The sequence below is a fragment of the Kutzneria sp. 744 genome (genome assembly GCF_000568255.1).
Lineage (GTDB): Bacteria > Actinomycetota > Actinomycetes > Mycobacteriales > Pseudonocardiaceae > Kutzneria.
This window is the reverse complement of the sequence record NZ_KK037166.1, coordinates 4,635,513-4,693,183: the sequence shown is the minus strand read 5'-3', so window position 1 is coordinate 4,693,183 and position 57,671 is coordinate 4,635,513. Positions and strand designations below refer to the sequence as shown.

The following is a 57,671-nucleotide window of genomic DNA, read 5'->3' as shown; positions in this document are numbered from 1 at the left end:
GACAGCGCCGGCTCCTCGGTGAGGCAGTCGTCCACGGCCATCGGACAGCGCGGCGCGAACGGACAACCCGGCGGCAGGTCCGTCAGCGACGGCGGCTGGCCCTTGATCGGCACCAGCGGCAGCTTCTCGGCGGCGTCCACCCGGGGCAGCGAGCCCAGCAGGCCGAGCGTGTACGGCATGCGCGGCTGCTGGTAGACCTCGTTGACGTGCCCGGTCTCCACGGCCTTGCCGGCGTACATCACCATCAGCCGGTCGGCGAAGCCGGCGACCACGCCGAGGTCGTGGGTGATGATCACGATGCCGGCGCCGGTCACCTCCTTGGCCGTCTTGAGCACCTCGAGCACCTGCGCCTGCACGGTCACGTCCAGCGCGGTGGTCGGCTCGTCGGCGATGATCAGGTCCGGGTCGTTGGCGATGGCCATGGCGATCACCGCGCGCTGCCGCATGCCGCCGGAGAACTCGTGCGGGAACGCCTTGGCGCGGGCCGCCGCGTTCGGGATGCCGACCAGGTCGAGCAGCTCCACCGAACGGTTGGCCGCGGCGTGCTTGCTCACCTTGCCCCGGCCGTGGATGAGCAGCGCCTCCGCGATCTGGTCGCCGACGGTGTACACCGGCGTCAGCGCGGACAGCGGGTCCTGGAAGACCATGGAGATCCGGCGGCCCCGGATCTTCGACAGCTGCACATCGGAAAGGCCCAGCAGCTGCTGGCCCTGGAAGCGGATGGAACCGGTGATCCGTGCCTGTTCGGGCAGCAGGCCCATCACGGCCAGCGAGGACACCGACTTGCCGGAGCCCGACTCGCCGACGATGCCCAGCACCTCGCCGCGGGCCACCTGGTAGGTCAGGCCGCGCACCGCGTGCACGCGGCCGGACTCGCTCGGGAAGGAGACGTCGAGGTCGGCGACCTCAAGGACCGGTCCGTCTCCGGCGCCGTCGAGGAGACCCTCGTCCAGCGTGATCTCGGAGGCGCTCACTGCAGCACCTCGCCAGCGCTCGGTGTCCGCGTTCGCGCACGCGCTGTGTTGAATGGTTCGCTCGCGAGCTCGCTCACGCCAGCTTGTCCTTTCGCTTCTCGCGCCGGCGGGCGCGGGACGCCGTCGGGTCCAGCGCGTCGCGCAGGCCGTCGCCGACCACGGCGACCGACAGCAGAGTGATGATCAGCAGCACCGCGGGCGCGTAGAACAGCCACGGGAAGGTCAACGCCGAACCGGTGCCGACCGAGATCAGCGTGCCCAGCGAGACGTCCGGCGGCTGCACGCCGAAGCCGAAGTAGCTCAGGCCCGACTCCTGCAGCACCGCGCTGCCGACGTTGATCGTCGCGTCCACGATCAGCAACGACGACATGTTCGGTACGATGTGCTTGAAGATGGTGCGCCACGGGGACTGCCCCATGAAACGCGCGGCGCTCACGTACTCCCGCGTCTTGAGCGTCAGCGTCATGCCGCGCACGATGCGAGCGGTGATCATCCACTGGAAGGCCACCAGCAGCACGACCAGGATCAACCAGCTGGAGCCCTTGAACAGCGGGCTGGCGATGCTGATGATCAGGAACGACGGCAGCACCAGCAGCAGGTCGACCAGCCACATCAGGGCGCGGTCGGTGATGCCGCCGAAGAAGCCCGCCGCGGCGCCGACGACCGCCGACAACGCGGTCGAGATCACGCCCACCAGCAGGCCGATCGTCAGCGACTTCTGCAGACCGCGCATGGACGCCACGAACATGTCGGTGCCGATGTTGTCGGTGCCGAACCAGTGCGAGAGCGACGGCGGGTCGTAGGTGAGGCTCGTGTCGTGGAACTCGTAGCTGTACGGGGAGAACAGCGGATAGCTGAAGGCCACGACGTACAGCAGGACGATGACGACGATGCCGCCCAGCGCCCAGCGGTTGCGCATGAAACGGCGGCGCACCAAGGCGCCGCGGGAGACCGGCTTGCTGGTCACGATGTCGGCCGCGGCGTCCTGCGCGGCGGCCGGGTTCACGGTGGTGCTCATGTGCTTCTGGCCTCCTACACCCGGATCCGCGGGTCGAGCAGGGCGTACAGGACGTCGGACAGCCAGCCGGACAACAGGACGCAGACGGCCACGAACAACGTCACCGTGGCGGTCACGTTGGTGTCCTGGTCGTTGATGCCCTGCACCAGCCAGGCCCCCATGCCCTGCCAGTTGAAGATGGTCTCGGTGAACACGCCGCCCACCACCAGCAGGCCGAAACCGAAGGCGAACAACGTGGCCATCGGAATCAGCGCGGTGCGCAGGCCGTGCTTGAAGAACGCGCGCCGACGGGTGAGGCCCTTCGCCTGCGCCGTACGGAGGAAGTCGCTGCCGAGGACGTCCAGCATCGCGCTGCGCTGATAGCGGCTGTAGTAGGCGATCTGGCCCAGGACGATGGTCACTGTCGGCACGATCAGGAAGCGCAGCCGTTCGTCGAACGCGGCCAGCCAGCCGGCGTCGGCGTCGAGCGTTCCGCTGTACTCACCGGTGAACTGGAGCCACTCGCTGCCGGTGGCGTTGTTGATCGCCTGGGCAACCTGCTTCACCAACGGACCGAGCACGAGCACCGGGGTCGCGAGGATCACATAGGAGAAGAAGGTCGATATGTAGTCGAAAAGTTTGTACTGACGGACGGCGCTGGCTACCCCGATCAACACACCGAGCGCGATGCCGATGGTGATGCCCAGCAGGAACAACCGCAGGCTCACCCCGACCCGGCGCCACAGCTCCTCGGTGATCGCGTGGTCCTTGGTGGTCTCGCCGAAGTCGCCGTGCAGAACGCCTTCGCCCCAGGTCAGGAAGCGCACCGGGATCGGTTGGTCCAGGTGCAGCTCGACGCGCTTGGCCTCGATCGTGGCCGCGGGTGGCGGCGGGTTGTGCTGCCTGAGCAGGCTCAACGGGTCGAACGAGATCGAGGACAGCGTGAAGGACAGGAATGTCGCCACCACGCAGAGCACGATGTAATTGATCAGTCGGCGAACAAGGAAGCCGAACATCGCCTAGCTCCTCCCAACGGCGGAACGGATCCGCGCCCGTCGGTGGAAGGATGAATGTGTGGTGGTCGGAGCGGTCACCCGGGGGATTCTGCGGCTTACTCCCAGTTCTCGCCACCCTCCAGCGGCCGGATTCTTGCGCCGATTGGGTAACGAAGGGCATGCCGGCTGCTCCGGACGGCGCAACCGCAAGGCCATTCGGTGATCAGCCACTGTGGACTGAACGGCAGACCATTGTGGACAGCCGCTCGTTGCCGTGGCACCGTAGTGGGGTGTCTGAACTGAACGCAACTGCCGCTGCACTGCTCGGATTGCTGCACGACGGTCCCAAGACCGGCGGGCAGCTGGTCACGGCGGCCGGTGAGCGCTTCGGCGCGTTCTTCAGCGTGACCCGCAGCCAGGTCTACCGGGAGCTGCCGGCGCTGGCCGAGCAGGGCCTGCTCAAGTTGGGCAAGCAGGGCCCCCGCTCCAGCCAGCAGTACGTGATCACCGCTGCCGGCAAGAAGGCCTTCAAGACCTGGCTGACCACCGAACCCGGTCCCGACCACCTGCGCTCGCCGCTGATCCTGCGGCTGGTGCACGCCAGCTCGCTGACGCCCAAGCAGCGCGCCGGACTGGTCGAGTCGGCCAAGGTGGTCTACGGGGCGGAGCAGGAGACCCACCGGTCGGCCGCGAAGTCGGCCGAGGACCCGTACGCCAAGGCGGTGGCCGAGTTCGCGCTCGCCCACGCCAAGGCCGTGCTGAAGCTCCTGGAGAGCATCCCGACGAGCTGAATGGGGACGAGTTTCACCGCCGATGGCCACCGCCTCGGCGGTGATACCTCGCTCTGACGTAATCTTGTTTGTTGTGAACCCGGACGTAGAAGCCGACCTCAAGGACCTGTCCGCGACCCTGGCGAGCGTCGAGGCCGTCATGGACCTCGACAAGCTGCGCGCGGACATCGAGCGCCTGGAGGCTGATGCGGCCCGTCCGGACCTGTGGGACGACGTCGAGACCGCCCAGCAGGTCACCAGCCAGCTCTCCCACAAGCAGGGCGAACTGCGCCGCGTGACCAACGTCCGGTCCCGCCTGGACGACGTGGCCGTGCTCTACGAGCTGGCCGAGGACGCCGACGACGCGGACAGCGTGGCCGAGGCCGACGCCGACCGGTCCAAGCTGCGCGAGGAGATCGCCCAGCTCGAGGTCCGCACCCTGCTGTCCGGCGAGTACGACGAGCGCCAGGCGCTGGTCACCGTGCGCTCCGAGGCCGGCGGCGTGGACGCGGCCGACTTCGCCGAGATGCTCATGCGCATGTACCTGCGCTGGGCCGAGCGCCACGGCTACACGACCGAGGTCTACGACACCTCCTACGCGGAAGAGGCCGGCATCAAGTCGGCGACCTTCCAGGTGAAGGCCCCGTACGCCTACGGCACGCTCTCGGTCGAGCAGGGCACGCACCGGCTGGTGCGCATCTCGCCGTTCGACAACCAGGGCCGCCGCCAGACCTCGTTCGCCGGCGTCGAGGTGGTCCCCGTGGTGGAGCAGACCGACCACATCGACATCGACGAGAAGGAGCTGCGGGTCGACGTGTACCGCTCGTCCGGCCCTGGCGGCCAGGGCGTCAACACGACCGACTCCGCGGTCCGGCTGACCCACATCCCGACCGGCATCGTGGTGTCCTGCCAGAACGAGCGCTCGCAGCTGCAGAACAAGGCGTCCGCGATGGCCGTGCTCCAGGCCAAGCTGCTGGAGCGGCGCCGCCAGGAGGAGCAGGCCAAGATCAACGCGCTCAAGGGCGACGGCGGCTCCAGCTGGGGAAACCAGATGCGCTCGTACGTGCTGCACCCGTACCAGATGGTCAAGGACCTGCGGACCGAGTTCGAGGTCGGCAACCCCACGGCCGTGCTCGACGGGGACATCGACGGCTTCCTCGAGGCCGGTATCCGGTGGCGTCGCAGCTCCGGGCAGTGACCGGATGTCATGAAATCCGTGTGAGCTGAGGCTGTCGAAATCTCACCCGGACGGGGCTAGATGTCAGGCCGGTAACGGTCGCGGGTAAGCTCGCCGACCGTGATCCGGCTAGAACACGTCACCAAGGTCTACAAGACCTCGACCCGGCCCGCCCTCGACAACGTGAGTGTCGAGATGGGCAAGGGCGAGTTCGTGTTCCTCATCGGCCCGTCCGGCTCCGGGAAGTCCACCTTCCTGCGGCTGCTGTTGCGCGAAGAGGTGCCGAGCAAGGGGCGCGTCTACGTGTCCAACTTCGACGTGGCCAAGATGGCACGACGGCGGGTGCCACGGCTGCGCCAGTCCATCGGCTGCGTCTTCCAGGACTTCCGGCTGCTGCCGACCAAGACGGTGGCCGAGAACGTCGCCTTCGCGCTGGAGGTGATCGGCAAGCCTCGGCACACCATCCAGAAGGTCGTGCCCGAGGTCCTCCAGCTGGTCGGCCTGGACGGCAAGGCCGACCGCATGCCCACGGAGCTGTCCGGCGGCGAGCAGCAGCGGGTGGCGATCGCCCGTGCCTTCGTCAACCGGCCGCTGGTGCTCATCGCCGACGAGCCGACCGGAAACCTCGACCCCGACACCAGCCAGGACATCATGCTGCTGCTGGAGCGGATCAACCGCACCGGCACCACGGTCCTGATGGCCACCCACGACCACTCGATCGTCGACTCCATGCGGCGCCGCGTGGTGGAGCTCGACCACGGCAAGGTCATCCGCGACGACGCCAGGGGCGTCTACGGAGTCGGCCGCTAGCGACCGCAGGCGCCCGTCCCCCGCGGTCGCTGATGAATCCCCGAGCCAAGGAACGTCAACCCCGATGCGTGCCAGTTTCGTCTTCAGCGAAGTGATCACCGGGCTGCGCCGGAACATCACGATGACCATCGCGATGATCCTGACCACGGCGATCTCGCTCGGCCTGCTCGGCGGTGGTCTGCTCATCGTCCGCATGATCGACAAGATGCAGCTGATCTACTCCGACAAGGTGCAGGTCATGGTGAGCCTCACCGACGACATCAGCGCCAACGACAAGAGCTGCTCCTCGTCGATCTGCGCCAACCTCCAGCGCGAGCTCCAGGGCTCGAGCAACGTGGAGACCGTCACCTTCCAGAACCGCGACCAGAGCTTCCAGCGGTTCCAGCAGCTGTTCCAGGCCGAGCCGGAGCTGCTGCGGCTGACCCGGCCGGAGTCGCTGCCGGCGACGCTGCAGATCAAGCTGACCGATCCGAGCCGGGCCGACGTGCTGGTCAAGGCCTTCGCCGGCAAGCCGGGCGTGAAGACCGTCGACGACCAGGGCGTGTTCCTGCAGCGCTTCTTCGGCATCCTGGACAGCATCCGGTACGCGGTGTTCGTCGTCGCCCTCATCCAGGCCGCGGCGGCGGTGCTGCTGATATCCAACACGATCCAGGTGTCGGCGTTCACCCGAAGGGTCGAGGTCGGCATCATGCGCCTGGTCGGCGCGACCCGCTGGTACACCCAGCTGCCGTTCCTCATCGAGGCCGTGGTCGCCGGCATCATCGGCTCCGTGCTCGGCATCATCGGCCTCGCCGTGCTCAAGGAGTTCTTCCTCGACGCCGCCCTGTCCGGGCCCATCGCGTCCGGCGTGCTGCCGCGGCTGGACCTGCTGGACGTGGTGGCCATCTCGCCGATCCTGGTCGGCGTGTCCGCGGTCATCTCGGCCATCACCGGCTACGTGACCCTGCGCCTGTACGTGCGGCTGTAGTAACCGGCTGGCGCGCGGACGTAAAATCGAATCATGCCCAAGGAACAGGGCCGCAAGGCCATCGCGACCAACCGCAAGGCGCGCCACGACTACGCCATCGTGGACACCTACGAGTGCGGTGTCGTCCTCATGGGCACCGAGGTGAAGAGCCTGCGGGCCGGCCGGGCGTCCCTTGTGGACGCCTTCGCCACCGTCGACGACGGAGAGGTCTGGCTGCGCGGGTTGCACATCACCGAGTACGAGATGGGCACGTGGACCAACCACGAGCCGCGCCGCAACCGGAAACTGTTGCTGCACAAGGCCGAGATCCTCAAGCTCATCGGCAAGACCAAGGAGAGCGGCCTGAGCCTGGTGCCGCTGTCCATGTACTTCAAGGACGGCAAGGTCAAGGTCGAGCTGGCGCTGGCCAAGGGCAAGAAGTCCTGGGACAAGCGGCAGACCTTGGCCAAGAAGGACGCGGAGCGCGAGACCAGCCGCGCCATGGGCCGCTGGCTGAAGGGCCGTAGGGATTAGCTGTGCTTGTTGGCGCCGCCTCCGGCAGCGCGGCTCGGCCCCTCGTGACCGGTGCCTCGCCCTTGCCGGATTTAGCCCGCCGCGTCGGCTCGGGTGGGTGGGCGCGTTGGGTGGCGGCGGGCGAAATCCGGCAACCGTGCGAAGCACCGGCGGGGCCGAGCGGGCTCTCGGGGCCGGAGGGGAGAGGTCTGAGTGCCGGCTGATGACTCCGAGATCGCCGGGTGGGTGCGGTCGCTGGGGCTGCCCGGCATCGTCGATCTGCACGTGCACTTCCTGCCCACGCGGATGATGGACAAGGTATGGGCGTACTTCGACGACGCCGTCGTCCACTATGGCGTGGAGTGGCCGGTCCACTATCGACTGCCGGAGGCGGAGCGGCTGGCTCGGCTGGTGTCGTTCGGCGTGACCGGGTTCGCGCCGCTGGTGTACCCGCACAAGCCGGGCATGGGGGCGTGGCTGACGTCGTGGGCGATGGACTTCGGGTCCCGCACGTCCGGGGCGGTGCCGACGGCGACGCTGTACCCGGAGCCTGGGGTTGCCTCATATCTGGGTGAGGCGGTGGCGGCCGGCGCGCGGTGCGTGAAGGCGCACGTTCAGGTCGGGGCGTACGACCCGAGGGATCCGTTGCTGGAGCCGGCATGGGGGCTGCTGGCCGAGGCCGGGGTGCCGGTGGTCATCCACTGTGGACACGGGCCGGTGCCGGGGGAGTACACCGGACTGAACCTGTTCGAGCAGGTGCTGCGTCGGCACCCGCGGCTGGTGGCCGTGCTGGCCCACGCCGGCATGCCGGAGTTCGACGAGGCGCTGCGGCTGGCGGCGTCGTATGAAACCGTTTTTCTGGACACCACCATGGTGGGGACGCCGTTCTCGGAGCGCATGTCGCCCGTGCCGGCGGACTGGTCGGCGCGGCTGGCCGACCTCGGCGACCGGGTGGTGCTGGGCACCGACTTCCCCAACATCCCGTACGACTACGCGACGCAGCTGCGGGCCATCTCCTCGTGGGGGCTGGGCGACGACTTCCTGCGCCGGGTGCTGCACGACACGCCGGCCCGGCTGCTGGGCCTTCAGGCGTGAAGAAGCCCCCGTCCGTGAACCTGGGGGTGAACGGGGGCCTCCGGCGGGCCGTCGATGCGGGAGTGGACGACCACACTGTGATGGACACGTTCGGGGCCCAACTCTGACGCCTGCCGTCGAGATTCACTCGAATGGAGTATCTAGAGTGTGATCCGTTCGGCATGTGGGCGAGGATTCCGCAAATATCGCGGTTGTTGGATGATGTGGCCGTGGGATCGATGGTGTTTGCGCTGGTGGCGGCGCTGGGATACGGGCTGAGCGACTTCGTCGGCGGGCTGGCGTCCCGTCGAACCCACGTGCTGCGTGTCGTGCTGCTGACCTATCCCGTCGGCCTGGCCGGGTTGCTGCTCGTCGCCCCGCTCGCCGGCGGTCACATCGGCGGCTTCGACCTGGTCATCGCCATGATCGGCGGCGCCGCCAACGGCCTGGCCATCATCTGGTTCTACAGCGCGCTGGCCACCGGGCCCATGAACGTCGTCTCCCCGCTCACCGCCCTGCTGGTCGCCGGCCTGCCCATGGTGTTCGGGCTCGTCACCGGCGAGCAGCTCGGCGGCATTGCCATCGGCGGCGCCGTCATGGCCGTCATCGCCGTCGTGCTCGTCAGCCGTGAAGAACGCACCGCCGTCGACGAAGCCGGGCCCGTCCGGTTCACCGCCCGCGTCGGCTGGCTCACCATCGGCTCCGGCGCCGCCTTCGCCGTCTACTTCGTGCTGCTCGACCAGCTCCCCGACGACGGCGGCCTGTGGCCCCTGGTCGTCTCCCGCGGCACCGCCACCGCCCTCGTGCTCGCCGCGGCCCTCGTCGCCGGGCAGTTCCGCATCCCGCAACGCCAGGTCATCGCCCTGTCCGTCACCGCCGGGCTGCTCGACGCCGTCTGCAACACCGCGTTCCTGCTCGCCCTGCGCACCGGCCTTCTCGCCGTCGTCAGCGTCCTGACCTCGCTCTACCCCGCCGCCACCGTGCTCATGGCCCGCCTCGTCCTCAAGGAACGCACCGGCCGCGTCCAGCGCTTCGGCCTCGCCCTCGCCGCGATCTCCGTCACCCTCATCGCCGGCGGCTCCGCCCTCGCGTGAACCGGGATGAACCCGGAGCCCGGACGCGTTATGCTCAGAGGTGTCAGACCCACGACCAGGGGGTGAACGGTTTCGACTTTGTGCGTCAAGTCAGGGGAAGCGTGTAGGTGCAGGCGAGAGACCACCTCAAGCGTCGCCGCAAACCAATAAGCGCCAAGACTAACAGTCGCGCTGACTACTCCCTCGCTGCCTGAGCAGCCTGAGAGTGTCTGTCGGCCCGGGATCGCCTCCGACCCGGTAGCCGGCATCAGCTAGGAGGCTAAACCGCAGAACCCGGTCGCGGGGGACTGCGGGACATCCACAGCGACTGGGCCCGTCACACCGTCTCGTCCGCGTGAACGGTGGGGCCGAGCAGAGACACAGCGGACTGCACACGGAGAAGCCCTGGTAAGGCGACAGAGGACCCGGGTTCGATTCCCGGCACCTCCACTCGATGGACGGCCCGTGCCCGCGGAGGGCGCGGGCCGTTTCGCGTTCCGGGTGCTTCATTGGCTTCGCCATGCGTGGGTACCCTGCTCCACTGAAGTGCGGATTTAGGCCGCTTTATGTGCCGAACACTAGGCGAAGATTGGCGTAACCGTAAATGCTGATTCATAATCCCTGACCCCGTCCAGCCCCCACACCCCCGGGCAGGGCGGGCTTCGCCCCCCTGCACCCCCCTTCGGGCTCGGCTGCGCCGTCGCCCGTGGAGCTGGGGCTCGCTTCGTATCGCGCTCGGCTGCGCCGTTGCCTGTGGAGCTGGGGTTCGCTTCGCATCGCGCTCGGTTGTGCCATCGGCCTTGGATCTGGCCGTTGCCGAAACGTTCGCTCTCGCGCGGTCAGGGCTCTTCGGTGGGGGTGAAGGTCCAGATGGTGGCGGGGCGGCCGGTGGAGTGGTGGCGGGCCTGGTGGGGGGTGCGGTGGAGGGTGGGGATGCCGGCCATGAGGCGGTTGAGGTTGGCGGCGTTGGGGCGGGCGCCGCGGAGGGCGGCGGTGGCGGTGACGGCGCGGGTGGCGGAGAAGGAATCGCCGAGCAGGGCCTGGGTGAAGGTGAGGTCGGACCAGAGCTTGGCGGCCAGCAGGGGACGGCAGTGGGTGATGATGCGGTCGTGGTCGAAGGCCAAAGGGGGGACGGCGTCGAGCGGCGCCCAGTCGGCGGAGCAGTCGGTGGGGGAGATGACGGCCCACATGGCGATCGACAGGGTGGGACCGCGGGGATCGCGGTGGGGCTCGTCGAAGGTGATGAGCTGACCGACGGCGCGGACGGCGTCGGAAGGGACGCCGAGCTTGGTGGTGACGGCGCGGCGGGCGTCGTCGGCGAGGCGGGCGCCGCGGGCCAGCAGGACGCCGGGCAGGGCGAGGCGGCCGACGAACGGGGCGGCGGCGCGCGGGGCGATGCCCAGGTGGATGGTCTCGTCGTCGGGCCAGAACCGCAGGGCCAGCACGTCGACGGAAACGGCTGACTGGTCGGGAACAGGGATCTGGTGCGACACAGCGGATTATCCTGCCGCACCGACCAAGGTCGTGCGCACGCGGTCGGCGCGGTCGGGGCCATGGGCGGTCAGGGCGACGGGGACGCGCAGGCGAGCGGCGATGGCGTCGGCGGCGTCGGTGGGCAGGTCCTCCAGGACGGGACGAGCCGAGGTGAGCCGGCGGGTGAGGTGTTTCTGATGGGCGAGGTCCTGCCACGGGCCGCAGTGCACGGAGTCGATGACGCCGTCGTCGGTGAGGTAGGCGGTGGCGGACTGCACGTTGGCGTGCTGGTCGAGGTGGGTGACGGAGAGCCCGTCGATGCCGCCGCAGGCCTCGATGGCGTAGCGCAGCAGGATCGGATCGAAATGGCCGACGCGGAAGGCGCCCTGGTACTCGCCGGTGGAGTTGTGCGGTTCGGGGAGGGCCAGGGCGGGGTCCTCGGTGGGGAAAGGGCCGGTGCCATGGCGGGTCATGTAGGTGCGGGTCACGCCGAGCACGTATGGGCGCTCGCCCAGGGCGGTGATCATTGCACGGGCGTGGCGAGGTTCCACTGTGGACCATGTGGTGTGCGGATGCAGGCCGCGCCACTCGTCGAGCAGAACCCCTTGCGCCCCTTCGAAGACCAGGCGGCCACGGGCCGCAAAGGTGGCAAGTGTGTCCGGGCCGACGATCCGTACGGCGGCGGCGAACTCGCGGTAGAGCGAGACGAGTTCACCGATGGTGCCGACGCGGTCGCCGATCAGGGGTGCGTAGTGCCGGGCCAGGGCGTCCAAGCGGCGGGTCAGCCGGGGAATGTCTTGGCAGTCGGCGACTCTGGGCGAATCGTGCTCCAACGCGTAGGCAGCGGTCTCGCCGATGCCCATGCCGCACGAGCCGTGGCGGGCGGCGCCCCGAGCGTCCTCCCGCGCCCGGTTCGCCGCCACGTGGATGGGGGTGGTGAGCAACGCGTCGCCGTCGATGTTCAGCAGCCCCAAGGGATCGGGCACGCCGAGCCCGGCCAGCGCGACCGATTCGGCGGCCAGCGCCATCGGCTCGACCAGCATGTGCCGCGACAACAGCGTGGGCACGCCGGCCAGGGTGCCGGAGCCGAACTGTGCGAACCGGTGGTGCCGGCCGTCGGCGACGACGTTGTGCGCGGCCTGTGCACCGCCGTTGAACCGCACCACCGCGCTCACGGACCCGTTGGCGCACAACCAGTCCACCGTCGCGCCCTTGCCGGCGTCGCCGAACCCGAGATCGACGACGATCACATGCTTATCCCCGAGACCCATGGTCAGACCCGCGTCTCCAGCGCGCGGCTGACCGCCACGGCCTCGGCTTGCGAGCCGACGTCGCGCAGGTCCGCCAGCCCGCCGCCGACGTCGATGCGCCCCTCCCCGACACCGACCATCAGGGCGATCAGCTCGCACACCGCCCCCGGGTCCTCCAACCGCAGGAACCGCTCGCCGAGCAGCGTCGTCCAGTGCGCCGCGATCTCCGGATCGCCATAGTAGCTCGACTGCTTGGGCAAGATGTAGAAGACGTGCCACCGTGCCGCCAGTTCCCGGTACACCGACTCCACCGAGATGTCCTGACCCACGTTGTCGCCGATCACCTCGCGGACCTGCCGCGCCGACAGCCGTGGCTTGTTGAGCTCGTCCCCGATCAGGAACAGGTAGCCCCTCCTGCCACGCTTGTCCCACGCGTCCGTCGCTACGTGCTGGACCATGTAATACGCCGCCAGCTCATAGCTTTCCGACTTCTGCCCGCCGCCCCCTCCTTCCAGGAGGATGTGCCGCAGCTGCTCGTCCATGCGGTTGTCCGACTCGAACTGGCCGATCTGCAGCGGCACCCGGTCGCAGTCCGCGTCCCCGATGCCGCCGAACAGCACCTGCGGGTCGTCCGCGTATCCCTTGCTGCGCAACAGTCCGTGCAGCCGGCCCAGCTTGCCCTGCATGATCCTCGGGACGACCCCCATCGACCCCGTCACGTCGAACAGCACCGCGATCGGCAGCGAGTTCGCGTGGTCCGCGCTGTCTCTGCTCTCCCGGAACGTGTCCCTCGGATCCAGTGCCGGATGCGCCCGCCACGTCGACCAGTGCTGCGTCCTCATATCCGCCGTGTACCCGAAGTCGTCCAGCCCCCGCCTCGCCCTGAACGTCTTCGCCGCCTGGAAGGCGTTGTCATCCCAGTGCCCGTACCCCATCTCGCGCTCCCCTCCGCTGGTCGGATCGGCGTCCTTTGTCCCGCCGGCCCTCATTTTAGTCTAAGTGACTAAAACGGTGAGGGCAAGCGTGCGCCGAAGGCAGGGCCACGGGATCAGGCGAACAGGGTGCGGATGTCGTCGGCGTCCAGACTGCTGTTGAAGACGTCGCCGTCGTCCATGACGCTGGTGAACAGGCGGGCCTTGCGCTCCTTGAGCGCCATGACCTTCTCCTCGATCGTGTCCTTGGCGATGAGGCGGTACACCATCACGTTGCGGGTCTGCCCGATGCGGTGCGTGCGGTCGACGGCCTGCGCCTCCGTCGCCGGATTCCACCAGGGGTCGAGCAGGAAGCAGTAGTCCGCCTCGGTCAGGTTCAGCCCGAACCCGCCGGCCTTGAGGCTGATCAGGAACACCGGGGCCGAGCCGTCCTTGAACCGCTCAAGCACGGCCGCCCGGTTCCGCGTCCGGCCGTCGAGATAGCAGAAGTCCATGCCGTCGGCGACCAGGCGTTCGCGGACCTTGCCGAGGAAACCGGTGAACTGGCTGAAGACCAGCGCCCGGTGGCCGCCGTCGACCACGTCGCGCAGCTGCTCGCACAGCGCGTCGATCTTGGCGCTGGGCAGGGCGGCGTGCGCGTCGTCGGCCAGCCCGGCGTGCAGGCTGAGCTGGCGCAGCAGCGTCAGCGACCGCAGGATGGTGAACCGGTTCTTGTTCATGTCGTCGACCAGGCCGAGCACCTTCTGCCGCTCCCGCTGCAACTGGGTCTGGTAGATCTTGCGGTGCTTCGGATGCAGGTCGACCTCCAGCGTCTGCTCCTGCTTGGCCGGCAGGTCCGTGGCGACCTGTTCCTTGGTGCGGCGGCGCATCAGCGGTTTGACCCGACGCCGCAACTGGGCCAGCAGCTCGGCGTCGCCCCGCTTCTCGATCGGCCGCGCGTAGTAGTCGGTGAAGCGGGTCGGGCTCGGGAACAGCCCCGGAGCGGTGATCGACAACAGCGACCACAGCTCCATCAGGTTGTTCTCCATCGGCGTGCCGGTGATGGCCAGCTTGAACGGCGCGGGCAACAGCCGGGCGCACTGGTGGGCCTTGGACTGGTGGTTCTTCACGGCCTGCGCCTCGTCCAGCACGAGGCCGGACCAGGCCGCCGCCGAATAGGCGTCGAAGTCGAGCCGGAACAGCGTGTACGAGGTGATCACCACGTCGGCGCCGTCCGCCAGCTCGTCGAGCGCCTGGCCGCGGCGGCGCAGGGTGTCGGCGACGGCGACCACCTTGAGGCCCGGCGCGAACCGCGCCGACTCCGCCGCCCAGTTCGACACGACGCTGGTCGGGGCGACGATGAGGAACGGCGGCGCCTCGGGCTCGACCAGGCGGGCATGGCAGATCAGCGCGAGCGACTGGACCGTCTTGCCGAGCCCCATGTCGTCGGCGAGCACGCCGCCGAGCCGGCATTCCCACAGGAACGCCAGCCAGCGGAACCCGGCGAGCTGGTAGGGACGCAGGTGGGCGTCGAGCGTCGACGGTGGCTCCTTGTCCTCGACGGACTCGATCGACAGCAGGCCCTCCACCTGCCGCCGCCACGCCGCTGCCTGCCGGTCGACAACACCGAGTTCGGCCAGCTCCGCCCACAGTCCGGCCTGGAACCGGCTGATCCGCAGCTCGCCCGCGGGCGCGTCCCGCAACGCCCGCGCCTCCTCGATCAGCCGGCCCAGTGTCCGCAACTCGGGCTTCTGCAAGGAGAAGTAGGCGCCGTCGGGCCGCAGCAGGTGGGTCTGCCCCCGGCTCAGCGCCAGGAACACGTCTAGGAAAGGGACCTGCCGGTCCTCGACGGAGACGGTGATGCCGAGGCCGAACCAGTCCGCGTCGCCGGCGATCTCGTCGGTGGACACGCCGATGGTCAGCGAGTCGCCGGTTTCCCGGTAGTCGGCGGGTTGGCCGTCGACCTCGACGGTGACGCCGGGCTGATCGGCCAGCAGCGGCAGCAGTTCCGTGGTGAACCGCATGGTGTCGATGCTGCCGAACTCGGTGTGCGGGACCAACTTCGCGTCCTGGCCGGACAGCTGGGCCAGCCAGTCCGGCGGGATGTCCAGATCGGCCAGGATCTCCCTCTCCTGAGCCGGATTTCGGTATCCGGCGTCCGCGCCGCCGTGCAGGGGCGCGCGCAACGGCGAGCCGTCGACGTCGTACGCCCATTCCCAGTCCACCCCAAGGGCGTGGTCCGTGCCGTAGGACGCGCGCAACACCAAGGTGGGTGCGGAGATCTCCGGCGGTGCGAAGGAATCGTCGGAGGAGATCACCGTGGCCACGCGCCGCAGCCGTGGGTAGTACTCCTCGCGGAAACGAGCCTGCTCGGCGGCGGGTATCTCCAGGTGTCCGTTCGTCTCCGCCATGCGTTGCAACGCTGCCGGCACCGGTGTGGCCATCCTGGCCAGCCGCAGCCGCCAGTCGGCGGGGTTGTCGCCGGCCCGGACATCCGCGCGGTCCACGTGAACGACGCCGTGGCCGTCCGCGCCGATGAAGCGGAACGGGGCGGCGTCCCCGTCGTCCTCACTCGCCACGTGCAGCACCGGGGTGACCGCGAGCGCCCCGGACGACGACGTTTGGGTGACGTCCATGAGCAACTGGGCCGAACCGTACCGGCGCACGTCCCCCAGTCGCTTTTTGCCGTGCACCAGCCGAATGCCGATGCCCTCGGCCTCGTCCAGCAACGGCCAGAGCCGATGGCTGTCGAACGCCGACAGGTCGAGCGTCTTCTCGTCGGAGTGGTAGTAGTTGCCGTAGTGGCTCCGGGCCGACCGGTAGACGTTGCGCATCTCCTGCAACAGCCGAACATGCGACGCGACGTGACCGGTGGCGTGGTACGAGTCCAACCGTCCCCAGGTCACCGCCGCGATCCAGCCGTTCTTGCCGGGTTTCACCAGGCGGGCCGACACCGTCAGGGCGGGTTGCGTGTCCGCCGCCCCGAATCTCGGGCTCGCCGTCGCGGTCAGCGTCAGTTCGATGGCGAGGGGCGTCAGCTGCTGCCCCGCTGCCTCACCCGGCGCCGGCTCGAACAGCGCGTCCAGGGACTGCCGCCAGGTGGGCGGGGTTTTCTGGGGCGCCCGGGCCGCCGACTTCTCGGTGCCGGCCGCGTTCAACACGAGCGCCACGACGTGCTTGCAGTTGTAGCCGACCGGGCAACTGCATTCGCCCTCGTCGAACCTCAGCGGCGTCCCCGAGAGCCATGCCGTTGTCGCGTAGACGTCGCCGCTGCCGACCACTTCGCCTACGAGCTCGCCGTCGGCACGGGTCCAGCTCATCATGCGCACCCGGCGTTGCCGTGCGTACTGAACACCGCGAGCGTGGGTGCGGCTGTCCACGGCCTTGGCCAGGCTCGCCAGGTCGATGTTCGGCAGCATCGGCGATGACATACAGACCACCGTAGCGGCGCACTCCGACACGGCTCGGTCAGGGGGTTGCGACGTGGATGGCGCTGGTCAGGGCATCGATCTGCGCGGAGGTGAAGGCGCTGGCGGCCTCGCGGAGGGTGGTGCCGGTCGTGCCGGCGAGGGTGAAGACGGTGGTGAGGATGCGGTGCATCTCGGTGCGGATCTGGTGGGTGGCCTCGGAGACCGAGGCATCGATGTCGCCGAAGAGGGTCCACCACCACCAGGCGTTGGTGGCGGAGTTGGCGACGAAGTCGGGGACTACCTGGATGCCGCGGGCGGTGAGGGAGGCTTCGGCGGCGGGGAGGACAGGCATGTTGGCGGCCTCGACGATGAGGCGGGCGCGGACGAGGTGCTGGTTGGCGGGGGTGATGCAGTAGGAGATGGCGGCGGGGACGAGGACGTCGGTGTCGACGGAAAGCCAGGCGTCGACGGCCAGCGCGGCGTCGCCGGGGCGGAGGCAGGAGCGGGGGATCTCGCCGAAAGCGTTGCGGGAGTGGAGAAGGAGCTCGACGTCGAGACCGGCGGGGTTGGTGATGACGCCGAGGGCGTCCGAGACGGCGACGATGCGCAGACCGGCCTGGGCGAGGTAACGGGCGGTGGAACCGCCCATGGAGCCGAAGCCCTGGATGACGGCACGGGTGCCCTCGTGGGGGAGACCGAGCTCGGTCAACGAGGCCAGGGCGGCCTCGGCGACACCGATGCCGCCGGCGAGGTCGGGCAGCGCGATGCCGTCGACGGAGAGGGAGAAAGCCCGGCGCAGGCGGGAAATGGCGGCGGCGCGGTCGGGTAACAAGGGGTAGACGGCCTGGATGGAGCTCTCCATGCCGATTTCGGTGACGACCTCGTCGATGAGTTTCTGGTGCAGGCCAAGGTCTTCGCCGGTGGTCCAATGGCGTTCCACCAGGGCGCGGACGCCTTGGAGGTAGCGGGTGAGGACTCCTCGCATATGGGGATCGTGAGGGTCGCAGTCGATGCCGCCCTTGGCTCCGCCGAGCGGAACGTAGCGGTTGGAGGGCCGGTAGTAGAGGGCCTCTTTGCGGGTCATGCCGGCAGCCAGCCCGCGAACCTCGTCGAGGGTGCATCCCGCCCGCATCCGCAGACCGCCGGAGCAGACGCCGCGCACGAGCCGGTCGATGACCAGGAAGCCCTGGCGATCGGTGACGGGATCGGTCCACGTCACCTCGAGCAGCGGAGCCACCGGCACCTCCCATGCTGAACTGCGGTTCAGTATGGGAAGGCCGGCGAGAGGGTGTCAAGAAAAGGTTTGCTACGGGTCGGCCAACACTGCGGGATCGACGGAGAGCTCCCAGGCCAGCTGACGAATGATCCCGGAGCGGAGCTCACGCCGGGGCGGCCGGGACCTGTGCACGACGGAGCGCACGGCGAGACCGTCCAGGTAGGACGTGAGCCGGCCGGCCACGGCGACGGAGTCGACGAGAGGGAACAGGCCGGCGGTGACGCCGTCGTCGATGACGGCAGCGATGGCGTCGATCCACCGGCGCTGGAGGTCGGTCAACACCCGCGACAAAGTGTTGTCCCGCAGGGCGACGGACCAGGCGTCGATCCAGATGGTCCAGCCACGGGCGGGGCCGCTCGGCGCATACCAGTCCAGGGCGGCCAGCAGCCGGGCGGCGGGCGAGCCGGGGCCGGCGACAATGGAGTCCAAAGTGGACAGATCCTGGGCGCAGGCGTGCACGAGCGCCTCGGACAGCAGGTTCTCCTTGGTGCCGAAGTGGTAGATGATCAAGGCGGGGCTGACGCCGCTGGCCTCGGCCACGTCGGCGACGCGCACGGCGGCCATGCCCAGCGCGCGGATCTGGGTGAGCGTCTCCTCGAGCACCTCGGCCCGCCGCGCCGTCGCGGTCTTCCTCGGCATGGCCAGCACTATTCCACCAAGCGCTGCGCGGTCGGGCCAACCGGTGTTGACTTTCTCTGTGCGAATCGTTGTGGTGGCGGTGCTGTGGCTGGTCGCGCTGGCGTCGACGACGCTGGTCGGGGTGTTCTCGCCCTGGTGGCTGTTCCTGACGGTCCCGCTGCTCGCGGCGGCGGTCCTGGGCGCCTACGACCTGATCCAGCGCCGCCATTCGGTGCTGCGCAACTACCCGGTGCTCGGCCACATGCGCTTCCTGCTGGAGGCGCTGCGACCGGAGTTGCAGCAGTACTTCATCGAACGGAACTTCGACGGCCGCCCGTACGACCGTGACGTGCGCAGCATCGTCTACGAGCGGGCGAAGGGCACGGACGCGGAGGAGCCGTTCGGCACGGAACTCGACGTCTACGCGACGGGCCACGAGTTCCTGGCCGCCTCGATCGCCCCGGTGCCGGTCCCGGAGCAGCCGCCACGGGTGCGGATCGGCGGCCCGGACTGCACGAAGCCGTACGACATGGCGCTGCTGAACGTCTCGGCGATGAGCTTCGGCTCGCTGTCGGCCAATGCCGTGCTGGCGCTGAACAAAGGGGCCAAACTCGGAGGATTCGCCCACGACACGGGCGAAGGCGGCCTGTCCGAGTACCACCTGCGGCACGGCGGCGACGTGGTGTGGGAGATCGGCACCGGCTACTTCGGCTGCCGCACCAAGGACGGCGACTTCGACGAGCGGGAGTTCGCGGACAAGGCGGCGCACGACAGCGTCCGCTGCGTGTCGCTGAAGCTGTCGCAGGGCGCGAAGCCGGGGGTCGGCGGCGTGCTGCCGGGCAGCAAGGTCAACGCGGAGATCGCCAAGGTGCGGGACGTGCCGCAAGGCCAGACCGTGAACTCGCCGCCGTACCACCGGGTCTTCGACACGCCGCGGGAACTGGTCCGGTTCATCGCTCACATGCGTGAACTCGCGGGCGGCAAGCCGACGGGCTTCAAGCTGTGCCTCGGATCGCGCCAGCAGTTCCTGGCTGTCTGCAAGGCGATGCTGGACGAGGGAACCACTCCCGACTTCATCATCGTGGACGGCGCGGAGGGTGGCACCGGCGCGGCCCCGCTGGAATACGCCGACAACCTGGGCACGCCGCTGACCGAAGGCCTGATCACCGTGCACAACGCCCTGGTGGGCGCGGGCCTGCGGGACCGGATCAGGATCGGCGCCAGCGGCAAGGTCGCCACCGGCAGCGACATCGTGAAACGCCTGCTGCAGGGGGCCGACTACACCAACGCGGCCCGGGCCATGATGTTCGCGGTCGGCTGCATCCAGGCCCAGCGCTGCCACACCAACCGCTGTCCGGTCGGGGTCACCACGCAGGACCCGCGGCGGGCGCGGGCGTTGGATGTCGAGGACAAGTCACTGAGGGTGCAACGCTTCCAGCAGTCCACGGTGCACAGCGCCGTGCAGATCATGTCGTCGATGGGGCTGCGGAGCCCTGATCAGCTGCGACCGCACATGTTGTGCCGCCGAACGGATCCGGTCACCGTGCGGACCTACGCCGAGCTCTATCACTGGCTGCAACCGGGTGAGTTGCTGAGCGAGCCTCCGAAGGGGTGGGCGCCGGACTGGGCCGCGGCCGATCCGGACCGCTTCGCCATGTGACGAATCGGTGAATGTGAGCAACGCATCACCACCGGTCGGCGTCTTCTGGTTGGGTTGACCCATTTCCGTTGAACCAACCATGGGGGGATCAGTGCGGACAACTGTCCTCGTCGGCGTGTGCGCGGCCGCCCTGCTCACGGCCGCCTGCTCGGCCGGCGGCCCGACGCCGGAGCCGCCGGGCCTCGCCGCCCGCGACACGACGATGACCACGGTGAAGCCGGCGCACCAGGATCTGAGCAACAAGGTGAGCCTGACCGGCAAGGTGGCGCTGGATCCGGTGTTCGGGGTGGCGTCGCCGGCCGACGGCCAGATCCGTTACCTGGACGTGAAGACGCCGGACGCCACGCCGAAGGTCCCGACGCCGGTGGCCAACATCTGGGCCAACGGCAAGGCGACCCGGGTGGACGTGCCGGCGGGCGCGACGTTCAGCGGCCGTCTGGTCGACGACAAGTCCAACGTGACCGGCGGCATGCCGGTGGCCTCGGCCAAGTTCGCCGGCTACGGCATCGTCGCCGACCTCGACGGCGCGCAGGCGTACCGGATCGCGACCACGCCGGGCACGGTGCAGGCGCAGATCAAGGACGGCCCCGGCCCGTTCCCGTGCACGGTGCTGGGCACCGTCGCGGCCCTGCCGGCGGGCACGCCCGCGCCGAAGACGCCGACGACCCAGGCGCAGCCGCCGAAGTCGGGCACCCCGACCTTCGCGCCGCCGGGACAGGAACAGCAGCAGCCGCAACAGCAGTCCGATCCGACGGGGCTGCGCCTGGTCTGCACGGCGCCGGCCGGCGTGAAGCTGATCAACGGCGTGGCGGCGACGCTGGAGGTGGTCACCGCCACCACGCAGAACGCGCTTGTCCTGCCGGTCGAGGCGGTCGCGGGCAGCCAGGGCGCCGGCAAGGTGGACGTGGTCGTCGACGGCCACCGTCAGACCAAGGACGTCACGCTCGGCCTGACCGACGGCAAGAACATCGAGATCAAGACCGGGCTGACCGGCGACGAGACGATCGCCGTGCCGGGCCCGAACCTGCCGGCCGCGCCGCAGGCCGGCGGTCCCACACGATGACCGAACCGCTGATCCGGCTCTCGGGTGTGACCAAAACCCTGAAGGGCCAGGAAGAACCGCGAACCGTGCTGAACGGCGTGGACCTGTCGCTCTACAGTGGACAGAGCATCGCCGTGCTCGGCCGCTCCGGCTCCGGCAAGAGCACCCTGCTGTCCCTGATCGGCCTGTTCGACCGGCCGGACCAGGGGCAGTACCTGTTACGGGACAACGACATCACCAAGATCTCCGAGCGCAGGGCGGCCGCACTGCGCAGCAGCGAGTTCGGCTTCGTGTTCCAGCGGTTCTTCCTGCTCAAGCACCTCACCGCGGCCCAGAACGTGGCGATGGCGCTGGTCAACGGCCAGGGCTGGCTGCCGCGCCGCAAGCGCAGGGCCAAGGTGATGACGGCGCTGGAGCAGGTCGGCGTCGCGCACCTGGCCAAGCACCGCCCGGCCCGGCTGTCCGGCGGTGAGCAGCAGCGGGTGGCCATCGCCCGCGCGCTGGTGCGTGACCCGAAGATCCTGCTCGCGGACGAGCCGACCGGCGCGCTGGACTCGGAGACCGGCAACCTGGTGGTGGAGGTGCTGCGGTCGACCACTGATCGCGGCTGCGGGCTGATTCTCGTGACGCACGACCGTGATCACGCCAACAAGATGGGCCGCGTGCTGCACCTGGCCGACGGTGTCCTCGGGCAGGTGACGGCGTGATCCGGCTGTCCGGCCGGCTGCGGTCGGCCCTGATCATCGGCATGCAGGGCATCCGGTCCCGCAAGCTGCGCACGCTGCTGTCCATGGTGAGCCTGTTCCTCGGCGTGCTCGCGGTTGTGGCCGTGCAGGCCGGCTCGCAGATCGCCGAGCAGGCGGCGCTGGGCAACATCGAGCTCCTGGAGGGCGTCGACGGCACGCAGATGATGTACGTGTCGCAGAACGACAAGGCTCCGGCGGTCGTGCTGGATGCCTTGCAGGGCAAGCAGCACGCGGTGGCGCTGGTCGGCACGCGGGCGTTCATCGGCGAGCCGAACGTCTCCCCGATCAACAAGGGCGGCGGCCCGATCGACCAGGGCGCCAGCGGCGGCTACTACTGCTCGGGCTACTCGGCGTGCAGCCCGGACGACAACCAGGCGCAGGGGCCGCCGGGCAAGGCGGTCGAGCTCAGCCTGACCGCGATGACCGGCGACAACCGGCAGTTCCAGCCGTTCCGGCTGCAGTCCGGCCGGTGGCTGGACTTCACGTCGCCGGCGTCGCTCGCGCCGCGCATCGTGATCAACACGAAGGCGGCCGAGGCGTTCCAGCGCTACCAGATCCCGGCCCAGATGCGGATCACCGGCGCGACCGCCGACCCGACGCCGCAGATCATCGGCGTTGTCGACGACGGCAGCGGCGCGCCCGGGGCGTATGTCCCCTACGACGAGCTCGCCAACTGGCTGCCGCCCGGCGCCGACACCTCGTTGCAGGTCATGACGGCCCCGAGCGAGACGGCGTTGCTGCAGACGCTCAAGGCCCGGCTGACCGCGGCCGGCGTGCCGGCCGGCCAGCTCCAGGTCCGGACGATCAACTCCAAGGCGCACGTCGCCGAGCAACTGGAGCTGATGCGCCTGATCTTCCTGGGCATGGCCGGGCTGGTGCTGCTGATCGGCGTGGCCGGCATCCTCAACGTCGGCCTGGCCACGGTCGGCGAGCGCGTCGAGGAGTTCGCGCTGCGCCGGGCGTTGGGCACGCCACGGCTGCTGCTGGCCGGGATCGTGCTGGCCGAGACGTTGCTGACCGGCCTGTTCACGTCCATGTTGGCGATCGGCGCAGGGGTCCTGGGCCTGCGGGCGGCCGGGGTGCTGGTCGGCAACAGCGCCCGGTTCTCGTTCCTGCACGACCTCGCGTTCCCGTGGCAGGCGGGCGCCGCCGGTGTGGCCGCGGGGCTGATCGCCGGCCTGCTGGGCGGCAGCATCCCGGCGCTGCGGGCGGCGCGCATCCCCATCGCGACGGTGATGCGGGCCTGAGAGAATCGGCTCATGGCCGAAAGGGATCGGGACACGGCCGGTCGGGCCCGCAACGCGCGACCGCGCGACGGGCTCGGTCGGCCGCTCGCGCATGGCGCCCCGGGTGTCGAACGTCAGCCGGAAGGTATCGTCCGTGCGCCGTCGCAAACGCTTGCGGAGGCTCAGGAGCTGCTCGACTCCGGCCGGCCGTTCCACGCCCACGAGGTGCTGGAGGACGCCTGGAAGTCGGCCGACGAGCCGCACCGCCAGCTCTGGCGGGGCATGGCGCAGCTGGCCGTCGGGCTCACCCACGCCGCGCGGGGCAACCGGAACGGGGCGATGTCCCTGCTGCGCAGGGGAGCCGGCAACATCGAACCGTACGGCGGGGAGAAGCCGTACGGGATCGACATTGCCGGCCTGGTCGGCTGGGCCACGCGGGTGGCCGACGGCGGCGGAGTGGACTCGACGCCGCCGCGACTGGTGGCTTAGGGGCGCGAGAGGCCAGTTCCTGGGGCGAGAACTGGCCTCTCGCTTGTACGGTGCTCATGCCCGCTGGGGGTACAGACATGATCACTGAAGGTGATGGTCCGTCAGCTTCGGCGTGACGACGGCGGGTGGTCGCTGTGGTGATCTAGTTCGTCCTGACCGGCGTCGACGTTACGGTCTGGACCGGGCTGACCCCCACAAGATCGCCGGGTCAGCTCGTGGCGTTACGTGACCGCCAGCGGTCGAGCACGAGCGGGATCTCGACCCGGAGGAAGTCGAAGAACTCGACCGACTCGCGCAGCCGCACGCCGGCGGCGGTGTCCTTGCCGACGGCCGCGACGCCGTCCGCGAGGGCCTCGGACCACAGGGTGAGCAGGCGCTCGCGGTCCATGGCCGACTCGTACCAGGTGCCGCCGCGGACCCGGAAGTGGTCGCGCTTGGAGCCGGGCTCGCGCTCGCGGACGATCAGGTGGACCTGGGTGAGGTAGCGCACGGCACCGGAGACCGCGGCGGGGCTGACGGACAGCGACTCGGCCAGTTCGCCGGCGGTGAGCTGGCCTTCCTCGGAGGCGAGCAGTCCGACGAACACCCGCGCCGGCATGCGGGGCATGCCGCCTTCGGCCAGCATCAGGGCGAACCGCTCGATGAACTTCGACACGGCCTCGTCGTCACGCGCGGTCACTCCCACATCCTCTCACCCCGTTGGGTTCATGTTCTTCACGAATTTATAAAACAAGTGTAGCTTGGCGGTATGACAACCGCCATCTCGGTGTCCGGCCTGCGCAAGGCGTTCGGCCGGACCCAGGCGCTCGACGGACTCGACCTCACCGTCACCACCGGCGAGGTCCACGGCTTCCTGGGCCCGAACGGCGCCGGGAAGTCCACCACCATCCGCGTCCTGCTCGGACTGCTGCGCGCCGACGGCGGCCGCGCCGAGCTGCTCGGCGGCGACCCCTGGCGGGACGCGACCGAGCTGCACCGCCGCCTGGCCTACGTGCCCGGCGACGTCACCCTGTGGCCCACGCTGTCCGGCGGCGAGGTCATCGACCTGCTCGGACGGCTGCGTGGCGGCCTGGATCCCAAGCGCCGCAAGGACCTGCTGGAGCGCTTCGACCTCGACCCGACCAAGAAGGGCCGGACCTACTCCAAGGGCAACCGGCAGAAGGTCGCGCTGGTCGCCGCGCTCGCGTCCGACGTGGAGCTGCTCATCCTGGACGAGCCCACCTCCGGCCTGGATCCGTTGATGGAGGAGGTGTTCCGGGAGTGCATCGCCCGTGAACGCCAGGACGGCCGGACCGTGCTGCTGTCCAGCCATGTGCTGGCCGAGGTCGAGGCGCTGTGCGACCGGGTGAGCATCATCCGCAACGGCAAGACCGTCGAGTCCGGCACGCTGGCCGAGCTCCGGCACCTGACCCGCACCTCGATCACCGCCGAGCTGGGTTCCCCACTGTCCGGTGTGGACACCATGGCCGGCGTGCACGACTATTCGGCGCAGGGCAACAAGGTTCAGTTCGAGGTCGACACCGCCGAGCTGGACGCCGTGCTGCGCAAGCTCACCGAGTTCGGGGTGCGCAGCCTGATCAGCCAGCCGCCCACGCTGGAGCAGCTGTTCCTGCGCCACTACGAGGTGAGCGCGTGAACACCTTGGTGGGCACGGGATCCCTGGTGCGGCTGGTGCTGCGCCGGGAGCGGATCCAGCTGCCGGTGTGGATCCTGGTCGTCAGCGGCATCGTCGCCGCGACGGCGTCCAGCTTCGCCTCGCTGTACCCGACGGTGCAGTCACGGCAGGAGCTCGCGGCGTCGATCGTCAACAACCCGTCGATCCTGGCGTTGAGCGGCCCGGCGCAGGGGCTCGACACCATCGGCGGCATGACCGAGTGGAAGTACGGCGCGGTCGCCTGCGTGCTGGTCGGGCTGATGGCCGTGTTCATGACGGTCCGGCACACTCGGGCCGACGAGGAGACCGGCCGGCACGAGCTGCTCGGCGCCGGCGTGGTCGGCCGGTACGCCAAGCTGACCGCGACGCTGATCGTGGTGTTCGGCGCGGGCCTGGCGTACGCGCTGCTGATCGGCTTCGCGCTGACCGCCCAGGGATTGCCGGCCGCCGGATCGTTCGCGATGGGACTGGGCATCGGCGGCTGCGTCTGGTTCTTCTCGGCCGTGACCGCCGTCGCCGCCCAGGTGAGCTCAAGTTCCCGTGCGGCCAACGGAATCGGCGGCGCGGTGATCGGCGCGGCATACCTGTTGCGCGCGGCCGGCGACTCCGCCGCCGAGGACGGTCCGCGCTGGCTGTCGTGGCTCAGCCCGATCGGCTGGTCGCAGCAGATGCGCCCGTTCGCCGGCGAGCGCTTCTGGGTTCTCGCCCTGTTCGTGGTGATTTCCGTTGTGCTGCTTGGCGTCGGCTACGCGCTGGTCGGCCGGCGGGACATCGGCGCCGGCCTGCTGCCCGAGCGTGCCGGCCGTCCGAGCGGGGTGTTCGGCACGTTCGGGCTGGCCTGGCGGTTGCAGCGGGGCATCCTGATCGGCTGGACCGTCGGCATCGTGGTGCTGGCCGGCGCGCTGGGCGGGATCTCCCAGAGCCTCAAGAGCATCCTGGACAGCAGCCCACAGGTCGCCCAGGCGTTGCAGCACCTCGGCGGGCAACAGTCCCTTGTGGACTCCTTCATGGCCGCCATCCTGGACGTCATCGGCCTGGCCGTCTCCGTCTACGCCATCCAGGCCGCGCTGCGGCTGCGCGCCGAGGAGACAGCCTTCCGCGCCGAGCCCGTGCTGGCCGGCTCCGTCGCGCGACTCCGTTGGGCCGCGAGCCATCTCGCCTTCGCCCTGATCGGCAGCGCCTTCCTGCTCGCCGTCGCCGGCACCGCCACCGGTCTGGCCGTCGGCCTCACCAACGGCGACGTCGGCACGCAGCTGCCCCGCCTCCTCGGCGCCGCCATGGTCCAGGTGCCGGCCGTCTGGGTCCTGGCCGGCATCGCCACCGCCCTGTTCGGGCTGCTGCCCCGGCTGACCTCCCTGGCCTGGGCCGCCCTCGTCGTGTTCCTGCTGCTCGGCCAGCTCGGCTCGCTGTTCCAGCTCAGCCAGTGGGCGTTGGACATCTCCCCGTTCACGCACCTGCCCAAGCTGCCCGGCGGCGAGTTCACCGTCGTGCCGCTGATCTGGCTGCTGGTCGTCACCGCCGCGCTGACCTTGGCCGGCCTGGCCGGTTTCAGGCGGCGCGACGTGGGATGAGGGCGGCCGGCCCGCGCCATTCGACGAGCACGGGCTCGAAGGCCGGCCAGGAGGTGCCGCATTCAGCGGGTGACGAGGCCGGCATCGTAGGCCAGTAGGCCGATCTGGGTGCGGTTGGCGCAGTCCAGCTTCACCAGCATGCGGGAGACGTAGCCCTTGACCGTGGCCTCGGACAGGTGCAGGCGGGTGGCGATCTGCGCGTTGGACAGGCCCTCGCCGAGGCAGGTCACCACGTCGATCTCGCGATCGGTCAGGTCGGCGGCCAACGCCGTTGCCTTGTCCCGCGCGGCCTGCTCGCCGGCCGAAGCGGCGACGAGCCGGCGGGTGGCGGCGGGGGACAGCACGGTGTGCCCGTCGGCCGCCACCCGCACCAGGCTGATCAGGTCCTCGGGCGGCGTCGACTTGAGCAGGAACCCGGCCGCACCGGCCCGCAGCGCGCGGACGACGTACTGGTCGGCATCGAAGGTGGTCAGCGCGACGACAGTTGGCGGCGACGGCAGGCCGGCGATGCGCTCGATCGCTGTGAGCCCGTCCACGCCGGGCATGCGCAGGTCCATCAGCACGACCCGAGGTTGGTGCCGCACCACGGCTTCCACCGCCGCGGCGCCGTCGTGGGCCGCGTCGACGACCGTGATGTCGGGCGCCGAGCCGAGAATGGTGCGCAGGTGCGCGCACACCATGGGCTCGTCATCCACGACAAGGACCGTGATCTTGTCAGTCATGACTCTCCGCCGTTGGTACGAACGCGGGCAGTATGGCATCGACCTCGAAGCCGCCGTCGGGCCGCGAGGCCGAGGTGAACCGGCCGCTGACCAGCTCGACCCGCTGCTTGAGCCCGAGCAGGCCGGTGCCGGAGCCGCTCTCGCCGAGGTCGTGGTCGACGCCGCCGACCGGCGGACCGTTGCGCACGGTGAGCCGCACCCGGTCGGCCCCGTAACGCACGTGCACGCGGGTCTTCGCGCCCGGCGCGTGCTTGCGGACGTTGGTCAACGCCTCCTGCACGACCCGGTACGCCGTGCGCCCGACCACCGGCGCGGTCAGCAGGGGATTGCCGTCCACGATCAGCTCCACCGTCATGCCGACGCCCTGCGACTCCGTGACGAGCTCGGCCAGATCGGGCAGCCGCACGGCATCGGTCGGCTCCTCGCCGTTGTCGTCGGCATGGGTGCGGAGCACGCCGACCAGGTCACGCAGCTCGGCCAGCGCCTGACAGCCGGCCTCCCGCAGCTCCTCGGCGGCGGTCCGGGTCGCGGCGTCGGGCGCGGTGATCCGCAGGGCCCCGGCCTGCAACACCATGAGGCTCACGCGATGGGTGACCACGTCGTGCATCTCGCCGGCCAGCCGCACGCGTTCATCGGCCCGGGCCTGCTCGGCCAGCAGCTGCTGTTCTCGCTCGGCCCGCTCGGCGCGTTCGGTCAGCGCCCGGATCAGCGACAGCCGGTTGCCGATGTACAGCCCGAACAGGGCCGGGAACACCGTGAACAGCATGCCGCCGGTGATGATGGTGAACGTCGGCGACCACACCCGGACGGAGATCGCGATCAGCACCGCGGAGCACAGCCACATCCGCCGCGACCGGGGGATCCGCTTGAACGCGACGCCGACGGCGAACGGCGTGGCCAGCGGCACGAACTGCGAGTCCTCCCGGATCACGCCGAAGAACAGCTGCGGGTCGATGTAGGCGGAGACCGCCATGGCGATGGCGCTGGCCGCGCACAGCGCCAGGCCGACGAGCGGGAACCGGCGATGCCACAGCAGAGCGACCATTCCCGGCAGTTGGATGAACGTCTGCGTCCACTCGTAGAACGTGGTCGGCGGGCCGTAGCCGATCCAGATCGCCAGGATGATGCCGAGCACGGTGGCGAACGGCGACAGCAGGAAGAAGGTGTCGCGCCAACGCGGTCGGGTCACCTCTCGACCATACCCACGCGGACAATCCGCCTTAGGTAGCGCCGGCACCTACGAAAGTCGCATGCCCCGGGCACTTTCCGGGCTGTCCGGCGCGGCCACCGTCCGGGTTGGATGGTCGTCGGGAGGACACGTGACGGGGGGACGGCAAGTGCGGCAGCTCGGGGGAAGCACAACCATCGAGGCAGGGCCGGTGGGTGCGGTTGCCGCACTTGCCGCGCGGCCGGTCGCGGTCATCGCCGGCCTGCTGGGCATCGCGCTGGTGGCCACCAGTTGGCGTTACGGTTATTTCGGCGACGAGCTGTACTTCGTCGCCGCCGGGCACCATCTCGACTTCGGGTACGCCGACCAGCCGCCGCTGGTGCCGCTCCTGGCGCTGATCGCCGACACTGTCGCGCCGGGATCGCTGGTGGCACTGCGGATTCCGGCCGTTGTGGTCACGGTGGCCGGCGTGTTCGTGGCGGCCATGATCGCCCGTGAGCTGGGCGGAAGCCGGCGGGCCCAGATCATCTCGGCCGGCAGCTACGCCGTCGCGCCGTTCCTGGCCGGCGGCGGTCATCTGCTGGCGACGTCCACAGTGGACCTATTCCTGTGGACGCTGATCACGTGGCTGGTCGTGCGCTGGGTACGCGTGCGTGACGACAAGTTGCTGCTGTGGGCCGGTGTTGTCACCGCGGTGTCGTTGCAGGTGAAGTGGCTGATCGTCTTCTTCTGGGTCGTCGCCGGTGTGGCCATCCTGATCGCCGGACCACGGGATCTGTTGCGCAGCAGGATGTTGTGGCTCGGTGCTGCGATCACGGTGCTGACCTCGGTGCCGCAGCTGCTGTGGCAGGCCCATAACGGCTGGCCCCAGCTCCAGATGAGCAGCGTGATCGCGGCCGACGAGCAGGCCAGCATCGGCGGCGCGGGCGGCTTCCTGCTGGTGCTCGCCCTGTACACGGGGGCGGTCGGTGTCCCGCTCGGGCTGTACGGACTGGTGCGCACGTTCCGGTTGCCCGAGTTCAGGTTTCTCGGCATCACGGCCGTCGGGCTGATCGTGGTGTTCATCGCGACCGGCGGCCGACCGTACTACGCCGGCGGCATTCTGCCGGTGCTGTGGGCGTTCGGCGCGGTCGGCCTCGACGGCCGGCGGCGGTGGCTGCCCTGGGTGGCGTGGCCGGTGTTCGCCGTCTCGATCGCCTTCGTGGCGGCGTCCCTGCCGCTGCGGCCCGTGGATTCCCTGCGGGACAGCAACGAGACCGCCGACTTCATCGCCTTCGAGAGCGTGGGCTGGCCGCAGATGGCCGACGAGGTCGCCGCCGCCTACCGGGCGCTGCCCGGCGACGTCCGCGCGCACACGGCGATCGTCGGCGACACCTACTGGTCGGCCAGCGTGATGTCCCTGTACGGCCCCGAGCGCGGCCTGCCCACGCCCTATGGGCCGAACCGTGGCTACTGGTACTTCGGGGTGCCGCCGGAGAGCGCGGTGAACGTGCTCTACATCGGCGACAACCACATCGACCAGATCCGGTCGCACTTCGGCAGAGTCACCCAGGTGGCCACCGTGGACAACAAGCTCGGCATCCACAACGGCTACCAGGGTGCGCCGATCTACCTCGCCACCAAGCGCGACCGGCCGTGGTCAGCCCTGTGGCCGGCGCTGCGAAACCTGTGACGGCTCGTTCACCGTCCACAGTAGAGGCTCGCCGGCCGCGTAGCGCTTGATGTTGTCGGTCAGGGCGATCATCGAGTTGTACAGCACCTGCTGGGTCACGCCGCCCACGTGCGGCGTGGCGATCACCTTGGGGTGGTTGACCAACGGGTTGCCCGGGTCCGCCGGCTCGACGGCCAGCACGTCGAGCCCGGCCCCGGCGATGTGGCCGGAGTCCAGCGCCGCCACCAGGGCCGCCTCGTCGACCAAGCCCCCGCGGGCCACGTTGACGAACAGCGCGCCCGGCTTCATCGCGGCGAAGGCGCCGGCGTCGAAGAAGTCCGGTTGTGCTCACCGAACATCAGGGCGCTGATCACCACGTCCGCCTCGGCAGCACCTCGGGCAACTGGTCGACGCCGACCACCCGGTCGATCTCCGGCGGCCCGCCCAGCTCCGGCCGCGCCCGCACGGCGACGAGCCGGGTTCCCCAGGGCGCCAACCGCTTCGCGACCGCGAGGCCGATCGCGCCGAGCCCGATGATCGCCACCGTGCCGCCGGACAGCGACCGGCCGGCCGGCTGCGCCCACTTCCGTTCCCGCAACGCCTGCCGCGCCTCGTCGAGCTGCCGGCTCAACGCCAGCGTGAGCAGGATTGCCTGCTCCGCCACGGCGTCCGCGTTGCCGGTGACATCACCGGGCAGCCGCGCCACCCACACGCCGGCCGCCGTAGCCGCGTCCATGTCGACCGTCTCCAGGCCGACGCCGAACTGCTGCACGAAACCAAAAGTGGCGCGCGACAACAGGTTCGCGTCCACCGTCGCGGCGATCGGCGTGACCACGTCCATGCCGTCGGCCATCTCGGCGAAGCCGGCCGGCGAGGACTGGAACACCTCCCAGCCCGGCAGCAGCGCCCGCAGCGGGTCGAGCGGATACTCTTCGAAGCCGATCAGCAGTCGCATGTGACCCAGGTTACGGGCTCAGCGCTCGGTGATGGCCGGCGGCGAGGGCATCTGGTAGCCCGAGCTGCCCACGTTGGCCTGCAGGGCCGAGCGCCAGGCCCCAGTGGAGATCATCTTCTGCAGCGCGGCGTCCACCTTCTCGCGGCCGCCGGTGTCGCCCTTGCGCAGCCCGATGCCGTACGAGTCCTTGGTGAACGGCTTGCCGACCACCTTGAGCAGCTCCGGGTTCTGCGCCGCGTAGCCGGCCAGGATCACGTCGTCGGTGGTGACCGCGTCGACGATGTTGGCCAGCAGCGCGGTGACACAGTCGGAATAGCGGCTGTACTCGACCAGCGTGGTGTTCTGTGCGAACTTGTCCTTCACCTGCTGGGCCGAGGTGGAGCCGGCGACCGAGCAGAGCTTCTTGCCGTTCAGCGACTGCGGGCCGGTGATCGAGTTGTCGCTCAGGCGCACCAACAGGTCCTGGCCTACGGTGAAGTACGGGCCGGCGAAGTCGACGAGCTTCTTGCGCTTGTCGTTGATGGTGTACGCGGCCACGACCATGTCGACCTTGCCGCTGGTGAGCAAGGTCTCACGGTCGGCGGGCTCTGCTTCCTTCCACGTGATGTTGGCCGGGTCCACGCTCAGCTCGCCGGCGATGAACTTCGCCACATCCACGTCGAAGCCCTGGTACAGGCCGTTCAACGTCTTCTCGCCGATGCCCGGCTGGTCGAACCGGATGCCGATGGTGAGTTTGCCCTGGCCGGCGGCCCCGGTCAGGGTGTCGGCGGGCCCGCTCGTCCCGCATGCGGCGAGCAAGGCCAGCGCGGCGAGTGCGGCGGTCGCTCGTAGTGATCCCCGCATGCGCATGGTGAGGTCCCCTTAAGGTCGAGGCGGCCTGCACTGCCTAACAAACCCAGGGCCGTCAAGTCCAATCGGGCAGGCCTGGACTACGTCACACTCCACTACGCGCCAGGATCCTTGACAGTTCGCGGTGATCTTCTTTTTCACATTCACATGTGAGCATCCGTCGCAGTCGCGGCTCGCTCACGTCGCAACTGGACGTATTCGCGGATCACCAGGACGATGATCACTACGTCGATCGCCGCGAAGATCGGCAGCGCGATGGAATGCGTGTGAACGGCCCGGAAGATCTCGTAGACGACAAAGGCCCCCAACACCACGGCGGCCACCGGGTACAACGGCAGCACCTTGCGCAGCAGCGCCGCCACCAGACCCAGCTTGATGACGGCGTGCAACAGCAGGTAGCCGATCGCGAACGTGCGGCTGCTGCCGTCGGCGAAGTCGTGCGCCGCGGTCTGCAGGTGCGTCGACAGCGTGCCGCTCGGATCGCCAAGCAGGTCTCGCGTCACCACGTCGTTGGCCAGACCGGTGATCAGCGTCGGCGGGATGAAGATCAGCACGATGCCCAGCACGAGCTGGCCGAGGCCGTCCAGCCCCTTGAGGGCGATGGCGACCTTGAACAGCTTGTCAGTGGTGGTCGAGTTGCTCACGCCGACCAGGATGCCCCGATCAGCGCGGTTTAGTGCGGCGAGTGGGCGAAGCGGTGGTGGGATCCTCCGGCCAGGGGTGCTTCGGGTAGCGGCCGCGCAGCTCGGAGCGCACCTGCGGGTAGCCGGTCCGCCAGAACGAGGCCAGGTCGCCGGTGACCGCCACCGGACGGCCGGCGGGGGAGAGCAGGTGCAGCACCACCGGCACGCGGCCGTCGGCGATGCGGGGCGTGTCGGTCCAGCCGAACGTCTCCTGCACCCGGACCGGGAGGGTGGGGCCGTCGGCGGTGTAGTCGACCTTGAGCTTGGAGCCCGACGGCACCTCGATGCGGTCCGGGGCGAGCTCGTCCAGGCGGGCGGCGGCGGGCCAGGGCAGCATGGTCTGGAGCACGTGCTGGGCGCTGATCCGGGCCAGGTCCGTGCGCTTGCGGGCGGCGGACAGGTCAGTATTCTGGATGATGGCGTCATCCGAGACCTCGGGCCACGGATCACCCAGGTTGACGTGCAGGAACTCCATTCGTTGGCGCTGCCTGGCCGCGTCCTGGCTCCACTGGAGCAGGGCGACGCCTTCTTTGCGGAGACCTTCTTTCAGCGCTTCCAGGAGGAGCTCGGGGTCGGGTTTGGCGATCGGACGCTCCGCCAGCACGATCGCGCCCAGACGGCGGACGTGCCGGGCGACGACGTCGCCGTTGGCCCAGGTCACCTCGTCCTTCTCGGACAGCAGGGCCGGGGCGGCGCGTTCGGCCAGCTCCTGGTCGGCGCGGGCGGCGAGGCGGACCCGGCCGTGGGCGCGACCCGGTTCGCGGTCGGCGACGGCCACGGCCAGCCACTCGCTGTCGGTGGGGCCGTCCGTCTCGACCGCGGTGCCGCCGGCCATGAGGTAGCTGCGCGAGCCCGGCTGACGCCTTTTCGCCAGGCGTTCGGGGTGGGCGAGGGCGATGACGAAGGCGGGGTCGTCTTTTCGGCCTGTGGGGCCGTCGACCAGCTTGGCGAGCCGGCCGACCTCGCGTTTCCAGGTTGGGGGCTGATCTTGGCGAAGCCGGCGCACGGCCGTCTCGACGTCGTTCGAGGAGGTGACGGAGTCGTCGTCCAGCAGCGCCACGACCTCAGCCGTCGGCTTTGCGCCCAGTTCACGGGCACCGTCGAGCAGCGCTCGGCCCAGCCGGGGGTGCAGGCCCAGCTCGGAGATGCGGCGGCCGCGGTCGGTGACGCCGTTGTCGTCGAGGGCGCCCAGGTTCTTGAGGGTGGTCTGCCCGGCGGCGAGGGCGCCCGGCGGGGGTGCGTCCCACCAGGTCAGGTCGCTGCCGTCCGGGGTGCCCCAGCAGGCCAGCTCCAGCGCGAGGCGGGTCAGCTCGGCGGTGCGGATCTCCGGCTCGGGGTAGCGGGGCAGCGTGGCCTGCTCGTGCTCCGGCCAGCACCGGTAGACGTGGCCAGGGGCCTCGCGCCCGGCGCGGCCGGCGCGTTGGTCGGCAACGGCCTGTGACACCCGGGTGGTGATCAAACCGGACAGTCCGCGGCGGTGATCGGCCCTGGGCGAGCGCGCCAGGCCGGCGTCGACCACTGTGCGGACGCCCGGCACCGTGAGGCTCGACTCCGCGACGGCCGTGGCCAGGACGATGCGTCGGTCCGCGGTCTTTCGGAGGGCGTCGTCCTGGGCCTTGGTGGCCAGCCTTCCGTGCAGGGGAAGGACATTCAGGCCTTGCAGCTGTTGGGAGACGCGACGGATCTCGCCGACACCGGGGAGGAAGACCAGGATGTCACCGTCCGTTTCGGACAGTGCTTTGTGGACCGTTCTCGCCACGTGCTGCTCCAGGCGTTCGTTCCGGGCCGCCGGCACGTAGGTCGTCTGGATGGGGAAGGTTCTGGCGTGGGCCTCGATGACCGGGGTGTCGGCGCCCAGGATCTCCGCCAGTCTCCTGGCGGCGACGGTGGCGCTCGTGGCCAGCACCTTGAGGTCGGGGCGCAGGCCCTCGCGGGCGTCCAGGAGCAGCGCCAGAAGGAGATCGGCGTCGAGATGGCGTTCGTGGCACTCGTCCAGCAGCACGACGTCGACGCCGGTCAGCTCCGGGTCGTGTTGCAGGCGGCGCAGCAGGAGGCCGCTGGTGACGACCTCGACCCGCGTCTGCTTCGAGGTGCGGCGGTCGCCTCGAACCGCGTAGCCGACCGTGCCGCCGACCTGTTCGCCCAGCAGCTCCGACATCCGGGCCGCCGCCGCCCGCGCCGCCAGCCGTCGCGGCTCCGCAACGAGAACACGACCTGGTAGCGCCAGCGGCACCAAAGTCGTCTTTCCCGTGCCCGGCGGGGCCACCAGCACCGCCGTGCAGTGCCGGGCCAGGGCGGCGTTCAGGTCGTCGAGTACCGCGCGGACCGGAAGATCGGGGAGCTGCACCCCGCTAGCCTGCCGCAGTCACGCCGATCAGCAGACCCACCAGGTAGGTCGCGCCCGCCGCGATCACGCCGAACAGCAGCTGGCGCAGGCCGTTCCACCACCACGGGCGGGTCGTGAAGCGGGCCACCACCGCGCCCGCCGCGAACAGGCCGATGCCGCCGATGCCCAGGCCGGCCAGCAGCGACTCCCAGCCCAACAGGAACGGCAGCAGCGGGAACAGGGCGCCGATCGAGAAACACAGGAACGAGGAGACCGCCGCCACCACCGGAGACGGCTGATCGTCCGGATTGACACCCAGCTCCTGCTCGATATGCACCCGGACGGCCAATTCCTCGTCCTGGTGGATTTCCTCGGCCACCCGGCGGGCCGTTTCCTCGGTGAGACCCATTTCCTCGAACATCTGCATCAGCTCGGCCTTTTCCGCGGCCGGATTCTCGCGCAGTTCCCGACGTTCGGTGGCCACCTCGGCCTGCACCGAGTCGTTCTGCGTCTGCACCGAGGCGTATTCGCCCAGCGCCATCGAGAACGCGCCCGCCACCAGGCCCGCCATGCCGGTGAGCACGATGACGTGCGAGCTCGCCCCGCCACCGCCGACCCCCGCGACCAGTGAGATGTTGGTCACCAGGCCGTCCATCGCGCCGAACACCGCCGGCCGCAGCCAGCCGCCGGACAGGTCGTTGTGGGTGTGGCCGACCTCGTTCTGCGCCGTTTCGTCAACCTGGGTCACGTTCGGAGGGTAATGGATTGAGCCGGTACTGAGGAAAGCCTTGCACAGTGTTGCCTAGCCTTAGCGGTATGCCACACATCGATCCCGAACTCGAGCGGTTCGTCCAGGCCTTCCCGGTGGCCCGGGTGTCCGCGCCCGGCGCCGACGTCGTCAAGATCCGCGAGGACCTCGACCAGCGCTGGCGGCGCATGCAGCCGGTCGTGCAGGTCGGCGAGGTCGCGGACCTGACGACGCCCGTGCCCGTGCGGGTGTACAAACCCGTTCTCGGCGCCGTCGACCTGCCGGTGGTGGTGTTCCTGCACGGCGGCGGCTGGTGCACCGGAAGTGTGGTCACCCACGACGATTTGTGCCGCCGAATCAGCCGCTCCGCCCAGGCCGTCGTCGTTTCCGTCGAATACCGGATGGCGCCCGAGCATCCATTTCCCGCGGCCGTCGACGACTCCTTCGCCGTGTTGCGGTGGGTCGGTTCGCACGCCCGGGAAATCGGCGGCGACCCGTCGCGCATCGCCGTCGCCGGGGACAGCGCCGGCGGCAACCTCGCCGCCGTGCTCACCCAGCTCGCTCGTGACAACGGCGGGCCCGAGCTGCGGTTCCAGCTGCTGCTCTACCCAGCCGTCGGCGGCGTTGGCGAGTTTCCCTCACGGGCGGAGAACACCGACGCCCCCGTGCTGTCGACCGCCGACATAGAGGCCTTCCTGCGGCACTACGCCGGTTCGATCACCGGCGAGCCGCCCGTCACCCTCGCGCCCGCCCTCGCCGCCGACCTGTCCGGCCTGCCACCGGCCTTCATCGCCACCGTCTGGCATGACCCGCTGCGGGACGAGGCCGAGGCCTACGGCCGGCTCCTCGCCGCCGCCGGCGTGCCCGTCGAGACCGTCCGTTTTGATCATCTTGTGCACTCTTTCGCCAGCTACGCGCCCCTCATCCCCGCCGCCTCCGAGGCCCTCGAACAGTGCCTGTCGGCGTTGCGGAAAGGACTTCTCAGGTAGCACTCAGGGGTCGTCGGTAGCATTTCGCCAGGACTCGGCCGCCGAGTTGGCCGGCCTTGACGAGGAGGACGGTTCATCGTGGGCGCGGCCCAGAACAACAACAAGCGTGACAAGAACAAGGCCAACGCCGCCCGGGCCGTCGCGGCCGCCCGCGGCGCCCGCAACGACCGGCGCAACATCGCCATCGGCACCGTGGCCGTCGTCGTGGTCGCCATCGCCGTGATCGTCGGGGTGGTCCTGTCCACCCGGCAGTCCACCCCGCCCGCCGCCACCGGCGCCGATGCGATCAAGGTCACCAAGGCCGAGGCCGAGTACACCGCCAAGGCCGGCGACGACGGCACCGTCATCGCCGGGCAGGACACCGCCAAGACCAAGATCGACGTCTACGAGGACTTCACCTGCCCCTACTGCGGCGACCTCGAGAAGCAGAGCGGCGCCCAGATGGCCAAGGCCGTGGCCGACGGCAAGATCCAGGTGCGGTACCACCTGCTCAACATCCTCGACAACAACACCAATCCCCCCGGCTACTCCCTGCTGGCCGCCAACGCCGCCATCGCCGCCGCCAAGCAGGGCAAGTTCGCCGACTTCCACGCCAGCCTCTACGCCCAGCAGCCCAAGGAGGGCGGGGCCGGCTACACCAACGAGCAGCTCATCAGCCTCGGCAAGCGCCTCGGCATCACCGCCGCCCAGTTCTCCACCGACGTGACCGCCGGCGCCTACAGCAACCTCGTCAAGCAGCAGGTCACCACCGCCTCCGCGCCCCCCGTCAACCTCCAGGGCACCCCCACCGTCCTCAACGGCACCACCGACCTCAAGGCCCTCCAGGACCCCCAGTGGCTCGACAAGCTCCTCAACACCTGATCCCTTGATCCTTCTCGCGGCCCGTCACGCCCCCCGGCGTGACGGGCCGTTCACGTTCCTGACCTGCCCGAACCCCACTGCCCGCCCCCCGATTTCACTTCTCCCGGACCCGTCGTGTAGGGTTTGCACCACGAGATGAGGGACCTACCAACCCGGGTTCCAAATCTCGGCTCGGGGCTGTGGCGCAGCTGGTAGCGCATCACACTGGCAGTGTGAGGGTCAGGGGTTCGAGTCCCCTCAGCTCCACAATTGTTGAATAGTTTAGATACGCCCCCTAGCCTGGGAAAACTAGGTTCGGGGGCGATCTTGTTTTTTCGTCCCAAGTGGACAGTGGATGACGTAACTGGAGCAAAACTGGAGCAGGGCCCTGACCCTATGCGAAATGGGGTCAACGTTTTGCTCCAGTTCGATGTCACCCGACCGGGGATTCTTCTGCGACGTATCTCCAGGACGCGCGCCGACGGGCCGACGGGGTGTCGCAGGCGGCTGCATAGGGGCAGGCGGTGTGGCCGCCGCTATGGCTGCGTCAGCGGGTCATCCGCCGGCGACGTTGATCGCCACCAGGCCTTGGCGGCACGCAGACGGGTGCCCCTAGCCGCACGTCGCCGACCTACGGTCGTTCCCGATGTTGTTGATGGTCTTCGGCGTGTGCCGCGCTATCCCTGAGTCGGCAGCGTGATGTGCTCGGCGACGTGTGGCCGTCACGGCGCATCGGTGTCTTTGGGCGCGATCGGGTCTCCGATCAGGCGCCGCACTTGGTTCTGCTTGCTCCACGGCAGGTGCTCGAGCTGTGGCAGCTGCGCCGGCCGCTCCGCTGGAGGTAGGGCGGCCAGGTGCCGAAGGCGGTCATGTACGGGGAGGACCGAGTCGCTGAGCGCTTGGAACACCGCGGTCACGTTCTCGGCCAAAACCGGAGAACGCATTAGGGACAAGAGAAAGGCCGGCAACAGCATACGGACCTCGATGTTGTCGGCCACGACGGCAAATGCGGCCATGCCTGCCGCGTTGCGGTAGCCGGCGAAGGCGTCGGCCATTTGGGTAAATGCTGCAACGCCCACAAGCACACCCGACGCAATGGGGCGTATCGCGTCCAACTCGGAGTCCTGTGTGGACTCCAGGGTCCCGATCAGCTGCGGCAGGTTGCCCAGCTCGCCGAAAACGGCGAAGCCATCGGTGGCCGGGCCGGTCAACCACGGCCCCACTCCGTCGGGGCGATAGCGACGGCCCTGATCGAGGCCCATCGCACGCTCCATCGGCTCGGCAGCTTCTCCGAGCTGTTCCGCGGCTGCGGGCTCGCCAAGGCTCAGACCGAACAGTACGGCGAACGCGTGCGCCCGCTCGCTTAGAGGTTGCCGGCCGAAGCGCGGCACATCAGGTTGTCGGCGGCCCGCGTACTGGGCGGCGATCTCGGTGATCGCGTGCCAGCGGGCCGACTCGGAATCCGCGCTGTCGCCGCCGGACCTCTTGGCCAGCTCCCTCTCGATGGCGGTCTGCATCTGACGCAGGTGCGTGATCATGGAAGCGCGTGCCAGAGACGTCGGAACGGGATAGCCGTCGAACCAGAGCGCCACGCGCAGCACCTGGGGGTCTTTGGTGAGCGTCCGCAGCTCCAGCAGGGCACGTAGTTGGTCACCCGCCTCAGCGGGGTAGGTCCACACCGGTCGAGCGCCGTCTTGCCCGGTCCGCTCGGGGTGGGGGAGCAGCCCGCGGTTGCGCCAGAACTCCAGCGTGCGCTCGCTGATGTCGGGCTCGACCGAGCGTGCGATAGCCAGCAGCGCGGCCGTGTCCAGCCGCTCCCCACTACTCCCACTCGCCGAATTCGCCACAGGTACTCCCACTCGCGGGGGTCGTATCTTGCATCTTACGCCGAGACGGCGTGAGAGGCTGTTCTCCCAGGTCAAGCGCGCCTACAGTGGAATCTCTCGGAGCTAGTCGACAACGTGAACTACCCACAGTGAGGTGCACATGAACGAGGATGAGATCGCTCGAGCGGTGGCGCATGTGCGTCGCTGGATCGCGGCGCATCCTGACTGGCGTCGGTGGTCGGCCGAGGACATCGCCGCCGCATTGGCGCAGGACGACGACTGGGCAACTGTCACGCTCGCTGGTTGGATGCGGATCCCGGACGGCGCGTTGATCGCGATGATCGTCGAGAAGGCCCTGCCGTATCCGACCAACATCGGTGTCGAGGTGCTGGTTGAGGCGATCCAGATCGCCGCTCGCAAGCGGACTCGGACCCAGCGGATCGGCGCACTGACGATCGGGGCGGCCGCGGCAGCACTGGTCTGGACGCTCTTCAACTCCTGAAAGATTAGGAACGCTCGTCGCGGCGGCCGTCCGGCGCGACTTCGGTCCAGTACTGCGGGTCGCGTCCGTAGTCGAGGGTCCGGAAGGCCCGATCCCAGGGCGCGTTCGGTGCGACAAGTTCGCGCCAGGGGCGACTTCGGTGTAGAGCACCCGCATCGAGTTGAGGCCGCCGAAGTGCAGCGCGGGCCCGTCGGTGGAGACCGCGTCCTCGGGCACGGCCACTTCGGAGTTCCGCTCCAAGGCTGCGCGCACTGTCGCTTCAACCCAGACGTTGGTCTGCAACCCCGCGACGATGAGCCGGCTGACGCCGAGATTCCTCAGCAGCGGCTCCAGCTCGGTGTAGGTGAAGAAGCTGGGCCGGGTCTTGCTGAGCACCAGGTCTCCTGGCTGCGGTGCCACCACGTCCATGATCCGACTTTTCCACTGCTTCTGCTCGTCGGACACCTCGGGTATGCGGCTGGCGCGACTCCGGAGATGGCGGGCGGCTCGAGGATTTGCTCCCAGCGCGCCCGCCTGGCTTGAAACGACGCGCGAGTACAGCACCGGGATCCCGCGCGCACGCGCGGTGGGCGAGAAGTTCGGCGCACCCGGTGATCACTGTGTCGAGCTGCCAGATCGGTGGCCAGCCGAGCGCGTCCCGCACCCCGTCATCGGAGAGGTTACCCGTTCTGCATGTCGATCATGAGCAGCGCTGTTCCGGTCATCGCGATCCTCCCGGGTTGGCGGACTCTGCCGGCTGATCACGAGGTTCGCTGAAGACGGTGGTGAAGGGAGTCGCTGAGGGGGTGGCTTTCGCTCCTGCGTTCCGGTCTGGTTGGCTGGGATGGGGTCAATGGCATTAGCCGCGACGGGCGCTGCTCGGCGACACCGTCGTTCGCGGCGAGAAGGCCACGAGCCCACGCATGCGGCGTGGGCTCGTATGGAGGCGTCGGACTAGGGCGGCCTGCCGTCAAGTGGTGTCAGCCCGACGACGATCAAGCCGCTGGCGTCAGTGACTCCGCCATACAACAGCCTGAGCACTTTGTATGCGTCGGTGCGGTGCTGCTTGCTCCCGTCGGACTTGGCGAAATGCATGGTATAGCCGATCGGTTCGGCGACGAAGACGGCGTAGCCGCTTAAGAACCAGACCCACACAGCCGGCATTCTCTTAGTCTGCGGCAGCGGTGTCGAGTGGGGGAGAGTAATCCCGGAATCGCCCTGCGGTGAAAGTGTCGGTTGACACAAAGGGATCTGGCTACCCTGTCCTGAATCCTAGAGAAGGGCCTGAGCTTGGTACAAAATCGACGTGGTGTCGTCGCGAGAACGGCTGGTGCGGCTGCTGTCGGCGCGTTGGGACGGCGCACCGGGTTGACGGAGCAACAGGGTGACGCAGTGGGCGACCTGCTTAGCGCATCAGTGCGGCTACGTCGAGGTGTCGGCGGGATCCGATCTGGCTTCACTTCCGGCTTGGCCGCCAGTTTGTGGTCGGCTCAATCCTCCATCCGGTCCTTAAACTGGTTCGTCAGGCTATTTGGATCGTCGAGCGCCGTATCTAGATCGGTGCGCAGCTCTGTACGTAGATCTGGAAGTTTGGGTGGCTGGTAGATGGGATTGGCGAGGAACTCGTCAACTTCTGCGGTGACCGCCTCCCACCACTTCAGCGTCCCTCTACGTCCTCGTTGATCGTTTCGGTCAGACAGTAGGGCATTCCAGACTCTGAGTTCCCAAGAATTATGCTCACTGTCGAGTCGGATTCCAGTAGAAAGGAAGTTTTGTAGGCCTAGGGATATGCGCTCGGCGCGATTTGATGAACGCTTCCACGTGTCAACGGTGAAGGCCCACCAAACTCTTCTGCGAGCCTGCGCAACCCGTGTAACGAGTGATTCTGGCGAGTCGCCTTGGAGCTCTTCGACCACGCACTGGAGGTCGCGGACAAGGTATTCAACATTCGCCACATCGTCTCCTGCCGCGGACGCTGCTGCCTCGGCATCGCTGGCGGCAATTGCGGCCCTATCTACTGTGCTGGTCAGCTCTTGCAGTGGTTGGGCGATGTTGCGATCGATCGCATCCGTGATCTGGTCGACTTGTGCGCCGACTGCGCCGACAGCGTCTCTCAATTCCACGGCCGTGTGGCGGAACCTTGCCGAAAATGTGCCAGCTTCCCGGTCGAGGTAGACGTGGAGCAGTTCATCATCTGTGAGGGCGCGGGTGGAGCGGCCCTGTCGTGTCTGTCGGCGTCCCTCATCGTCGAAGTGTGGTGGCATTGTTGGCCGCACTTCGACCCTGAGAAATGGTTTTCCCTCACCTACAGACTCCTCGACGATGAAAACATCCACGGGGATTGGACGGATCTTGCTCGCCATATCTTGAAGCCGTGCGACCGCTCTGTCGAGGCCTTTCGGTAGACCGCAGGGCACGCCGTACACCAGTCCCGTTTCGGTATCCTCTACCTCGTCTACGCCGACGAGGAGGTGAGCAGCCTCGCGAGCGGGGTCGAGTGCGACCCAGTTCGCCAGAGCGGCCAGGACCTTGGGGGACACAGCTTCGGCATCTCGTTTAAACTCGTACCGTCCGGACTCGCCAAGCGCGAGCATCTGCAGAGCTTCGGCACTCGCGTGCTTGTAGCGCGTTGGCCGCGCAGTGATATCCACACGACGGTTCTAACAGAACAGTCTGACTGCCGAGCTTGCAGCGGTACTGGAGTGGCAAGCGAGCTCGGCGATGGGTCGTTGGCACTTCAAGTTCCAGACGAACCAATCAACCATCCGCGCCGTCGGCAAGTGATGCGTCACCATGCACGACCTCGCGAGTGATCAAGTTCCCCGTACCCCAAGCTAGAAGCCTCTCGAACGCTGCGGGGCTCACCACCAACATCGTGCCCCGTGAGCGCGGCCAGGGCAGATGGTAGGCGTCGCCTTCGTAATGACTCCGCCAGGTGATCATGGCCAACGCGGGTCCGATGTCGTTGTGCAGCACGAACGGCTCGGCGGCCGGCTGGAGGCCAAGTGCCAGTCTCAGAGCCGGGCTCGGCACCAGTAGGCGATCGTGCACACCGAGGCCGTCGCGGGCGTCATCCATGAATTCGTCGTCAACGTTGATGCCGATCAAGGGGCTGGTGGTATCGGTGGTGATGTTGTTGAGCAGCGGTGGCATGGCAGCGAACCAGCTCGATGCGCTCTCAGCGGAGAAGGGACGGCTGCTGAGCCCGATCGCATCGCCGGGCCTGCGCAGTTCGAGCGCGAGGTCGCGGCCCGACTGGCGCAGAAGATCGTCTCTCTCGGGCCATACCGGCAAAACCGTGGTTTCCTCAGTGCGGGCGATCACTCGCCAGCGCCGGTAGCGGCCAGCCGTCAGGATGTCGCACTGCTCAAGGGACGTGGACGCCACCGTCATGACCAGATCGGCCTCCGCTGCGCCTCGTGACTGCACCCCGGTGGCTTCGATCGCTCGGGCCCAGACCGGGTCCTTGGCGCCTGGTGGAGCGATGATGTGGGGGCGAGGCTCGCGGGTGCACTCGATCGCCAAGGGCAGTGTGGGACGGTTGACCAGAACACGGGCGAGTGCTTGCTCCCATGCCGCTGGGTTCGCAGGCGGTCGTCCGGAGGCCAGAAGCGCGGCCCGGCCACCGGATGCCGCCAGTTGCAAGGCCTCCTCCACCAGCCTGCAGCGGCCGGTGAAAGCGTCAGTCCATCGCCTATGTCTTGTATCAGCCAGTTCTTGAGCCTCACTTTGGATCTTTTTCATCTCGTCAGTGTCGCTCAACGCGGCATCGACCCGGGCGACAACGGCGAGACCAAGGTTGGGCAGCAACTCTTCGGCTGCCAACAGTCTGCGGCCCGCGAGCATGCCCACCAACTGCGCTGCCTCTTCGCTGAACCGTTCTTTGCCGGCGGGCAGCAACAACGTCGTACCGAGAAGCGCGGCGTCAGGTGTCGCAGAGGGCGGTGGGGTGTTGTTGTCCCCCAAGAGTTTTGACGCCAACGCGCGGACAGTCAGGTACGGTCCGTGCGCATGTTGCTGGAGAGCGTCGCGGCACTGCTCCGCCACCATGGGATGCGCCGCGTCGATGTCGGTGATCACCGCGAGCAGCCACGACAGCAGGGCAGGTTCGTTCAGGGCCGGCAGAACAGCCGCCAGCGCCTTGATTGCGGCTTCGGGGCGGTGCAGCAGGAGTAACTCGAAGGCGATGAGAGCCCGTCGGCGGTTTTCCTGGCCAGGATGGGCCATCGTGCCGAGGACGGCTTCGCAGAACACCCCGTCGATCTCGTCGGTCAGGTCGTTGTTCGTGTTCTCCGCCGGTGGCGCGTAGGGCACCTGCGGGTCGTCCTCGGGGGACATTCGTGGCGTGCGGAGGGAAATCACCGAGTGTGCCTCGTCCCAGGCCGAAAAGCTCGCGTCGTGTCCATGGGCGTGGGGCGTGAGACCGTCTACGAGGCCGGCGTGGATCAGTGCTTGGCTGACGCCGCGGGAACCACGATGACCGCCCGCGACCACTTGAGTAACCTCCGCGGCGACGGTCGCCCACGTGGCGTCCGCGTCCAGGCAAGTGGCATGGCGTAGCGAGTCCAACTCCTTCTGCCCACCGAAGTTCATCCAGAAGCCATCGCTGCTCGTTCGGGTCCAAGCCAATGACAGGGCCACGGCGGCGAGCCTGGGGTGGCTGTGGTGCTCCAACCCGCGTCCCACCAACGTGAGCAGGCGGCTGCGGTCGAGTGTGTCAACCGTGCTGGCGAGACTGTGCAGGGCGGCTATCGCGTCTTCCTCGGCACCGGCTCCCGCGAGCTGGACCAGACGATCGCCGATGAGGGTGGCGAACTTCTCGGGAGCCCAGTCCGGGCTCGACGTGTCATAGGGGCGGCGGCGCCAGGCGCGAATGGCGCGGTTGAGTCCAACAATACCGTTGGGGAACTCGCCCACGGCGTTCTGCTCAGGGCTGACTGGCGTCTGCGACGCCGTTGCAGGTTGCCGGCGCGGCGTCACAGCGGCGGCAAGAGGAACGCAGATCTGCGGCGCATTCACCCGCGCTGCAACGAGATTGAGCGCCTGTACCCACGCGGTGTGTTGTGCGATGGACTCATCGCTGTTGGTATTCGGATCCGACAGTGGACGTTCGTCGGCCCTGGCTAGGAGAAGAGTGAGCAATTGCCCGGCAAGGTCCTCTCCGGTGCCGGCTGTGATGTTCGCCAGTCGCTCGGCCATGGCGGGATCGGCGGTGTCTTTCGTCATCGGCAACGCCAGCCGGAGTGCGCCGGCGACTACCGGATCTGCGCTCTGGTACCACGACCGCCACACGTCTTCGAGCGCGCCGCCGTACAGGTCGTTGACGTGGCCGCATTGTTCCAGCAGCGTAGGAATGACGAGCCGGGTGAGTCCGGCGGGGTCGGCTTCGGCAAGCGTGGCCCACCACTGGATTTTGGCAGCGCGGGTTTCTTTTCCATCGGTGTGACGTGCCACTCGCTCACAGGTGGGTTGGACCTGGGCCAGGCGAGCTCGGGCACGGGAGGGATCCGCAGCGACGAGGGTCTGAAGCGGATCGAGGACTTCGTAGATCGTGGTGTCCTTGTGATACCCGTAGGCGGTCATGAGGCAGCAGGCTTCATGCCAAGAGGACTCCGCTCGGTCCATGTCTCCGCATGCGATGGCGAAGCGCGCGGCCATGAGGCGGTACTCGGCCAAGGTCGAGTAGTAACGCCGTCCCGAGCCCTCGGTGAGCGCCGCGTCGATCAACTCTTGAGTCGCGGCGCGGCGCCCCTGTGTGGTGGTCGCGGCGATCGCCAGAGTCAGAAGCGAATCCGGAGTAATGGGTCCCGCGTCCTGCCCCCGCATGGACACTCCGACGCCTTCGCTCACCTGGCGGAGGATGCGCAGAGCCGCCGGCCACCTGTCGTCGTCGAGGAGGGCGATGGCACGGCGCAGGCTGCTCGTGATCCGCTCCCGAATCGGGTAGAGATCGCACGCGGGAGGCCTGCCGGTGAACGGTTCGAGGTCGCCAGCCAACAAGCCGACGGCGGCGAAAGCAAGCTGACCTCGATCTGCCTCAGCACTCTCCGCCTGCACCAACGCCAACACGAAGCGCAGCCAGCACAGGTACCATCCCGCGCCGCCGAGCATGCCCTCCACGGTCGGCAAGATCGTCGGGTCGCGCCGCGCGGCAATCACACACCGGTCAAGCCACATCGGCACCCGCTGCGCGACATGAAGAGCGTCATGTCCCGTCACCTCCCGGGTGAGGGCTATTAGGGCGGTCCGCGCCTCGCCGACGGACGACCGGTCGATATCCTGAGGTGCCGCGCCGAGTTCGATCATGCGGTGGGCGTTGCCCGGTGCGGGCTCCCGCATCGCCAAGGGCAGCAGTCGGGCCAACAGTTCGACAGCGCTGGGGTCCGCGGAGCGACAGGCGACTTCGGCGAGGACGAGTGCCGCGTCCGGTGGACTGTCGAGGTGGTCGAGAAGTGCAGCGGTGGTTTCGATGCCGAGCACATCGGCGGCGACCGGGATGATGTCGTCGGGCGGAAGGTTGCTCTCGTTGAGAAAGCTGGCGATGTCTTTATGCCGCGGCGCAGTGTTCTGATCCTCGGTCACAGCCTGGCGTAGCTGCCCACGTGCCCAAGCCAGGGTGACTGCCTTGTCGGACTCCGATCCGTAGTCGGTGTCATTGTTCGCATCCCACTCCGCGAAGGCGGGCAGGTAGTCCTGCCAGGGAGCCACAGCGCCAGCAGCGTCGATGGCAGCGCACAGTTGGAGCCCGGCTCGTGCCGGTACCGCGGTGTAGCCGTCGAACGTGAGGCGGCTGGCAAACTCCTCCTGACCGAGCAGCGCCATAGGCACATCGATGTACTCGACGATGGCGGTGTCCAGCACTTCGTACTCGAAGTTCTGGGCCGCGCGGGCCAACTCGACGCAGCGGGTCAACGCGGGCAGGTCGCGCAGACGCCCGGCGCAGCCGGTCGCCACCGCGAGGTTGGCCGCGATGGCGGACGCCGGGTGCCCGCCGGCCACGGCGTTGGCGACGAAGGATGCGTCGACCTTGTTGAGTGCCTCCTTGTCGCGGCCGGCTGCGGCCAGCGTCGTTAGCAGAAAGCGGAATGCCCGCTCGTCGCGGTAGAAACCCCGCGCCTCGAGCCATTCGACGACAAACCGGAGGTTGGCCGCCAGCGCGGCCGGGTTGGACTCCAGCTTCCGCCGCAGGAACCGTGCGAAGGATTCGTGGTACACCCGGAGCCCACCTTGGGCGGCTCGCTCGACCAGAACAGGCGCCAGTGTCGCGAGCGCGTCGTCGAGCCTGTGGGTGAGGTCTGGTCGCATCTCGGCCAACTCGGTCCGGCTGGCGGGAAAGTCAAGCAAGCCAATGATATCCGCGACACCTGAGCCTTCGCCGAGAGTACTGATTAGGTGTGCGTAGTAGTTCTGCAGCTTTCCGTCGAACGGTGGCAGGGCGCTCAGTACGGCTTCCGGATCCGCCTCAGTCCGGGCATGCCTGTGGACCTCGCGGCAGAGGTAGGTGGCGTACAGCGCGTTGCCGCGGGACCGTTCTCCGAGAGTTGCGAGGAAGCTGTCGGTCTGATCCTCCTCCACGATGGCGTCTGTGACGTCGGGCCCGGCCACCACGCCGAGCTTGGCGGCCAACGCGCTCAGCTCCTCCGGGGTCAGGCCGGGGATCTCGACGGTATGGGCGCTGTCCTGGTGGAGCGGCGCAAGATGTTGGCCGGGCTGGCTGAGCACGATGAGGACGCTGCCGGCCGGTATGTCGAGCCCGGCCAGGGCGAAGGCGAGTGCCGCGGACGGATCTGTGCCCGGCAGCGCCTCTCGAAGCCGCCCGACGTGATCAAGACCGTCGACCACCAGTGCGACCCGACGATCGGGCCGGGCCTGCACCGCGGACCTGACGGCGTTGGCCAGCGACTCCTCGTTGGCGGCGTACAGCGGCCTCTGTGTCTCGACCAAGCTCGGATCGGCTTCGGCCAGCCGTCCCAGCAAGCTGCCGAAGACGGTTTCGGCTCGCACGCGTTCGTTGCGCTCGTCGAGGGTGTCGTTGAGGTAACAGTAGTGCTCCGCGACGAGCCAACCGGACGAGACCAGTTCCCGGACGAGCTGGTCGCACGCCCAGGACTTGCCCTGGCCCGGCGGCCCGGTCAGGACGAGCGGAACGCCTTGCAAGGCAGCATGTTCCGCCGCTACGCGAACATCGGCCACGGTCGTCGGGCGGGTCACCTCGACCGAGTGGTCGACGGGGTGCGCTCGGGAGACGGCGCCGAAGTCGCGCCTGATCTGGGCACGCGCAAGCAGAGCTTTGGCGGTCGGCTCGCTCAAGCCCTGGCGGGCTTGTCTTGTGAAGGTCGCGAACGCGTCCGCGACGTCCGCCGCCGACCGGTTCGCATTGGGGTACGACTCCGCGCCGACCTCGGTGCGGACCCGGGTCAGCAGAATCAGTTCGGCCGGTCCCGGATCGAGCATGAACCCGGTCGACTTGGGCGCCTCGACCTCGATGACAAGGTGATGGCACAGCCAGGCGAGGTCGGCCCGGTCGACGGCCTTCTTACCGGAGCGGAGGAAATCGAACCGGGACCGCTTCGATTTCGAACCTGTCGCCGGTCGATGCGTTGCCAACGGCCAGAGGCGGTCGACGTCGAACCGGAAACGCCGGGTCTGCATGCCAGCCACGAACGGGCCCGGGTCGAGGTTGGCCGGCACCAAGACGTCGGTGAGCGCCTCGTCGACCGGCCAGGTGTCCCTGAGGACGACCCGAAACGCGAGTTCAATGGCATCGCTACCCGGTCCGTCGCGGTCGGCGACGGCAGCCGCCACGAGGCGATCGAGGCGGAGATCGCGCTTGTCGTTCGTGAAGGTATCCACCGTCAACGGCTTGTCGTCGTTGTCGGTGTGCTTGAACTGCGTGCGTTCGCGCCGGCCGCCCGCCGTCACGACTGTGAGATCGTCGAACCGGTCGTCCTCGACCTGCTTCTTGTCCACCTGCGCGGCGATAACCGTCCCAAGCACGAGATCGACAAGTCGGCTCGCGGCCAACAAGTCCTGGTACTCGTACCCACGATGGGCCGGCTGGAGGCTGGACATCGGACTAGATTAGGCGATCGGCATGCAAACCGGCCTGCCCACGAGAAGCATTTCGGCTGCTGCTCAGCCCCAAGAACCACGCCGTGCACCTTGCCTCCGGTTTGCCGGGCGCGCCGACCGACAACTGGTCGCCGAGCAGATCCAGCACCGCATCGACGCCCCCGCCGCCGGTGTCGTCCAGCGCGATCTGGACGACATCCCCCCAGTGCTACTCGATCGGCACCGCGCCCAATTCATGCAGGAGATCCTGGTGGTCGGGCAGGCGGTGGTCAGCACCCGCGCGCCGGCGGCGATGGCGGACTGGACCGCGAAAGACCCGGCGCCACCCGCGTCGGCATGGATCAACACCGTCTCGCCGGGACGGACCTCGAGCCGCCGGACGATGGGCACCGCTTCGGCCGCCGGCTTCAAACTGAGGTCGGGCCGGTCCGCGCTGATCATCGCGATCAGCGGCGCGGTCGTCGCGGCCGGCGCGAGCCGCGTCGTCCATCAGCTGGCCCCCGAGGTCGCGCAGCTGCCGTGGTGGCTGGTGCTGACCGTCGCGCTGCCGGTGTGCATCGGCACGGCACAACGCGACCGGCTCCACGCCGTGCGCAGCGCGCGGATCGCTGCCGAGGAGTCGCGGCGCGCTCGCGAGTCCGAAGCACGAGAGGCGGCGCTTGTCGAACGGAGTCGGATCGCCCGCGAGGTCCACGATCTGCTCGGCCACTCGCTGTCCTGGATCGCGCTGCAACTGGACATGGCCGACGCGCTTCGGTGCAGCGGACGCGAGGACGAGGCGACGGCGGCGATCCGCAAGGCGCGGGCGCTGGCGGTCGATTCCATCAACGAGACCAGTCGGGCGGTGCACGCGCTGCGCGACGGCGCGTTGCCACTGCCGGAGGCCCTGCGCAAGCTGGCTGAGCACACCAGCGTGCGATTCGTCGTCATCGGCGAGGCGACCCAGGTCGGCGCCGACGCGGCGCTGACGATCGTCCGGACCGCTCAGGAGGTGCTGACCAAGGCTGCCAAGTACGCGCCGGGTGCCGCACGCGACATCCGCCTGGGATTCGCCGTCGACCGCATCACCCCCACCGCGCACAACGGGCCCGCGACCGAACCGTTCAGGGCCGACCTGGCCCGCGGTTCCGGGGTCGGGCTCGTCGGTCTGCGGGAACGCGCCGCGCTGCTCGGCGGCACCCTGCATGCCGGGCCGTCCGACAACGGCGGCTGGACCGTGGAACTGGAGCTGCCCCGATGACCACCGACACACGTAGCGCTCGCGGTCCGGATGATGAGCCTTCATGACCACATCGGCGCCGTCCGCGCCGGCATCCCCGCTGACGAGATCCGGGACCTGCCGGCGCTCCCGTGTTCCCTCAGCGCCATGCCTTCACCGCCTCTAGCGCCGATACCGACCCACCACGCGCCGCCAGCGTCGATGTTGCCGCCGCCGTCTTCGGAGGCAGCCAACCTGGCCGTCGAAAATAGTTGAAAATCGATTCATTCCGACAGTTCTGAAGCAACACTGGAGCGCGGGCGCGAGTTGACCCTGCTGGCTACTGCCTCGTACTGTGCCTAACAGCGGTGGTCGCTGCGGCATTGACTTGGCGATTCTCTATTCACGCGGGTCGCCGGCAGTCTTTGGTGTTGTTGCGCGGGGGTCGAGTCCGTTCAGCTCCACAATTGTTGAATAATTCAGATACGCTCCCTGGCCTGGGAAAACTAGGGTTGGGGGCGATCTTGCTTTCTGTACAAAGTGGACGGTGGATGACGTAACTGGAGCAAAACTGGAGTAGGGGCCTGACCTTATGTGAAATGGGGTCAGGATTTGCTCCAGTTCCATGTCGCCCGACCAGGGATTCTTTGCCGACGAATCTCTAGGACGCCCGTAGGCGGGCGGGCGGGCACGGCCGGCAGGCGGGAAGGGGTAGGCCAGCCCGCGTCGTCGCGGCTGCGGCCCGATCAGTCGGTGACCGGGTGCGCCGGTCGTCCATTTCAGCCCGGGCGATCCGCGAGTCCGTCGTCGCCGCCCAGGTCGCGATCAATGGATGGGTCGACGGTTACAACCGTCAGCGGTGGGCTTCGGACCCGGTCGATCACTCCCGCGAGCTGGACGCCGACGCTAGCCACCTTGTGGATTCGTGGCAGCGTGCGTTGCGTGTCGACAGGAACTGGTGGCCCGGCCAGTCGAACCGTCCGGCTTTGGTGAGCACGGGTCGCCAGTTCCTCGTGCGGGGCCTAGTAGTGCTTCGTTAAGTCGGGTGAACTTGCTTATGTTGCGGGTGATCCATGCCGTTGATCATGTCGTGAAGCTGGATCAGGTGGAGCGCCTGCGTGAAGAGCTGGAGACGTTCGCTGGCGAGATGCTCGCCTCGGTTCGCCGTAAGGATCAACGGCGGTGGGGCGCGTGTTACCTGCGAGGGCTGATGGTGGACGGCAAACGCAAGTCGATCCAGCCGATGGCCGCACGGCTGCCCGAGGGCAACGAGCAGGCCCTGCAACAGTTCGTGTCCGCCTCACCATGGGACCCGGTGCCGGTACGCGCCCAGCTGGCCCGGCGGATGGCGGGCGAGTTGGAGCCGGAGGCGGTGATCTTCGACGACACCGGATACCTGAAGTCGGGCAGCTTCTCGCCGTGCGTGGCCCGCCAATACACCGGCACCGCCGGGAAGATCACCAACTGCCAGATCGGGGTCAGCGCGCATCTGGCCACCGAAACGGCGTCCTGCCCGGTGAACTGGCGATTGTTCGTGCCCGAGCAATGGGACCCGGACTCGCCGCGGGCCAGCGCGGACGTCGCTGAGCGCCGAGCCCGCTGCGGCATCCCCGAGCAGGTCGGGAGGTTGTCCCAGGTCTCGTGGAAGTTCTGAGGTGGCGGTCCCCCGCCTGAGACCTGCCATGAGGTAGGTGTTGGGCGTCTGCCAGGACAACCCGACAAGCAAGGGGACCGCCGTGGATAAGCAGTACCAGACACCGGAGATCGACTCGACCCGGATCGCCGTGCCCGAGCGGATCAGTATCGCGCTGGACGAGATCGCCGCCGACCTGCGCGAGGGCCTGCTCGCGCTCGCGGTGGGCGCTGGCATGCAGGTGTTGACCGCGATGATGGACGCGGACGTGACCGCGATGTGCGGGCCGCGGGGCCAGCACGATCCGGACCGGGCCGCAGTGCGCCACGGCCACGAGCGAGGGTCGGTGCCCCTGGGCGGACGGCGCGTGCCGGTTACCCGACCCCGGATGCGCGCGGCTGATGGCTCCGGTGAGCTGCCGGTGGCCAGCTACGAGGCGGTCAACGACACCGAGGTGCTGGGCCGGATGGCGCTGGAGAGGATGCTGGCCGGGCTGTCGACCCGCCGCTACACCGCCGGCCTGGAACCGGTGGGTGCCCAGGTCACCGACGCCGCTACGGCGGTCAGTAAGTCGGCGGTGTCGCGGAAGTTCGTGGCCGCGACCGAGACCGCGTTGGCCGATCTGCTGTCGGCTGATCTGTCCACACTGGATCTGGTGGCGTTCATGGTCGACGGGGTGCATTTCGCCGAGCACTGCTGCGTCGTGGCGTTGGGGATCGGCATCGACGGCACCAAGTACCCGCTGGCGCTGGTGGAGGGCTCGACCGAGAACGCCACCTTGGTGACCGAGTTGATCGTGAGTCTGCGGGAGCGGGGTCTAGATGTCACCCGCCCGGTCCTGGCGGTGGTCGACGGCTCGAAGGCGCTGCACCGCGCGATCAAGGACGTTTTTGATCATCCGGTGATCCAGAGGTGTCAACTACACAAGGTCAGGAATGTGGTCGACAAGCTGCCTGAGAAGCTGAAGTCGGTGGTACAGCGTCGAATGCGTGATGCCTACCACGCTGAGGGTGCCCTGGCCGCTCAGGCTCAGTTGGAGGCGCTGGCCGCGGAGTTGGACCGCACACATTCTGGTGCGGCCGCTTCGGTGCGCGAAGGGCTAGATGAGACGCTGACGGTGCTACGGCTAGAGGTGTCCCCGACGTTGGCGCGAACCTTGCGCTCTACCAACGCCATCGAGTCGATGATCTCTATCTGCCGCGAGCATGCCCGCAACGTGAAACGCTGGCGTGACGGGAAGATGGCGTTGCGTTGGTGTGCTGCGGGCATGGTCGAGGCTGGCAAGCAGTTCCGCCGTGTCAACGGGCATCTGCACCTGCCCGCGCTACGGGTCGCGCTCGAACGGCATGTCGCGACCGAAACCGCCGGTGTTGTGAGGCATGATGGGCGTGTGACCGCAGCCTGACGATCATGGGCCGCCACCGAAGTTCCACGAACCTCGGGACAATCTCAGAACAAGATCAGCGTCAACAAGGTCTGGAGCCGCTACCGAGCCACTTGGCAGACACCCGCAGGGCCTCGACGAGGCTTGCAGGTGAAGGTCGAACGCGGCGACGGGAAGAAGCCACTGGTCGCCCGATGGGGTGGGGTTTCGTTGGCCCACCGTCGGATCACAAGGGAGGTCCTCAAGGACGATCTCCCAGCTATCTGGAGGAAACGTCCGGCAGAACTCGTCACCCGGCTCCGAGTCGGGCTGTGTGAACTCTGCCACGCGCGCGCCGACGTCGAAACGCACCATGTCCGGCGTCTGCACGACCTCCGAGCCGGGAATCAGGCTGAACAGCCTGAATGGGCCAAACTGATGGCGTCACGCCGACGGAAGGCCCTGATCGTCTGCCGTGACTGTCACGACCAGATCCATAATGGACACTCGTCGCGGCGGGTTTCGAGGAATGTGGCGCTGGAGAGCGACGTGCGGTGAAAGTCGCACGCGTCGTTCGGTGGGGGGTCGCCGGAAAAGGTTCCGTACCAACGGAAACCTCGCCGGCGGCCTACCCTGCTCGCGCAGGTGTCATAGGTCCGCTTTGGACAGTCACGGTACGCGAGATGCGAATCGCCGGGCTGCCCCAGCGACCAACCAACCACCGTCGGTGGGGTTTGACACTGGAAAGCTGCTTGCGGTGAAAGTCGCACGAGCAGTTTGGGAAGGGGCCGTCGGAAAAGGACCCGTGCTACGGGCACCTCGTCGGTGGCCTACTTCACGGCACGTCCGGTTTGGCGGGGGGCCGTCGGAAAAGGGCCAGGTCATCTGGCACCTCGCTGGCGGCCTACCCGACGTCACGTACGGATCTGTGGGAGCCGGGAGGTGAGATCCCTCCCGGCTACCCGACCAGCGTCCCGGCGTCGGCCTGCCCGCCGCCGACGAGCACCACCTGCGGCACATGCCGATCGGCTACCAGCGGCAGCGCCGGTTGGCCATCCTGCCATCCCGTCGGATCAGGCCGACGACTTCTCCGAGGCCTACGACACCCTGCTTCGTTTGTGCCACAAGCTGTTCAGGGCCGGCATTGCGCTGTGGCCGGGCACCGACCAGCTGCACAGCTACACGTTGCAGCGCGAGCTCGAGCTCTACGGCGAGGCCGGCCTCACCCCGGCCGAGGCCCTGCGCACCGCCACCATCGACGCCGCCCGCCACCTCGGCGCCGAGCAGTCCAGCGGCACCATCGAGCGCGGCAAGCGGGCCGACTTCTTTCTCATTCCCGAAAATCCGCTCGACCGCATCCGCGCCATTCGCGACGTCCGGCTGGTGGTCCAGGGCGGCCGGGTCTACTCACCCGAGCACATGCACCGCGCCCTCGGCGTGACGCACTGGACCCACACACCCGCCATGCGCCTCGGCGATGCGCCGCTGCTGCCCGGGCAATGAGCAATCTGAAAGGGGTCGTGACGTGACAGGACCGACAAGCGCGCGCATTCCCACCCTGTCCGAGATCGAGGACACCGCGCGGCTCATCGCCGGCCACGCCGGCGAATCGCCGCTCATTACCTGGCCCTCCTCCGGTGGGCGCGTCCGGCTGAAGCTGGAGAACCTCCAGCCCACCGGCTCGTTCAAGATCCGTGGCGCCACTGCGGTCCTGCGGTCGCTCTCCGACGAGGAACGCGCCGCCGGGCTCGTCACCCCAGCGCCGGAAACATGGCCTGGGCCGTCGCGTGGCTGGCCCACGAGCACGTCATCCCTTGCACCGCGGTAGTTCCCGAGCACATCCCCGAAGCGAAGGCCGAGGCGTTCGCCGCCTGGGGCGCGGACGTCGTCCGGCTCCCGTTCGCCGACTGGTGGACGATCATGGAGACCGGAGTCGCCGACGCTTTCCCCGGCACGCTGGTGCATCCCTTCGCCGATCCCCGCGTGGTGGCCGGGAATGCCGCCATCGGCCTGGAAATAGCGAGGGACTTCCCTGATGTCGAGACGGTGCTCGTGCCGTTCGGCGGCGGCGGTTTGAGCCTCGGCGTCGCGGCGGCGGTCAAAGCACTTGTGCCGAGTGCGCGCATACTCGCCGTGGAGGTTTCGACCGCGGCGCCCCTTTCCGCCGCCTGGGCGGCGGGCCATCCGGTCGATGCGCCTTATGCGGCCACCTGGATCGACGGCATCGGCAGTCCGCGCATCGCGAACACCATGTGGCCCTTAGCTTGAGATTTAAGGTTGGTGTGCCCACGACGGCACCCGGTTGATCATGGATGAAGCCCTTGGTTGATCATTCCTTCCTGCGACAGTCGGAAGATCACACCAAGGGCTTCGATGATCAGTGTGCACCACACCAGCGCCACCGCTGTGCTGGGGGACCTGTCCGGGTTCCGTAAGGCGTTCTACCAGTGTCTGACCGCGCGGGCGGACGCGTTGTTCGAGTTGGCCGACGCGGCACTGTGCGCCGAGGGACCGGTCACCTCGCTGGTCGAGTTATCACTGGCCACCGAACACCGACGGGGCCACGGCACCCTGTACGACGGCCTGCGCCAGGGCAAGATCGACATCACCCGATTCCGCAACGTTGTCGCCCGCCAGTCGATCCCCCGCTGCGACGACGGCCGGATCGTGTTGGCCATCGACGTGAGCCACTGGCTACGCCCGGATGCGAACACCAGCCCGGAGCGGCTGTTCTGCCACACCTACGCACGCGGTCGCGGCCAAGCCCAGATCATCCCCGGCTGGCCCTACTCCTTCGTCGCCGCCCTGGAACCCGGCCGCACCTCGTGGACGGCGATGCTCGACGTGACGCGCGTGCGTCCCGACGATGACCACACCGACCTGGCCGCCACCCAACTCCGCGCCGTGGTGGACGCGCTGGTCACCGCCGGACACTGGCACGCCGGCGATCCAGAGATCTGGATCACCGGCGACAGCGGCTATGACGGTCCCCGCCTGGCATTCCTGCTGGCCGACCTCCCGGTCCAGGTGCTGGTGCGGCTACGGTCCGACCGGGTGCTCGCCTTCCCCGCGCCGCCACGGCAGCCCGGCGCCCGAGGCCGCGGCACCCGGCACGGAGCCCGGTTCGTGTTCGCTGATCCGGCGACCTGGCCGGTCCCCGTGCACACCACGACGACCGACACCACCCGCTACGGCGCCGCCCACGCTCGCTCCTGGGATCGGTTGCACCCCAAGCTGACCCGCACGGGCGCCTGGGCCGACCACGCCGGCCACCTGCCGATCATGGAAGGCGCGGTGATCCGGCTCCAGGTCGACCGGCTACCCGGCACCGGCACCCCGAAACCGCTGTGGCTGTGGCACTCCACGACCGCGGCAACCCCGGAGCAGGTGGATCGGCTGTGGCAGATGTTCCTGCGGCGTTTCGACCTGGAGCACACTTTCCGTTTCCTCAAACAAACTCTGGGCTGGACCACGCCTCGCGTCCGTACGCCCGACGCCGCGGATCGGTGGACCTGGCTGATGATCGCGGTCTACATCCAGCTTCGGCTGGCCCGTCACCTCGTGGAAGATCGACGGCGTCCCTGGGAGCGAAAGTCGGCAACACCTGCCCGGTTGTCCCCGACCCGGGTCCGGCGAGGTTTTCGCGCGGTTCGCCCGACGGCCGCTTTGCCTGCCAGCGCACCGAAATTCTCCCGGCCCGGTCCTGGACGTCCGGCAGGGTCACGAAACTCCAGCCAAGCCCCGGTACACGACCCCGGCAAGCCCAAAAAAACAGACATCGAGGGTTAAATCTCAAGCTTAGTCCGCGCGCATTTGGACGGCGTGGTCACCGTGGCACCCGAGGAAGTGGCCGAGGCAGTCCAAGAACTGGCGCTCACAGCCAAGGTGGTTGCGGAAGGGGCGGGCGCCGCAGCACTGGCGGCACTGCGCGCCGGGAGAGTCGGCGACGACCGAGCGGTGTGCGTGGTCTCCGGCGGAAACCTCAATGCCTCCGCCCTCGCTTCCACTCTCCGAACCGACGGCACCTCCCGACCGCCGACTAGTGCCAAGGCCGTGTAGTTAGGCGGTTGTGGTGATCGTCAAGCGTCTGCCGGTGTCAGGATGTCGATGCTCAGGGTGGCCTTATAGCTGGTCCGGTCGATATTGGGTCCTCTGGCCTGGTGTTTGGAGATGGCGCGTTTGACGATGCGGGGGCAGACCCGGAGCCGTCGGACCGGCATGAGGTGGGCCAGGACGTGCCGGCCGATCGTGCCGACCAGGTCGATGACGGTGCCGGCGATGACGTTCGCGGCCTGGATCACCTGGTCGCGGGAGGTCTGATAGGCGATGGTGAAGCTGGCCCGGTCCGGATCGGTATCCGGTCGGGTGCTGGTCGCGTCGGCCATGGCGGTGCGGAGCAGGTGGTAGGTGACGAGCAGGGCGTAGATCTCCTGCTCGATGCCGACCGGGGTGCGGGCGCGGAGCACCCGGCCACCCAGGATGGTGGATTTCAGCTCCAGGTAAGCGGTTTCG

48 protein-coding genes, 1 tRNA gene, 1 other RNA gene and 3 pseudogenes (1 of these 53 only partly in view) are annotated in these 57,671 nt (G+C 68.6%); 29 read left to right on the top strand and 24 right to left on the bottom strand.

The window, feature by feature from the left end:
• The 3 genes from KUTG_RS20850 to KUTG_RS20840 all read right to left on the bottom strand — a co-directional run.
• Positions 1–974: the start of an ABC transporter ATP-binding protein gene (locus KUTG_RS20850; protein ID WP_157494682.1), read on the bottom strand. It extends 1,198 nt beyond the left edge of the window; 974 of the gene's 2,172 nt are visible here — the first part of the coding sequence; its start codon is at positions 972–974; its stop codon lies beyond the left edge, outside the window.
• Between the two features lie 73 nt (positions 975–1,047).
• Positions 1,048–1,992, bottom strand: coding sequence for an ABC transporter permease (locus KUTG_RS20845; protein WP_043718923.1), 945 nt, complete (start codon positions 1,990–1,992; stop codon positions 1,048–1,050).
• Between the two features lie 14 nt (positions 1,993–2,006).
• Entirely contained in the window at positions 2,007–2,987 is a 981-nt protein-coding gene (locus KUTG_RS20840; RefSeq protein ID WP_043718922.1) for an ABC transporter permease, read from the bottom strand.
• Positions 2,988–3,256: 269 nt separating this feature from the next.
• Between KUTG_RS20840 and KUTG_RS20835 the strand changes: the two genes are divergently transcribed.
• The 8 genes from KUTG_RS20835 to ssrA all read left to right on the top strand — a co-directional run bounded on the left by KUTG_RS20835 (position 3,257) and on the right by ssrA (position 9,782).
• Positions 3,257–3,757, top strand: coding sequence for a PadR family transcriptional regulator (locus tag KUTG_RS20835; RefSeq protein WP_043730106.1), 501 nt, complete (start codon positions 3,257–3,259; stop codon positions 3,755–3,757).
• A gap of 73 nt (positions 3,758–3,830) precedes the next feature.
• A complete protein-coding gene (gene prfB, locus KUTG_RS20830; RefSeq protein ID WP_043718921.1) occupies positions 3,831–4,934 on the top strand; it encodes a peptide chain release factor 2 in 1,104 nt (367 codons plus the stop codon).
• Positions 4,935–5,033: 99 nt separating this feature from the next.
• Positions 5,034–5,723, top strand: coding sequence for a cell division ATP-binding protein FtsE (gene ftsE / locus KUTG_RS20825; RefSeq protein WP_043718920.1), 690 nt, complete (start codon positions 5,034–5,036; stop codon positions 5,721–5,723).
• Between the two features lie 64 nt (positions 5,724–5,787).
• A complete protein-coding gene (gene ftsX / locus KUTG_RS20820) occupies positions 5,788–6,690 on the top strand; it encodes a permease-like cell division protein FtsX (protein WP_043718919.1) in 903 nt (300 codons plus the stop codon).
• Between the two features lie 33 nt (positions 6,691–6,723).
• On the top strand, positions 6,724–7,203 hold the full coding sequence (gene smpB / locus KUTG_RS20815; RefSeq protein WP_043718918.1) for an SsrA-binding protein SmpB: 480 nt from the start codon (positions 6,724–6,726) through the stop codon (positions 7,201–7,203).
• 192 nt (positions 7,204–7,395) lie between these two features.
• Positions 7,396–8,277 carry an amidohydrolase family protein gene (locus KUTG_RS20810; protein ID WP_043718917.1) on the top strand — a complete coding sequence of 294 codons (882 nt, stop codon included), beginning with the start codon at positions 7,396–7,398 and terminating at the stop codon, positions 8,275–8,277.
• A gap of 218 nt (positions 8,278–8,495) precedes the next feature.
• Positions 8,496–9,350: a DMT family transporter gene (locus KUTG_RS20805; RefSeq protein ID WP_052395122.1), complete on the top strand. Its 855-nt coding sequence runs from the start codon at positions 8,496–8,498 to the stop codon at positions 9,348–9,350.
• Between the two features lie 58 nt (positions 9,351–9,408).
• Positions 9,409–9,782, top strand: a transfer-messenger RNA (tmRNA) gene (gene ssrA, locus KUTG_RS55370).
• Between the two features lie 386 nt (positions 9,783–10,168).
• Here the strand turns inward: ssrA and KUTG_RS20800 are convergent.
• From KUTG_RS20800 to KUTG_RS20775, 6 genes are all read right to left on the bottom strand, one after another.
• Complete coding sequence (locus tag KUTG_RS20800; protein WP_232240882.1) at positions 10,169–10,822, bottom strand: NUDIX hydrolase; 654 nt, start codon at positions 10,820–10,822, stop codon at positions 10,169–10,171.
• Between the two features lie 6 nt (positions 10,823–10,828).
• Positions 10,829–12,052 (bottom strand): adenylosuccinate synthetase, encoded by a 1,224-nt coding sequence (locus KUTG_RS20795; RefSeq protein ID WP_232240881.1) that lies wholly within the window; start codon positions 12,050–12,052, stop codon positions 10,829–10,831.
• 23 nt (positions 12,053–12,075) lie between these two features.
• Positions 12,076–12,987, bottom strand: a complete 912-nt coding sequence (locus KUTG_RS20790; RefSeq protein ID WP_043718916.1) for a hypothetical protein — start codon at positions 12,985–12,987, stop codon at positions 12,076–12,078.
• A 113-nt stretch (positions 12,988–13,100) separates the two neighbouring features.
• A complete protein-coding gene (locus KUTG_RS20785; protein WP_198047256.1) occupies positions 13,101–16,394 on the bottom strand; it encodes a DEAD/DEAH box helicase in 3,294 nt (1,097 codons plus the stop codon).
• 37 nt (positions 16,395–16,431) lie between these two features.
• Complete coding sequence (locus tag KUTG_RS20780) at positions 16,432–17,610, bottom strand: Glu/Leu/Phe/Val dehydrogenase dimerization domain-containing protein (protein WP_232240880.1); 1,179 nt, start codon at positions 17,608–17,610, stop codon at positions 16,432–16,434.
• Between the two features lie 69 nt (positions 17,611–17,679).
• Entirely contained in the window at positions 17,680–18,288 is a 609-nt protein-coding gene (locus KUTG_RS20775; protein ID WP_043730100.1) for a TetR/AcrR family transcriptional regulator, read from the bottom strand.
• Between the two features lie 58 nt (positions 18,289–18,346).
• Here KUTG_RS20775 and KUTG_RS20770 point away from each other — a divergent pair, with 58 nt between their 5' ends.
• The 5 genes from KUTG_RS20770 to KUTG_RS20750 all read left to right on the top strand — a co-directional run bounded on the left by KUTG_RS20770 (position 18,347) and on the right by KUTG_RS20750 (position 23,430).
• Positions 18,347–19,927 carry an FMN-binding glutamate synthase family protein gene (locus KUTG_RS20770; RefSeq protein ID WP_043718909.1) on the top strand — a complete coding sequence of 527 codons (1,581 nt, stop codon included), beginning with the start codon at positions 18,347–18,349 and terminating at the stop codon, positions 19,925–19,927.
• 91 nt (positions 19,928–20,018) lie between these two features.
• Positions 20,019–20,990 carry an efflux RND transporter periplasmic adaptor subunit gene (locus tag KUTG_RS20765; RefSeq protein WP_043718908.1) on the top strand — a complete coding sequence of 324 codons (972 nt, stop codon included), beginning with the start codon at positions 20,019–20,021 and terminating at the stop codon, positions 20,988–20,990.
• Complete coding sequence (locus KUTG_RS20760; protein WP_043718906.1) at positions 20,987–21,676, top strand: ABC transporter ATP-binding protein; 690 nt, start codon at positions 20,987–20,989, stop codon at positions 21,674–21,676. Before KUTG_RS20765 ends, KUTG_RS20760 begins: the two co-directional genes overlap by 4 nt.
• Positions 21,673–22,962 (top strand): ABC transporter permease, encoded by a 1,290-nt coding sequence (locus tag KUTG_RS20755; protein WP_043718904.1) that lies wholly within the window; start codon positions 21,673–21,675, stop codon positions 22,960–22,962. Before KUTG_RS20760 ends, KUTG_RS20755 begins: the two co-directional genes overlap by 4 nt.
• Before the next feature lie 12 nt (positions 22,963–22,974).
• Positions 22,975–23,430 (top strand): DUF309 domain-containing protein, encoded by a 456-nt coding sequence (locus KUTG_RS20750; protein WP_043718903.1) that lies wholly within the window; start codon positions 22,975–22,977, stop codon positions 23,428–23,430.
• Between the two features lie 208 nt (positions 23,431–23,638).
• Here KUTG_RS20750 and KUTG_RS20745 read toward each other — a convergent pair whose 3' ends face one another.
• Positions 23,639–24,109: a GbsR/MarR family transcriptional regulator gene (locus KUTG_RS20745; protein ID WP_232240879.1), complete on the bottom strand. Its 471-nt coding sequence runs from the start codon at positions 24,107–24,109 to the stop codon at positions 23,639–23,641.
• Between the two features lie 69 nt (positions 24,110–24,178).
• On the opposite strand from KUTG_RS20745, the gene KUTG_RS20740 reads away from it, so the two are divergent.
• Complete coding sequence (locus tag KUTG_RS20740; protein WP_043718900.1) at positions 24,179–25,066, top strand: ABC transporter ATP-binding protein; 888 nt, start codon at positions 24,179–24,181, stop codon at positions 25,064–25,066.
• Positions 25,063–26,655 (top strand): ABC transporter permease, encoded by a 1,593-nt coding sequence (locus KUTG_RS20735; RefSeq protein ID WP_043718897.1) that lies wholly within the window; start codon positions 25,063–25,065, stop codon positions 26,653–26,655. The genes KUTG_RS20740 and KUTG_RS20735 overlap by 4 nt, the downstream gene beginning before the upstream one ends.
• A 62-nt stretch (positions 26,656–26,717) precedes the next feature.
• Here KUTG_RS20735 and KUTG_RS20730 read toward each other — a convergent pair whose 3' ends face one another.
• Both KUTG_RS20730 and KUTG_RS20725 read right to left on the bottom strand, forming a co-directional pair.
• Positions 26,718–27,377 (bottom strand): response regulator, encoded by a 660-nt coding sequence (locus tag KUTG_RS20730; protein WP_043718895.1) that lies wholly within the window; start codon positions 27,375–27,377, stop codon positions 26,718–26,720.
• A complete protein-coding gene (locus KUTG_RS20725; RefSeq protein ID WP_043718893.1) occupies positions 27,370–28,566 on the bottom strand; it encodes a sensor histidine kinase in 1,197 nt (398 codons plus the stop codon). The genes KUTG_RS20730 and KUTG_RS20725 overlap by 8 nt, the downstream gene beginning before the upstream one ends.
• Positions 28,567–28,756: 190 nt before the next feature.
• Between KUTG_RS20725 and KUTG_RS20720 the strand changes: the two genes are divergently transcribed.
• Positions 28,757–30,217, top strand: coding sequence for a glycosyltransferase family 39 protein (locus KUTG_RS20720; protein WP_043718892.1), 1,461 nt, complete (start codon positions 28,757–28,759; stop codon positions 30,215–30,217).
• Here the strand turns inward: KUTG_RS20720 and KUTG_RS65275 are convergent.
• The 6 genes and pseudogenes from KUTG_RS65275 to KUTG_RS20690 form a co-directional block, all read right to left on the bottom strand.
• Positions 30,185–30,520, bottom strand: a pseudogene (locus tag KUTG_RS65275) (NAD(P)-dependent oxidoreductase); the annotation flags it as partial. The gene KUTG_RS20720 and the pseudogene KUTG_RS65275 overlap by 33 nt on opposite strands.
• 46 nt (positions 30,521–30,566) lie before the next feature.
• Positions 30,567–31,151: an NAD(P)-dependent oxidoreductase gene (locus KUTG_RS65270; RefSeq protein ID WP_052395118.1), complete on the bottom strand. Its 585-nt coding sequence runs from the start codon at positions 31,149–31,151 to the stop codon at positions 30,567–30,569.
• Between the two features lie 18 nt (positions 31,152–31,169).
• Positions 31,170–31,994 carry a glutamate ABC transporter substrate-binding protein gene (locus KUTG_RS20705; protein ID WP_369794647.1) on the bottom strand — a complete coding sequence of 275 codons (825 nt, stop codon included), beginning with the start codon at positions 31,992–31,994 and terminating at the stop codon, positions 31,170–31,172.
• A gap of 149 nt (positions 31,995–32,143) precedes the next feature.
• The gene (locus KUTG_RS20700; protein WP_043718887.1) at positions 32,144–32,644 is read right to left on the bottom strand and encodes a DUF2127 domain-containing protein; all 501 of its coding nucleotides are present in this window, start codon (positions 32,642–32,644) and stop codon (positions 32,144–32,146) included.
• Between the two features lie 19 nt (positions 32,645–32,663).
• Positions 32,664–35,030: an ATP-dependent helicase HrpB gene (gene hrpB, locus KUTG_RS20695; protein WP_043718885.1), complete on the bottom strand. Its 2,367-nt coding sequence runs from the start codon at positions 35,028–35,030 to the stop codon at positions 32,664–32,666.
• Positions 35,031–35,034: 4 nt separating this feature from the next.
• Complete coding sequence (locus KUTG_RS20690; protein ID WP_043718882.1) at positions 35,035–35,757, bottom strand: VIT1/CCC1 transporter family protein; 723 nt, start codon at positions 35,755–35,757, stop codon at positions 35,035–35,037.
• 68 nt (positions 35,758–35,825) lie between these two features.
• Here KUTG_RS20690 and KUTG_RS20685 point away from each other — a divergent pair, with 68 nt between their 5' ends.
• The 3 genes from KUTG_RS20685 to KUTG_RS20675 all read left to right on the top strand — a co-directional run bounded on the left by KUTG_RS20685 (position 35,826) and on the right by KUTG_RS20675 (position 37,853).
• Entirely contained in the window at positions 35,826–36,746 is a 921-nt protein-coding gene (locus tag KUTG_RS20685) for an alpha/beta hydrolase (RefSeq protein WP_043718881.1), read from the top strand.
• Between the two features lie 78 nt (positions 36,747–36,824).
• Positions 36,825–37,607 (top strand): DsbA family protein, encoded by a 783-nt coding sequence (locus KUTG_RS20680; protein ID WP_052395115.1) that lies wholly within the window; start codon positions 36,825–36,827, stop codon positions 37,605–37,607.
• A 173-nt stretch (positions 37,608–37,780) separates the two neighbouring features.
• Positions 37,781–37,853, top strand: a tRNA-Ala gene (locus KUTG_RS20675).
• Positions 37,854–38,308: 455 nt separating this feature from the next.
• On the opposite strand, the gene KUTG_RS20670 is transcribed toward KUTG_RS20675, so the two are convergent.
• The gene (locus tag KUTG_RS20670) at positions 38,309–39,433 is read right to left on the bottom strand and encodes a hypothetical protein (protein ID WP_043718879.1); all 1,125 of its coding nucleotides are present in this window, start codon (positions 39,431–39,433) and stop codon (positions 38,309–38,311) included.
• A gap of 139 nt (positions 39,434–39,572) precedes the next feature.
• On the opposite strand from KUTG_RS20670, the gene KUTG_RS63765 reads away from it, so the two are divergent.
• Positions 39,573–39,914, top strand: coding sequence for a hypothetical protein (locus KUTG_RS63765; protein WP_043718877.1), 342 nt, complete (start codon positions 39,573–39,575; stop codon positions 39,912–39,914).
• A gap of 150 nt (positions 39,915–40,064) precedes the next feature.
• Here KUTG_RS63765 and KUTG_RS66360 read toward each other — a convergent pair.
• The 4 genes and pseudogenes from KUTG_RS66360 to KUTG_RS20650 all read right to left on the bottom strand — a co-directional run.
• Positions 40,065–40,472: pseudogene (locus KUTG_RS66360) on the bottom strand (cysteine hydrolase family protein); the annotation flags it as partial.
• Between the two features lie 375 nt (positions 40,473–40,847).
• On the bottom strand, positions 40,848–41,048 hold the full coding sequence (locus KUTG_RS20660) for a hypothetical protein (RefSeq protein WP_043718875.1): 201 nt from the start codon (positions 41,046–41,048) through the stop codon (positions 40,848–40,850).
• 335 nt (positions 41,049–41,383) lie between these two features.
• Positions 41,384–42,544, bottom strand: coding sequence for an AlbA family DNA-binding domain-containing protein (locus KUTG_RS58780; protein WP_157494680.1), 1,161 nt, complete (start codon positions 42,542–42,544; stop codon positions 41,384–41,386).
• Positions 42,545–42,650: 106 nt separating this feature from the next.
• Positions 42,651–48,965 (bottom strand): AAA family ATPase, encoded by a 6,315-nt coding sequence (locus KUTG_RS20650; protein WP_043718871.1) that lies wholly within the window; start codon positions 48,963–48,965, stop codon positions 42,651–42,653.
• A gap of 235 nt (positions 48,966–49,200) precedes the next feature.
• Here KUTG_RS20650 and KUTG_RS20645 point away from each other — a divergent pair, with 235 nt between their 5' ends.
• From KUTG_RS20645 to KUTG_RS66345, 9 genes are all read left to right on the top strand, one after another.
• Positions 49,201–50,205, top strand: coding sequence for a sensor histidine kinase (locus tag KUTG_RS20645; RefSeq protein ID WP_052395112.1), 1,005 nt, complete (start codon positions 49,201–49,203; stop codon positions 50,203–50,205).
• Positions 50,206–51,253: 1,048 nt separating this feature from the next.
• Positions 51,254–51,817, top strand: a complete 564-nt coding sequence (locus KUTG_RS20635) for an IS701 family transposase (RefSeq protein WP_052395111.1) — start codon at positions 51,254–51,256, stop codon at positions 51,815–51,817.
• Between the two features lie 82 nt (positions 51,818–51,899).
• Positions 51,900–53,201 (top strand): IS256 family transposase, encoded by a 1,302-nt coding sequence (locus KUTG_RS20630; RefSeq protein ID WP_043729001.1) that lies wholly within the window; start codon positions 51,900–51,902, stop codon positions 53,199–53,201.
• A gap of 129 nt (positions 53,202–53,330) precedes the next feature.
• Positions 53,331–53,717 (top strand): HNH endonuclease, encoded by a 387-nt coding sequence (locus KUTG_RS66355; RefSeq protein ID WP_369794489.1) that lies wholly within the window; start codon positions 53,331–53,333, stop codon positions 53,715–53,717.
• 558 nt (positions 53,718–54,275) lie between these two features.
• Positions 54,276–54,662: an amidohydrolase family protein gene (locus KUTG_RS61520; RefSeq protein WP_043718868.1), complete on the top strand. Its 387-nt coding sequence runs from the start codon at positions 54,276–54,278 to the stop codon at positions 54,660–54,662.
• On the top strand, positions 54,637–54,987 hold the full coding sequence (locus tag KUTG_RS66350) for a pyridoxal-phosphate dependent enzyme (protein ID WP_084579598.1): 351 nt from the start codon (positions 54,637–54,639) through the stop codon (positions 54,985–54,987). The genes KUTG_RS61520 and KUTG_RS66350 overlap by 26 nt, the downstream gene beginning before the upstream one ends.
• A complete protein-coding gene (locus tag KUTG_RS20620) occupies positions 54,930–55,427 on the top strand; it encodes a pyridoxal-phosphate dependent enzyme (protein WP_052395109.1) in 498 nt (165 codons plus the stop codon). Before KUTG_RS66350 ends, KUTG_RS20620 begins: the two co-directional genes overlap by 58 nt.
• A gap of 105 nt (positions 55,428–55,532) precedes the next feature.
• Positions 55,533–56,948, top strand: a complete 1,416-nt coding sequence (locus tag KUTG_RS20615; protein ID WP_043718867.1) for an NF041680 family putative transposase — start codon at positions 55,533–55,535, stop codon at positions 56,946–56,948.
• Entirely contained in the window at positions 56,949–57,218 is a 270-nt protein-coding gene (locus tag KUTG_RS66345) for a pyridoxal-phosphate dependent enzyme (protein WP_084579596.1), read from the top strand.
• Positions 57,219–57,238: 20 nt separating this feature from the next.
• Here KUTG_RS66345 and KUTG_RS20610 read toward each other — a convergent pair.
• Positions 57,239–57,671: pseudogene (locus KUTG_RS20610) on the bottom strand (transposase); the annotation flags it as partial.

Bases quoted from the DNA above. Each gene is read 5' to 3' on its own strand.
- KUTG_RS20845 (WP_043718923.1), bottom strand. From the start codon at position 1,992: ATGAGCACCACCGTGAACCCGGCCGCCGCGCAGGACGCCGCGGCCGAC.
- KUTG_RS20840 (WP_043718922.1), bottom strand. From the start codon at position 2,987: ATGTTCGGCTTCCTTGTTCGCCGACTGATCAATTACATCGTGCTCTGC.
- ftsX (WP_043718919.1), top strand. From the start codon at position 5,788: ATGCGTGCCAGTTTCGTCTTCAGCGAAGTGATCACCGGGCTGCGCCGG.
- smpB (WP_043718918.1), top strand. From the start codon at position 6,724: ATGCCCAAGGAACAGGGCCGCAAGGCCATCGCGACCAACCGCAAGGCG.
- KUTG_RS20805 (WP_052395122.1), top strand. From the start codon at position 8,496: ATGGTGTTTGCGCTGGTGGCGGCGCTGGGATACGGGCTGAGCGACTTC.
- KUTG_RS20790 (WP_043718916.1), bottom strand. From the start codon at position 12,987: ATGGGGTACGGGCACTGGGATGACAACGCCTTCCAGGCGGCGAAGACG.
- KUTG_RS20785 (WP_198047256.1), bottom strand. From the start codon at position 16,394: ATGTCATCGCCGATGCTGCCGAACATCGACCTGGCGAGCCTGGCCAAG.
- KUTG_RS20775 (WP_043730100.1), bottom strand. From the start codon at position 18,288: ATGCCGAGGAAGACCGCGACGGCGCGGCGGGCCGAGGTGCTCGAGGAG.
- KUTG_RS20760 (WP_043718906.1), top strand. From the start codon at position 20,987: ATGACCGAACCGCTGATCCGGCTCTCGGGTGTGACCAAAACCCTGAAG.
- KUTG_RS20750 (WP_043718903.1), top strand. From the start codon at position 22,975: ATGGCCGAAAGGGATCGGGACACGGCCGGTCGGGCCCGCAACGCGCGA.
- KUTG_RS20740 (WP_043718900.1), top strand. From the start codon at position 24,179: ATGACAACCGCCATCTCGGTGTCCGGCCTGCGCAAGGCGTTCGGCCGG.
- KUTG_RS20730 (WP_043718895.1), bottom strand. From the start codon at position 27,377: ATGACTGACAAGATCACGGTCCTTGTCGTGGATGACGAGCCCATGGTG.
- KUTG_RS65270 (WP_052395118.1), bottom strand. From the start codon at position 31,151: ATGCGACTGCTGATCGGCTTCGAAGAGTATCCGCTCGACCCGCTGCGG.
- KUTG_RS20705 (WP_369794647.1), bottom strand. From the start codon at position 31,994: ATGCGGGGATCACTACGAGCGACCGCCGCACTCGCCGCGCTGGCCTTG.
- KUTG_RS20685 (WP_043718881.1), top strand. From the start codon at position 35,826: ATGCCACACATCGATCCCGAACTCGAGCGGTTCGTCCAGGCCTTCCCG.
- KUTG_RS63765 (WP_043718877.1), top strand. From the start codon at position 39,573: ATGAACGAGGATGAGATCGCTCGAGCGGTGGCGCATGTGCGTCGCTGG.
- KUTG_RS20650 (WP_043718871.1), bottom strand. From the start codon at position 48,965: ATGTCCAGCCTCCAGCCGGCCCATCGTGGGTACGAGTACCAGGACTTG.
- KUTG_RS20645 (WP_052395112.1), top strand. From the start codon at position 49,201: ATGCAGGAGATCCTGGTGGTCGGGCAGGCGGTGGTCAGCACCCGCGCG.
- KUTG_RS66350 (WP_084579598.1), top strand. From the start codon at position 54,637: ATGCGCCGCTGCTGCCCGGGCAATGAGCAATCTGAAAGGGGTCGTGAC.
- KUTG_RS20620 (WP_052395109.1), top strand. From the start codon at position 54,930: ATGGCCTGGGCCGTCGCGTGGCTGGCCCACGAGCACGTCATCCCTTGC.
- KUTG_RS20615 (WP_043718867.1), top strand. From the start codon at position 55,533: ATGATCAGTGTGCACCACACCAGCGCCACCGCTGTGCTGGGGGACCTG.